At 49.7% G+C, this 57,671-nt stretch carries 47 protein-coding genes, 1 tRNA gene and 4 pseudogenes (1 of these 52 running past the window's edge); 22 read left to right on the top strand and 30 right to left on the bottom strand.

All coding sequences use genetic code 11. From position 1 onward, the window contains the following. Positions 1 to 1,129, top strand: partial view of a cysteine--tRNA ligase gene (gene cysS / locus AC3G3F_RS15030; RefSeq protein ID WP_488395258.1) — the 3' portion only. The gene continues 257 nt to the left of window position 1, outside the view; 1,129 of the gene's 1,386 nt are visible here — the last part of the coding sequence; the start codon falls outside the window, past its left edge; it ends in the stop codon at positions 1,127 to 1,129. Between the two features lie 109 nt (positions 1,130 to 1,238). On the opposite strand, the gene ybcJ is transcribed toward cysS, so the two are convergent. Both ybcJ and folD read right to left on the bottom strand, forming a co-directional pair. Then, positions 1,239 to 1,451, bottom strand: a complete 213-nt coding sequence (ybcJ, locus tag AC3G3F_RS15025; protein WP_000190276.1) for a ribosome-associated protein YbcJ — start codon at positions 1,449 to 1,451, stop codon at positions 1,239 to 1,241. Between the two features lies 1 nt (position 1,452). Beyond that, entirely contained in the window at positions 1,453 to 2,319 is an 867-nt protein-coding gene (folD, locus tag AC3G3F_RS15020; RefSeq protein WP_085347737.1) for a bifunctional methylenetetrahydrofolate dehydrogenase/methenyltetrahydrofolate cyclohydrolase FolD, read from the bottom strand. Between the two features lie 546 nt (positions 2,320 to 2,865). Between folD and fimA the strand changes: the two genes are divergently transcribed. The 6 genes from fimA (at position 2,866) to sfmF (ending at position 8,959) form a co-directional block, all read left to right on the top strand. Continuing rightward, positions 2,866 to 3,423 (top strand): type 1 fimbrial protein subunit FimA, encoded by a 558-nt coding sequence (gene fimA / locus AC3G3F_RS15015; protein WP_023246738.1) that lies wholly within the window; start codon positions 2,866 to 2,868, stop codon positions 3,421 to 3,423. Between the two features lie 73 nt (positions 3,424 to 3,496). Continuing rightward, entirely contained in the window at positions 3,497 to 4,030 is a 534-nt protein-coding gene (gene fimI / locus AC3G3F_RS15010) for a type 1 fimbrial protein subunit FimI (RefSeq protein WP_023246739.1), read from the top strand. 43 nt (positions 4,031 to 4,073) lie between these two features. Beyond that, the gene (gene fimC, locus AC3G3F_RS15005) at positions 4,074 to 4,766 is read left to right on the top strand and encodes a type 1 fimbria chaperone FimC (RefSeq protein ID WP_023246740.1); all 693 of its coding nucleotides are present in this window, start codon (positions 4,074 to 4,076) and stop codon (positions 4,764 to 4,766) included. A gap of 30 nt (positions 4,767 to 4,796) precedes the next feature. Continuing rightward, entirely contained in the window at positions 4,797 to 7,409 is a 2,613-nt protein-coding gene (locus AC3G3F_RS15000; RefSeq protein WP_488395255.1) for a fimbrial biogenesis usher protein, read from the top strand. 13 nt (positions 7,410 to 7,422) lie between these two features. Beyond that, entirely contained in the window at positions 7,423 to 8,430 is a 1,008-nt protein-coding gene (gene fimH / locus AC3G3F_RS14995; RefSeq protein ID WP_023246742.1) for a type 1 fimbria D-mannose specific adhesin FimH, read from the top strand. A 10-nt stretch (positions 8,431 to 8,440) separates the two neighbouring features. Further along, positions 8,441 to 8,959 carry a fimbria assembly protein gene (gene sfmF / locus AC3G3F_RS14990; protein ID WP_488395253.1) on the top strand — a complete coding sequence of 173 codons (519 nt, stop codon included), beginning with the start codon at positions 8,441 to 8,443 and terminating at the stop codon, positions 8,957 to 8,959. A gap of 45 nt (positions 8,960 to 9,004) precedes the next feature. Here sfmF and fimZ read toward each other — a convergent pair whose 3' ends face one another. The 4 genes from fimZ to fimW all read right to left on the bottom strand — a co-directional run bounded on the left by fimZ (position 9,005) and on the right by fimW (position 12,468). Beyond that, positions 9,005 to 9,637, bottom strand: a complete 633-nt coding sequence (gene fimZ / locus AC3G3F_RS14985; protein ID WP_023246744.1) for a fimbria biosynthesis transcriptional regulator FimZ — start codon at positions 9,635 to 9,637, stop codon at positions 9,005 to 9,007. A 603-nt stretch (positions 9,638 to 10,240) separates the two neighbouring features. Beyond that, positions 10,241 to 10,963: a fimbria biosynthesis regulator FimY gene (gene fimY, locus AC3G3F_RS14980; protein ID WP_053529259.1), complete on the bottom strand. Its 723-nt coding sequence runs from the start codon at positions 10,961 to 10,963 to the stop codon at positions 10,241 to 10,243. Positions 10,964 to 10,981: 18 nt separating this feature from the next. Then, positions 10,982 to 11,707: an EAL domain-containing protein gene (locus AC3G3F_RS14975; protein ID WP_223555693.1), complete on the bottom strand. Its 726-nt coding sequence runs from the start codon at positions 11,705 to 11,707 to the stop codon at positions 10,982 to 10,984. 164 nt (positions 11,708 to 11,871) lie between these two features. Next, positions 11,872 to 12,468: a fimbria biosynthesis transcriptional regulator FimW gene (gene fimW / locus AC3G3F_RS14970; RefSeq protein WP_053529260.1), complete on the bottom strand. Its 597-nt coding sequence runs from the start codon at positions 12,466 to 12,468 to the stop codon at positions 11,872 to 11,874. Positions 12,469 to 12,723: 255 nt separating this feature from the next. Between fimW and AC3G3F_RS14965 the strand changes: the two genes are divergently transcribed. Further along, positions 12,724 to 12,800, top strand: a tRNA-Arg gene (locus AC3G3F_RS14965). 15 nt (positions 12,801 to 12,815) lie between these two features. Here the strand turns inward: AC3G3F_RS14965 and AC3G3F_RS14960 are convergent. From AC3G3F_RS14960 to AC3G3F_RS14940, 5 genes and pseudogenes are all read right to left on the bottom strand, one after another. Further along, positions 12,816 to 13,040: pseudogene (locus AC3G3F_RS14960) on the bottom strand (hypothetical protein); the annotation flags it as partial. A 494-nt stretch (positions 13,041 to 13,534) separates the two neighbouring features. Next, positions 13,535 to 16,648, bottom strand: coding sequence for a chondroitinase family polysaccharide lyase (locus AC3G3F_RS14955; RefSeq protein ID WP_023246749.1), 3,114 nt, complete (start codon positions 16,646 to 16,648; stop codon positions 13,535 to 13,537). Positions 16,649 to 16,769: 121 nt separating this feature from the next. Next, positions 16,770 to 18,998, bottom strand: a complete 2,229-nt coding sequence (locus tag AC3G3F_RS14950) for an autotransporter family protein (RefSeq protein ID WP_488395251.1) — start codon at positions 18,996 to 18,998, stop codon at positions 16,770 to 16,772. A gap of 102 nt (positions 18,999 to 19,100) precedes the next feature. Continuing rightward, positions 19,101 to 20,030, bottom strand: coding sequence for an OmpG porin family protein (locus AC3G3F_RS14945; protein ID WP_023246751.1), 930 nt, complete (start codon positions 20,028 to 20,030; stop codon positions 19,101 to 19,103). 719 nt (positions 20,031 to 20,749) lie between these two features. Further along, complete coding sequence (locus AC3G3F_RS14940) at positions 20,750 to 20,842, bottom strand: hypothetical protein (RefSeq protein ID WP_488395249.1); 93 nt, start codon at positions 20,840 to 20,842, stop codon at positions 20,750 to 20,752. Positions 20,843 to 21,148: 306 nt separating this feature from the next. Here AC3G3F_RS14940 and AC3G3F_RS14935 point away from each other — a divergent pair. Continuing rightward, positions 21,149 to 21,235 (top strand): annotated as a pseudogene (locus AC3G3F_RS14935) (hypothetical protein); the annotation flags it as partial. 20 nt (positions 21,236 to 21,255) lie between these two features. Here AC3G3F_RS14935 and rclR read toward each other — a convergent pair. Next, on the bottom strand, positions 21,256 to 22,110 hold the full coding sequence (gene rclR, locus AC3G3F_RS14930) for a reactive chlorine-specific transcriptional regulator RclR (RefSeq protein WP_053508485.1): 855 nt from the start codon (positions 22,108 to 22,110) through the stop codon (positions 21,256 to 21,258). A gap of 215 nt (positions 22,111 to 22,325) precedes the next feature. Between rclR and rclA the strand changes: the two genes are divergently transcribed. The 3 genes from rclA to rclC all read left to right on the top strand — a co-directional run bounded on the left by rclA (position 22,326) and on the right by rclC (position 24,618). After that, positions 22,326 to 23,651 (top strand): reactive chlorine resistance oxidoreductase RclA, encoded by a 1,326-nt coding sequence (rclA, locus tag AC3G3F_RS14925; RefSeq protein WP_079796331.1) that lies wholly within the window; start codon positions 22,326 to 22,328, stop codon positions 23,649 to 23,651. Between the two features lie 157 nt (positions 23,652 to 23,808). Further along, positions 23,809 to 24,045: a reactive chlorine resistance periplasmic protein RclB gene (rclB, locus tag AC3G3F_RS14920; RefSeq protein ID WP_053529289.1), complete on the top strand. Its 237-nt coding sequence runs from the start codon at positions 23,809 to 23,811 to the stop codon at positions 24,043 to 24,045. Between the two features lie 12 nt (positions 24,046 to 24,057). Next, positions 24,058 to 24,618 carry a reactive chlorine resistance membrane protein RclC gene (gene rclC, locus AC3G3F_RS14915; protein ID WP_023246757.1) on the top strand — a complete coding sequence of 187 codons (561 nt, stop codon included), beginning with the start codon at positions 24,058 to 24,060 and terminating at the stop codon, positions 24,616 to 24,618. Between the two features lie 80 nt (positions 24,619 to 24,698). On the opposite strand, the gene AC3G3F_RS14910 is transcribed toward rclC, so the two are convergent. Then, positions 24,699 to 25,874 (bottom strand): DNA repair protein, encoded by a 1,176-nt coding sequence (locus AC3G3F_RS14910; RefSeq protein WP_488395247.1) that lies wholly within the window; start codon positions 25,872 to 25,874, stop codon positions 24,699 to 24,701. Between the two features lie 325 nt (positions 25,875 to 26,199). On the opposite strand from AC3G3F_RS14910, the gene pheP reads away from it, so the two are divergent. After that, complete coding sequence (gene pheP, locus AC3G3F_RS14905) at positions 26,200 to 27,594, top strand: phenylalanine transporter (RefSeq protein WP_488395245.1); 1,395 nt, start codon at positions 26,200 to 26,202, stop codon at positions 27,592 to 27,594. 41 nt (positions 27,595 to 27,635) lie between these two features. Here pheP and AC3G3F_RS14900 read toward each other — a convergent pair whose 3' ends face one another. Then, positions 27,636 to 28,883 carry a mechanosensitive ion channel family protein gene (locus tag AC3G3F_RS14900; RefSeq protein WP_023246760.1) on the bottom strand — a complete coding sequence of 416 codons (1,248 nt, stop codon included), beginning with the start codon at positions 28,881 to 28,883 and terminating at the stop codon, positions 27,636 to 27,638. A 310-nt stretch (positions 28,884 to 29,193) separates the two neighbouring features. Here AC3G3F_RS14900 and AC3G3F_RS14895 point away from each other — a divergent pair, with 310 nt between their 5' ends. Beyond that, positions 29,194 to 31,164, top strand: a complete 1,971-nt coding sequence (locus AC3G3F_RS14895) for an autotransporter outer membrane beta-barrel domain-containing protein (RefSeq protein WP_070801474.1) — start codon at positions 29,194 to 29,196, stop codon at positions 31,162 to 31,164. Positions 31,165 to 31,506: 342 nt separating this feature from the next. Here the strand turns inward: AC3G3F_RS14895 and AC3G3F_RS14890 are convergent, their stop codons facing one another. The 5 genes from AC3G3F_RS14890 to AC3G3F_RS14870 form a co-directional block, all read right to left on the bottom strand. After that, positions 31,507 to 32,946 (bottom strand): 6-phospho-beta-glucosidase, encoded by a 1,440-nt coding sequence (locus AC3G3F_RS14890; RefSeq protein ID WP_023246762.1) that lies wholly within the window; start codon positions 32,944 to 32,946, stop codon positions 31,507 to 31,509. Positions 32,947 to 32,975: 29 nt separating this feature from the next. Further along, positions 32,976 to 34,649 (bottom strand): carbohydrate porin, encoded by a 1,674-nt coding sequence (locus AC3G3F_RS14885; protein ID WP_488395242.1) that lies wholly within the window; start codon positions 34,647 to 34,649, stop codon positions 32,976 to 32,978. A 60-nt stretch (positions 34,650 to 34,709) separates the two neighbouring features. Beyond that, on the bottom strand, positions 34,710 to 35,021 hold the full coding sequence (locus tag AC3G3F_RS14880) for a PTS lactose/cellobiose transporter subunit IIA (protein WP_023246764.1): 312 nt from the start codon (positions 35,019 to 35,021) through the stop codon (positions 34,710 to 34,712). Between the two features lie 31 nt (positions 35,022 to 35,052). Beyond that, positions 35,053 to 36,372, bottom strand: coding sequence for a PTS sugar transporter subunit IIC (locus tag AC3G3F_RS14875; protein ID WP_053508474.1), 1,320 nt, complete (start codon positions 36,370 to 36,372; stop codon positions 35,053 to 35,055). A gap of 115 nt (positions 36,373 to 36,487) precedes the next feature. Further along, a complete protein-coding gene (locus AC3G3F_RS14870; RefSeq protein ID WP_053508472.1) occupies positions 36,488 to 36,811 on the bottom strand; it encodes a PTS sugar transporter subunit IIB in 324 nt (107 codons plus the stop codon). A gap of 198 nt (positions 36,812 to 37,009) precedes the next feature. Between AC3G3F_RS14870 and AC3G3F_RS14865 the strand changes: the two genes are divergently transcribed. Further along, positions 37,010 to 37,708, top strand: a complete 699-nt coding sequence (locus AC3G3F_RS14865) for a GntR family transcriptional regulator (protein WP_053508470.1) — start codon at positions 37,010 to 37,012, stop codon at positions 37,706 to 37,708. 430 nt (positions 37,709 to 38,138) lie between these two features. On the opposite strand, the gene nfsB is transcribed toward AC3G3F_RS14865, so the two are convergent. The 3 genes from nfsB to AC3G3F_RS14850 all read right to left on the bottom strand — a co-directional run bounded on the left by nfsB (position 38,139) and on the right by AC3G3F_RS14850 (position 39,849). Then, on the bottom strand, positions 38,139 to 38,792 hold the full coding sequence (gene nfsB / locus AC3G3F_RS14860) for an oxygen-insensitive NAD(P)H nitroreductase (protein ID WP_023246768.1): 654 nt from the start codon (positions 38,790 to 38,792) through the stop codon (positions 38,139 to 38,141). Between the two features lie 107 nt (positions 38,793 to 38,899). Beyond that, a complete protein-coding gene (locus AC3G3F_RS14855; RefSeq protein WP_023246769.1) occupies positions 38,900 to 39,268 on the bottom strand; it encodes an MmcQ/YjbR family DNA-binding protein in 369 nt (122 codons plus the stop codon). Further along, a complete protein-coding gene (locus tag AC3G3F_RS14850; protein ID WP_023246770.1) occupies positions 39,268 to 39,849 on the bottom strand; it encodes a TetR/AcrR family transcriptional regulator in 582 nt (193 codons plus the stop codon). Before AC3G3F_RS14850 ends, AC3G3F_RS14855 begins: the two co-directional genes overlap by 1 nt. Positions 39,850 to 40,138: 289 nt before the next feature. On the opposite strand from AC3G3F_RS14850, the gene AC3G3F_RS14845 reads away from it, so the two are divergent. Further along, positions 40,139 to 40,480 (top strand): RamA family antibiotic efflux transcriptional regulator, encoded by a 342-nt coding sequence (locus tag AC3G3F_RS14845; RefSeq protein WP_000155633.1) that lies wholly within the window; start codon positions 40,139 to 40,141, stop codon positions 40,478 to 40,480. Between the two features lie 5 nt (positions 40,481 to 40,485). Here AC3G3F_RS14845 and AC3G3F_RS14840 read toward each other — a convergent pair whose 3' ends face one another. From AC3G3F_RS14840 to AC3G3F_RS14825, 4 genes and pseudogenes are all read right to left on the bottom strand, one after another. Continuing rightward, entirely contained in the window at positions 40,486 to 40,734 is a 249-nt protein-coding gene (locus AC3G3F_RS14840; RefSeq protein ID WP_000682500.1) for a DUF1158 family protein, read from the bottom strand. 66 nt (positions 40,735 to 40,800) lie between these two features. Continuing rightward, a complete protein-coding gene (locus AC3G3F_RS14835) occupies positions 40,801 to 41,919 on the bottom strand; it encodes a YbdK family carboxylate-amine ligase (RefSeq protein ID WP_023246771.1) in 1,119 nt (372 codons plus the stop codon). 11 nt (positions 41,920 to 41,930) lie between these two features. Next, a pseudogene (gene entD / locus AC3G3F_RS14830) lies at positions 41,931 to 42,636 on the bottom strand (enterobactin synthase subunit EntD). A gap of 47 nt (positions 42,637 to 42,683) precedes the next feature. Further along, a complete protein-coding gene (locus tag AC3G3F_RS14825) occupies positions 42,684 to 44,939 on the bottom strand; it encodes a TonB-dependent siderophore receptor (protein WP_053508464.1) in 2,256 nt (751 codons plus the stop codon). 188 nt (positions 44,940 to 45,127) lie between these two features. Between AC3G3F_RS14825 and fes the strand changes: the two genes are divergently transcribed. The 4 genes from fes to wzz(fepE) all read left to right on the top strand — a co-directional run bounded on the left by fes (position 45,128) and on the right by wzz(fepE) (position 51,855). Next, positions 45,128 to 46,342 (top strand): enterochelin esterase, encoded by a 1,215-nt coding sequence (gene fes / locus AC3G3F_RS14820; protein ID WP_053529297.1) that lies wholly within the window; start codon positions 45,128 to 45,130, stop codon positions 46,340 to 46,342. A gap of 30 nt (positions 46,343 to 46,372) precedes the next feature. Beyond that, complete coding sequence (locus AC3G3F_RS14815) at positions 46,373 to 46,591, top strand: MbtH family protein (RefSeq protein ID WP_053508460.1); 219 nt, start codon at positions 46,373 to 46,375, stop codon at positions 46,589 to 46,591. After that, complete coding sequence (entF, locus tag AC3G3F_RS14810) at positions 46,588 to 50,472, top strand: enterobactin non-ribosomal peptide synthetase EntF (protein WP_079796327.1); 3,885 nt, start codon at positions 46,588 to 46,590, stop codon at positions 50,470 to 50,472. Before AC3G3F_RS14815 ends, entF begins: the two co-directional genes overlap by 4 nt. A 246-nt stretch (positions 50,473 to 50,718) precedes the next feature. Then, entirely contained in the window at positions 50,719 to 51,855 is a 1,137-nt protein-coding gene (wzz(fepE), locus tag AC3G3F_RS14805) for an LPS O-antigen length regulator Wzz(fepE) (protein ID WP_079796326.1), read from the top strand. Positions 51,856 to 51,909: 54 nt separating this feature from the next. Here wzz(fepE) and fepC read toward each other — a convergent pair whose 3' ends face one another. The 3 genes from fepC to fepD are packed head-to-tail and all read right to left on the bottom strand — an operon-like array spanning position 51,910 to position 54,697. Continuing rightward, positions 51,910 to 52,704 carry an iron-enterobactin ABC transporter ATP-binding protein gene (gene fepC / locus AC3G3F_RS14800; RefSeq protein WP_000140616.1) on the bottom strand — a complete coding sequence of 265 codons (795 nt, stop codon included), beginning with the start codon at positions 52,702 to 52,704 and terminating at the stop codon, positions 51,910 to 51,912. Beyond that, positions 52,701 to 53,690, bottom strand: coding sequence for an iron-enterobactin ABC transporter permease (fepG, locus tag AC3G3F_RS14795; RefSeq protein ID WP_072158674.1), 990 nt, complete (start codon positions 53,688 to 53,690; stop codon positions 52,701 to 52,703). Before fepG ends, fepC begins: the two co-directional genes overlap by 4 nt. Beyond that, a complete protein-coding gene (gene fepD, locus AC3G3F_RS14790; RefSeq protein WP_023246778.1) occupies positions 53,690 to 54,697 on the bottom strand; it encodes a Fe(3+)-siderophore ABC transporter permease in 1,008 nt (335 codons plus the stop codon). The genes fepG and fepD overlap by 1 nt, the downstream gene beginning before the upstream one ends. Positions 54,698 to 54,807: 110 nt before the next feature. Between fepD and entS the strand changes: the two genes are divergently transcribed. Further along, the gene (entS, locus tag AC3G3F_RS14785) at positions 54,808 to 56,052 is read left to right on the top strand and encodes an enterobactin transporter EntS (protein ID WP_488395238.1); all 1,245 of its coding nucleotides are present in this window, start codon (positions 54,808 to 54,810) and stop codon (positions 56,050 to 56,052) included. A gap of 62 nt (positions 56,053 to 56,114) precedes the next feature. Here the strand turns inward: entS and fepB are convergent, their stop codons facing one another. Next, the gene (gene fepB / locus AC3G3F_RS14780) at positions 56,115 to 57,071 is read right to left on the bottom strand and encodes a Fe2+-enterobactin ABC transporter substrate-binding protein (protein WP_488395236.1); all 957 of its coding nucleotides are present in this window, start codon (positions 57,069 to 57,071) and stop codon (positions 56,115 to 56,117) included. Positions 57,072 to 57,254: 183 nt separating this feature from the next. On the opposite strand from fepB, the pseudogene AC3G3F_RS14775 reads away from it, so the two are divergent. After that, a pseudogene (locus tag AC3G3F_RS14775) lies at positions 57,255 to 57,671 on the top strand (isochorismate synthase); the annotation flags it as partial.

The raw sequence follows: 57,671 nt of genomic DNA, 5'->3' as shown, positions 1-57,671 counted from the left end.
CGCGCTGGTCGACAGAATGATTGCGGAAATGCATCAGGACTTCGACGCGCTGAATATTCTGCGTCCGGACAGCGAGCCGCGTGCGACGCACCATATTCAGGAAATTATCGAGATCACCCGAACTTTAATCGAGAAAGGGCACGCCTATGTGGCGGATAACGGCGATGTAATGTTTGATGTACCGACCGATCCGACTTATGGGCAGCTTTCTCGTCAGGATCTTGAGCAGCTTCAGGCGGGCGCGCGCGTGGATGTGGTTGACGTGAAGCGTAACCCGATGGACTTCGTGCTGTGGAAGATGTCGAAAGAGGGCGAGCCGAGCTGGCCGTCGCCGTGGGGCGAAGGGCGTCCGGGCTGGCACATTGAATGTTCGGCGATGAACTGCAAGCAACTGGGCAACCATTTTGATATTCACGGCGGCGGTTCCGATCTGATGTTCCCGCACCATGAAAACGAGATTGCCCAGTCTACCTGCGCGCATGATGGTGAATACGTCAACTACTGGATGCACTCCGGCATGGTGATGGTGGATCGCGAGAAAATGTCCAAATCGCTGGGCAACTTCTTTACCGTGCGCGACGTGCTGAAATACTACGATGCGGAAACCGTGCGCTACTTCCTGATGTCCGGGCATTACCGTAGCCAACTGAACTACAGCGAAGAGAACCTCAAGCAGGCGCGCGCCTCGCTGGAGCGGTTATACACTGCGTTGCGCGGAACGGATAAATCAGCGGCCCCGGCGGGCGGCGAGGCGTTCGAAGCGCGTTTCGTGCAGGCAATGAATGACGATTTCAATACGCCGGAAGCCTACTCCGTCCTGTTTGATATGGCGCGTGAAGTCAACCGTCTCAAGGGTGAAGATATGACCGCTGCGAATGCGATGGCGTCTCATCTGCGGAAGATTTCCGGCGTGCTGGGACTGCTGGAACAGGAGCCGGATGTTTTCCTGCAAAGCGGCGCGCAGGCGGATGACGATGAAGTAGCGGAAATTGAAGCCTTGATTCAACAGCGTCTGGATGCCCGTAAAGCGAAAGACTGGGCGGCGGCGGACGCGGCGCGCGATCATCTCACTGAAATGGGCATTATTCTGGAAGATGGCCCGCAGGGTACCACCTGGCGACGTAAGTAATTGCCGTATTGCCGGATAGCGACGCAAGGCGTCTTATCCGGCCTACCGTTCATCGTATCGTAGACCGGATAAAGCGTTAGTCGCCATCTGGCGCATTCACCGCCGCAACTCAGGCGGTGACTTTTACACTTTGGCCTTCAAAGCTAACGGTTTGCCCGGCGACAATTTTGCAGCGTTTACGCGTTTCAACCGCACCATCAACCTTAACCAACCCGTCGGCAATAGCGATTTTTGCCTGCGCGCCGCTTTCGCTCCAGCCTTCCAGCTTGAGCAGATCGCACAGTTCAACGTGCGGGTGCTTGCCTAAAGAGAATGTCGCCATGTTATTTTCCTTGTGGATCGTGATATTCAATGCACGCCTGCAGCGTGTTTTCGATAAGCGTGGCGACCGTCATCGGGCCGACGCCGCCCGGAACTGGCGTGATGTATGACGCGCGCGCCGCGGCTTCTTCAAACACGACATCGCCAACGACTTTGCCATTTTCCAGACGGTTAATACCGACATCAATCACAATCGCGCCTTCTTTAATCCATTCGCCGGGAATAAAGCCCGGTTTACCTACGGCGACAATGAGCAAATCAGCATGCTCGACATGATGACGCAGATCTCTGGTAAAGCGGTGCGTGACGGTAGTCGTACAGCCAGCCAGCAGCAGCTCCATGCTCATCGGGCGTCCAACGATATTGGATGCGCCAATGACCACCGCATTCAGGCCGTAGGTATCAATGTCGTAACGCTCAAGCAGGGTCACAATACCGCGGGGCGTACAGGGACGCAGGCGCGGTGCTCGCTGGCACAGACGACCGACGTTATAAGGATGAAAACCGTCTACGTCTTTATCTGGCGCGATACGCTCCAGCACTTTAACGTTGTCGATACCTGCCGGTAAAGGCAACTGCACCAGAATACCGTCGATCGTGTTATCTGCATTCAGAGTATCGATAAGTGCCAGCAGTTCGGCTTCGCTGGTGGTTTCCGGCAGGTCATAGGAGCGGGAGACGAACCCCACTTCGTCGCACGCTTTGCGTTTGCTTGCCACATAAATCTGTGAGGCTGGGTTGCTGCCGACCAGCACCACAGCCAGGCCGGGAGCGCGAAGACCTGCTGCGACGCGTGCCTGAACTTTTTGAGCAACCTCAGATCGCACCTGCTGCGCAATCGTTTTACCGTCAATAATCTTTGCTGCCATCAGAGAGAGGATTCCATCTGTTACTTCAAGTCAAAGGGGATAGCGCTATTTTGTCAGAAGCGAGCCTCGCTGTCAGTTAACGTTTGTGTTTCCGATGCGAATACGACGTCTATCTCCTCCGTTGACGACGGTGATACGTGACCCGTGGGTGCGCCACGATTAACCAAAAAGAAACAATTTATCACCCTGTTCATGGTTAACGTTATCCCTCGTCGTTAATAGCACCAGACGGCATAACGCAATATTTTATACAAAATAAGATTAGACCCTTCTTATATCCTAATAAGAATTAGCTTAGGTCATTAAAAGAGTTTGCGGCTATTTTTTATTTATCGAAATGTTTAATTTATTACCGTGACAAAATGTCATATTCGCAGAAATTAATTATTGCATCTGATACTCAGGGGAGAAACAGAAAGCTAATTAATTTGCGATATCTATCTTTACAGGATGAAGAGATAACTTTTCTGACATGCTATGTCGATAATAATTCAAACGGAGCCGACAGGATGCCAGAACCGGGTGTGTGTAATTCAAGGGAAATCCATGAAACATAAATTAATGACTTCTACCATTGCGAGTCTGATGTTTGTCGCTGGCGCAGCGGTTGCGGCTGATCCTACTCCAGTGAGCGTGAGCGGCGGTACTATTCATTTCGAAGGTAAACTGGTTAATGCCGCCTGTGCCGTTAGCACTAAATCCGCCGATCAAACGGTGACTCTGGGGCAATACCGTACCGCCAGCTTTACGGCGATTGGCGATACGACCGCACAGGTACCTTTCACCATCGTCCTGAATGACTGCGATCCGAAAGTGGCGGCCACCGCTGCCGTTGCCTTCTCTGGTCAGACAGATAACACCAACAATAATTTGCTGGCTGTCTCCTCTGCGGACAATAGCACCACCGCGACCGGCGTTGGGATTGAGATTCTTGATAATACCTCCTCACCGTTGAAGCCGGACGGCGCGACTTTCTCGGCGAAGCAGTCGTTGGTTGAAGGTACCAATACGCTGCGTTTTACCGCACGCTATAAGGCAACTGCCGCCGACACGACGCCAGGCCAGGCTAATGCCGATGCCACCTTTATCATGAAATACGAATAATCCCGTCAGGAGACGCCAGGGAAGGAAGGCGCCTCAATGGAAGAGGCTATCGGGGATAAAAGAGAACATACAGATGATAAGGAAAGGCGCGGCGCTAGTGGGGCTTATTTTGATGTCGCCCGTCATTGCGCAGCCGGTAATTGTGGAGAGCGGGCATGTTCACCTGCGCGGACAACTGGTCAATGGCGGCTGCGCTGTCGCCACTGAAAGCCAGGATTTGCGCGTATTGATGGGACAGTACCGTACGAATACGTTTACCGGTCCTGGCAGCTTCGCTCCCGTCAGCGTTCCATTTTCGTTACGGTTAATCTCCTGTAGCGCGGAGGTCTGGCGTCATGTCGGCATTGCGTTTGCCGGCGTTACGCCTGCGGAAGATCCCCATGTTTTTCTGGCCAGTGGCGAAGGTATCGGTAATGCCGGAATCGGCCTGGCGTTATTTGATGACCAGCAGCGACAAATCATACCTAACACGTTACCGCTTCATTACGCGCCCATTTTAACGCAAGAAATGACTTTGCATTTTACCGCCCGCTATCGGGCAATTTCAGAAAATATGACGCCGGGACGAATTCATTCAGAAGTGTGGTTTACACTAGTTTACCCGTGATTTTTCTTGCCGACGTGACTCAATGCAAAAGGTATTTTTTACCATGCTGAATAGTATAAAATTAGGGTTTATTGTTCTTCTCACGCTATTTACCTCACTGAACGTACAGGCGGCGGGGGGGATTGCATTAGGCGCCACGCGCGTTATTTATCCCTCGGCGGCGAAACAGACTTCTCTGGCAATCAGTAATAGCGATACTAAAGAACGTTACCTCGTCAATTCATGGATCGAAAATAGCGCCGGGCAGAAAGAAAAAACGTTTATCGTTACACCGCCTTTATTCGTCAGCGAACCAAAAAGCGAAAACACGCTGCGTATTATCTACGCCGGGCAACCGCTACCCGTGGATCGGGAGTCGTTATTCTGGATGAACGTGAAAGCCATCCCGTCGGTAGATAAAAGTCATATCGAAGGAAAAAACGTTCTGCAACTGGCGATTCTGTCGCGCATTAAACTGTTCGTGCGTCCGGCGAATTTGCCGCAGACGCCGGAGGACGCGCCGACCTTGCTGAAATTTTCCCGTGTCGGCAACCATCTCAAGATAACCAACCCATCTGCTTATTACCTCACTCTGGTCAATATCAGCATGGGTGCGAAAAAGATCGATAACGTGATGATCGCGCCAAAAAGCGACGTGCAAATTCCCTTACCGGCTGGCGCGCAGGGCAGCGTGACATTTCAGACCGTCAATGATTACGGCGCATTGACGACGGCGACAACGGCCAGTCTCGGTTAAGCAGGATGCGTGAAGCCACACGAGAAAACGATGAAGAAGACAACCTGGTTTGCAGGACGATTTCCTGGCTATGTGTCACCGTTAAGCGGCGTAGCGCTGTCGGTACTGGCGACGCTGTATCCGCTGACGAGCCGCGGCGAAAGTTATTTCAACCCTGCGTTTTTGTCGGCGGATACCGCGTCCGTGGCGGATTTATCTCGCTTTGAAAAAGGTAATCATCAGCCGCCCGGTATCTACCGGGTAGATATCTGGCGTAACGACGAATTCGTAGCGACGCAGGATATTCGTTTTGAGGCTGGCACAGTGGGTACCGGCGATAAATCCGGTGGCCTGATGCCTTGTTTTACACCGGAGTGGATTAAACGGCTGGGCGTAAATACCGCGGCGTTTTCGGTCTCAGATAAAGGCGTCGATACCACGTGTATTCACCTTCCTGAGAAAATTCCGGGCGCGGAGATCGCGTTCGATTTCGCGTCGATGCGCTTAAATATTAGCTTGCCGCAGGCGTCAATGCTCAACAGCGCGCGTGGATATATCCCGCCGGAGGAGTGGGATGAAGGGATACCCGCCGCACTCATTAATTACAGTTTTACCGGTAGCCGCGGAACAGACAGCGATAGCTATTTTTTGAGTCTGCTGAGCGGTTTGAACTATGGCCCCTGGCGGCTGCGTAATAACGGAGCCTGGAACTATTCGAAAGGGGATGGCTATCATTCGCAACGCTGGAACAACATTGGCACCTGGGTACAGCGCGCCATCATTCCGCTGAAAAGCGAGCTGGTCATGGGGGACAGCAATACCGGGAACGATGTTTTCGACAGCGTCGGCTTTCGCGGAGCGCGTCTGTACTCTGCTGACAATATGTATCCCGATAGCCTACAGGGCTATGCGCCCACGGTCAGAGGGATCGCCCGGACGGCGGCAAAGCTGACAATACGACAGAACGGATATGTTATCTACCAAAGCTATGTGTCGCCGGGCGCGTTTGCGATTACCGATCTCAATCCCACCTCTTCCAGTGGCGACCTTGAGGTGACGGTAGATGAAAAAGACGGTAGCCAACAACGTTACACGGTGCCTTACTCTACCGTTCCGCTATTGCAGCGTGAGGGAAGGGTGAAGTATGACCTGGTGGCCGGGGATTTTCGCAGCGGCAATAGTCAGCAGTCTTCGCCATTCTTTTTCCAGGGAACGGTGATTGCCGGCCTGCCTGCGGGAATGACGGTTTACGGCGGTACGCAACTTGCCGATCGTTACCGCGCCGTGGTGGTCGGGGCGGGGAGAAATTTGGGCGACTGGGGCGCCGTGTCGATCGATATCACACATGCGCATAGCCAACTGGCAGATGACAGTACCCATCAGGGGCAATCGCTGCGTTTTCTGTACGCCAAATCGCTGAATAACTACGGGACTAATTTTCAATTGCTGGGCTACCGCTATTCCACGCGCGGATTTTATACCCTGGATGATGTGGCATACCGCAGTATGGAAGGGTACGACTACGAATACGATAGCGACGGACGCCGCCACAAAGTGCCGGTGGCGCAGAGCTACCACAATCTTAGTTACAGCAAAAAAGGCCGCTTTCAGGTCAATATTTCGCAAAACTTGGGTGATTACGGGTCACTGTATCTTTCCGGCAGTCAACAAAATTACTGGAATACGGCGGATACCAATACCTGGTATCAGTTAGGATACGCCAGTGGGTGGCAAGGCATGAGTTATTCGCTGTCATGGTCGTGGAACGAGTCGGTGGGGATCTCTGGCGCCGATCGCATTCTGGCATTCAATATGTCCGTTCCGTTTAGCGTTCTGACCGGACGGCGCTATGCGCGCGACACTATTCTCGATCGTACTTATGTTACGTTTAACGCCAACCGCAACCGCGACGGCGACAATAGCTGGCAGACCGGCGTGGGCGGCACGCTTCTGGAAGGACGTAATCTGAGCTACAGCGTGACGCAGGGGCGTAGCAGTACCAATGGTTATAGCGGCAGCGCCAGCGCTAACTGGCAGGCGACGTATGGCACGCTGGGCGTAGGATATAACTACGATCGCGATCAGCATGACTATAACTGGCAACTTTCCGGCGGTGTGGTCGGTCATGCGGATGGTATGACGTTTAGCCAACCGTTGGGCGATACCAATGTCTTGATTAAAGCGCCGGGAGCGAAAGGCGTGCGCATCGAAAACCAGACCGGCGTGAAAACGGACTGGCGGGGCTATGCGGTAATGCCCTACGCCACGGTATATCGCTATAACCGCGTCGCGTTAGATACCAACACGATGGATAACCATACCGATGTCGAGAATAACGTCAGCAGCGTGGTGCCGACTGAGGGCGCGCTGGTGCGGACCGCTTTTGATACGCGGATAGGCGTAAGGGCAATCATTACCGCGAGGCTTGGCGGCCGTCCGTTACCGTTTGGCGCGATAGTACGAGAAACCGCCAGTGGCATTACCAGTATGGTCGGCGATGACGGGCAAATTTATCTGAGCGGCTTACCGCTAAAAGGTGAACTGTTCATCCAGTGGGGAGAGGGGAAAAACGCGCGTTGTATCGCCCCCTACGCCCTGGCGGAGAATAGCCTGAAGCAGGCGATTACGCTAGCCAGCGCGACCTGTATCCGTCCGTCGTCATAAAGGAAAAATAGAGATGAAAATATACTCAGCGCTATTGCTGGCGGGGACTGCGCTCTTTTTCACCCATCCCGCGCTGGCGACGGTTTGCCGCAATTCAAACGGGACGGCGACCGATATCTTTTACGACCTGTCAGATGTTTTCACCAGCGGCAATAATCAGCCGGGACAGGTGGTTACGCTGCCGGAAAAATCAGGTTGGGTCGGCGTAAACGCGACGTGCCCGGCCGGGACAACAGTGAATTATACCTACCGAAGCTATGTATCAGAATTACCGGTAAAAAGCACCGAGGGAAATTTTAAATACCTCAAGCTGAATGACTACCTTCTGGGCGCGATGAGCATCACCGATAGTGTCGCTGGTGTATTTTATCCGCCCCGTAACTATATTCGCATGGGGGTCGACTCTAATGTGTCGCAGCAAAGGCCGTTCGGCGTGCAGGACTCAAAGCTGGTTTTTAAATTAAAAGTGATACGGCCTTTTATTAATATGGTGACAATCCCTCGCCAGACGATGTTTAGTGTCTATGTGACGACCTCTACCGGCGACGCGTTGAGCACGCCAGTGTATACCATTAGCTACAGCGGTAGAGTGGAAGTACCGCAAAACTGTGAAGTGAATGCCGGACAGGTAGTGGAGTTTGATTTCGGCGATATTGGCGCGTCGTTATTTAGTCAGGCGGGGACGGGTAATCGTCCGCAAGGCGTCACGCCGCAAACGAAAACCATTGCCATCAAATGTACCAACGTCGCGGCGCAGGCCTATTTATCGATGCGGCTTGAAGCCGAAAAGGCCTCAGGGCAGGCGATGGTGTCCGATAATCCGGATTTAGGCTTTGTGGTTGCTAATAGCAACGGCACGCCGCTTATCCCCAATAATTTGTCGAGTAAAATTCCGTTTCGTCTTGATGATAACGCCGTCGCTCGCGTAAGTATCCGCGCCTGGCCAGTCAGCGTGACGGGGAATAAACCGACCGAAGGGCCGTTTACTGCGCGCGGCTATCTACGAGTCGATTATGATTAAAGGAGGCGTTATGATCCTTCGGCGCGTTTTCGTCGCTATCGGTTGTGTTTTATTCAGCCCGCTGAGTCAGGCCAATTCATCTCTGGGCGAAGTGAATATTGAACTGCGCGGTAACGTGGTGGATTTTACCTGCGCCGTGATTGGGGGCGACAGTAACAAGTCGGTTAACCTCGGCACCTGGCCGACAAAACAGCTTCACGCTGCCGGTGACGTCACGCAACCGGTAGCATTTAGCCTAAAACTTGAAGGCTGCCCGCCGGGTTCTGCGTCTATAACGTTTTCCGGGACGCCAGCGCCCGACACTGCATTATTGGCGCTTGCTGATACGGCAATGGCGCAAAAACTGGCGATTGAAATTCGCGATGGCGATCAACGTCGATTGCCACTTGAACAGGCCAGCAAGGCCGTCGATATTGACAATAACGGCAATGCTACCCTGAAATTCTATGCGAACTATATCGCCTTAGCAGATGGCGTACAGCCCGGTCTTGCTAATGCGGATGCGACCTTCATGATCAATTACAATTAATGTACACTGTTGTGGCTCCCGAACGATAATTCGCCGGGAGTATGTTTACAATAATTCGTGTGATTTGGCGTAATCGATAAGCTCAACGATAGAGTGAAGGCCAAGTTTAGAAAATATATTGGCCTTATGCGCACTGATAGTCTTATTACTTAATAAAAGTTGCTCGGCAATTTCTTTGTTAGACATTCCGTTTGCCAGATAACGTAGCACGGTAACTTCGCGGTTAGAAAGTGGCATATCATGGTGCCCGCCTTTGAGCGTACGGGTACTGCTGATGAAATTAAGCGTCTCAGATGGAAAAAAAGAATATCCGGATAAAATCATTTTTACCGCATTATAAATATCATTGAGATCTTTGCGCTTACTCACAAAACCGTTTGCGCCCGCTCTTATTGCTCTTCCAGCATAAAAAGCCTCTGATTTTGACGATAAAAAAAGTATCCGGGTATTTTCCTGGATAGATTTGATTCGTTTAAGTAAGGTAAACCCGTCGGTACCCGGTAATTCAATATCCAGAATGACAAGGTCGACAGGATAAGTGCGCAGATACTCTATCGCTGTTCGGCTATCATCCGTTTTCAGGACAACCTGAATATTACTATTTTTTCCGAGTAAAACTTCGATCGACATTCTTACAATAGGGTGTTCGTCCATAATGATAACAGATGCAGGTTTCATTGATGTATGCCTCAGACTGTTATGCGTCCTTCGTTTTAGAATAAGCGTCAGACACCTTGAAGGTTGTTAAATAGCCAGATCTACACGCCACACAGTGGAGCAATATTAAAGAATGAGACCTCCCTGTTGACTGGCTATTTTGCGTAAGAGCAATAAATATGAGGAATATCCATTTCGCACCAATAAAAAAGAAATTTCTGATTAAGTAAAAACAATATGGATTATACCTGGTCTGATTTCTCGGAAAAGTCTTGCAAAATGCGAATTATGGATGACGGGTAGGATGTTCTGTTGTGTTATATAGAATCCGCGCATTATAGAATTATTTTCTTTGGAATTAATATTAGCAAGATTAATTCATTATTTTTAAGCATAAAAATAATATAAAAAACTAATTGTTTAGTGTTTGTTATGTAACAAAAGAAAGATGTTTACGCTGAAAACCTCAAGAAACGAGGAGGGACAGGGGATGGCGTAGGGAGAGAATCTTTATCGCTTACCAGGACGAGTTGCAAATATTAATTTTATGTGAAACATTTACATTTCATGGATGTGAAAATAAGTAATTTCTTAAAAAATCTTATTCACCAGAAAGTTAGTTCGTTAAAAAATGTCGGGGAAAGTAACGTTTAGCTGCTGCATTAGCCGAAGAAAGCTTTGCCTGTGGGGAAGGTTAAGGAGGGTGATCAGTTGTTTAAGCCGGTAAACCACACGATGATAAGGTACGCTTTGCTGACGTGCTATTTCTTTTAAAGAGACGCCTTGCGCTAAAGTTTCAATCATCAACCAGTCAGTGTGGCTAAAGCTTTCCGATAAGCGAGGTTCGGCAGTTGATAACAAGGCTTCGCGTAACGAGGCCAGATTTTGTCGTCGCGACAGGACAAAAAAACGCCCAGCCATACGGATAAACTGTGCTATAGCGGGGGTCTTATCTGATACCAGCAGGTAAATCTGTATATCGCTTTGTTGCCAACTGAGCGCACGTAGCTGCTTAAGCGCCTCAACACAGGAGATGGGTAGCGCCTCCATATCTACAATCAGTTGTCTGAGCGAACCCTCTTCGATCCACAAAGAAATGTCGTCTAATGAGCGGAAAGCTGCGGTGCGCTTGCCGGAAAATAAGTAGCGACTCAGCGAATATCCCAGGTAGCTGTCAGTTGTAATGATTGCCTGGGAAATGATACCAACCGGCAAGGCATAATTGAGCTGTTGGTTCAGTAACTCAAGGCAATCAAATATCTGTGGCGTTGGAGAGTGATAACGGCAGGCGCAGTCTTTGGCATTTCTTGAACGGCGGTGTCTTTCCCTGCGTGGTACGCTGCGCATCCTGCTTTTTCCATTGCTTTAATATATATCTGGTAATATTGCTGGCCATAAATAACCTTGTCCCATCGTTGCACCAGCGTAAAAAGCAATGCTTCGTTGCTCTGATGTTTCAATGCCTTCCATCAGCATATCGGCTGCGATCTTATATCCAATGAGAATAGCCTGGCGCATTTTTTGCGGATCAGATACAAGGTTCCAGAATGTTTTTTTATCGAATTTAACTCCGCTTAACCGCCAGTTTTCGTTAGAAAAGGTAGCAAACATTTTTTCATTGATATCATCCACCCAAACGGGCAGCCCGCTGGTTTCAGGTTGTTGAATTTTTTCATAGAGGCGAAACTGCTGACCTGTACTTAAGGTGTAAAAAGCGCCAGAGTCTTGCTGTTCAATAGTGAGATTTGATGAATGCGAGCGTACTTTTAAAAGTAATACATCAATATTTAACAATACCTTCACCGGTAACTTCAGAAGATATCTACTATTTTGAGGGAAGAAAGGTAGAGTGTCTATTTGTTGGAAAAAGTGATTATGTAACGCCTGTTGACTGAACTGCTGAAAAAAAGCTTTACTATCACTTCCCGACGGAAGTTGAGTCAGGACCTCATAGCCGATTAATTGTGCAGTTGAGAGATGAACGATAGGCTCAAATTTTAACAACCCGTTGCTGTGATATGAATGACGTATTGGCGAAGACGTCGGACTCGGGGTATTTATCCTTTCCTTTAATAAAGTATCCTGTGCCACCAAACACTCCTTCAGGCATTTAAGATGCAGCCATATATTTTCGACCCATGAATCTGGCAGGGTATTATGTGCATCATTGTGGCAGTGTTAAAAAAATGCCTGTAGGTATCGTTACTTAATTATTGATGAGATATTTCGCAAGCCTTGTAAAAAATTAAGTGAGTTTACTTACTGAGTAAGAAATGAAGATTAACTCTAATATACTTTAAAAACTGCTGCTCTGTTTTAACATGTAATTTTCGCATAATGCTCCGTCGGAGTAACCTGGTCTGTTCTTCAGAGAGTGAAAGTAAAGCGGCCGTTTCGCTTAAATGATAACCACTGGCGATCAGTTTTAACAGATGACGTTCTGTTACTGAAAAATGACGAGTCGTGCAGTAGTGGCAAATGGTAGAAGGGACGCTATGTCGAAGCGCTCGCTTATGCAAAATTAATATCATCTTTCGGGTGATTTCTTCAATATCATCTTCCCGGTAAATATGCGGCAGCATATACAGACATGGCCTGAACATGAGCTTTTCTTTATCGGATTCATTACAAATAATCACCCGTAACTGATGTTGGGTATGCATGGGTATCTGGTAACAACCTGCGCTGAACCAATCATCGTCCAGTGCCAGAAAAGCGATATCGGCATTATCTATCTCTTCTGGTGGCAGAAAGTAAATTTTCTGCTGCCATTGATTCGCCAGACGCGTCATGATGATTTTCAAACCATGCTCAAAGTGACTGTTTTGTTCCTTAATCGCGATACTCAGCATAAAAAAATATCCTAAACGGCAGGTGAATCATGGTAAAATATTAAAGAAACTTATTGATTTTCTAAATACTGGCGGCCTTAATTCCCACTTTATGCGTGCTGAGTTGTGTCCAGGCGATTTCCTGGAACCTGCCGTGGCGCCAGAAAAGACGATATTCGTACACTTAGTCAGCAACCGGAACAAAAGCCATTGACTCAGGAGTGCCTGACCGTATAATTCTCGCGTTTCGTCTACACGAAGTCTTCACTTCACAAGGCGCCCTTAGCTCAGTTGGATAGAGCAACGGCCTTCTAAGCCGTGGGTCGCAGGTTCGAATCCTGCAGGGCGTGCCATTATATTTCAGCAAGTTACCTATTTTCTGCAAGTTCCTTATTTTCCTGGTGGGACATATTTTGGACATCATCACTGAAAATTGAGTCAATTTGCCTCGTATGTTCAGTTAAATGGTTCGGTGCAAGGTGAGCATATTCCCGGGCAAACAACATCAGACAGCACTGATGAGGTACGGAACCGTCGGCCACAATCTTCTCAACTTCCTTCCCTCCAGTATCCTGGGAGTTTGATGATGGAACGGTGATGTGATGGGGCATATATGGGACATACAAAGCTTTGCATCGGCTGCAAGGCTTTGCATGTTTTTCGAAGATGGGACGTGTGAGCGCAGTGTTGATGGGATAAGTTGTTGTTAGCTAAAGTCGTTCCAGGAACGTCTAAGCCGTGGGTCGTAGGTTCGAATCCTGCGGGGCGCGCCATTTAAAATCAAATAATCATCTCAATAATCTTTACTAATAAAACAACCTGACAGTGCAAACAATAGGGTAAGTTTTAAATTTGCGAGTCACCCACGGCATAAATCGCCGATCCTGGCAGTGCCAAAAATATCTTCAGTCTATGAGTAACAATTAGAAAACCTCGTAGTAAAGCGCCAGAAGTGGAGGGAGTATTAAAGAAAGATCACAGTACGGGGAAAAGATTCAAAAAATCCCCCGACAAAATTGTCGGGGGATTTATGTATAAGAGGCAGAGCTATGTCGGAGGATATTTATTAACGCAATGACTAACCTGGCTACGGCTGTTGCTTCAGAGTTATCTCCTGCGGAATACCAAAATAGCTCGAGAACGTCAACTCCGTGGTACCTCCCGCGGTCCTGACGCTAACCTGCGGGTTCGGGGCGCTAGCCTGCCACTGACCGTTAAGCGTCACTGAAATAGGCACCGGGGTTGCCGCCGTGGTTCGGGTCATGTTCAGGTCTGGTGTAACGCCGCTAACAATAAGTTCTTTGTCTCCCCGTGATTGGGTCATAATTATCGCGGGCTGAGGAATATTTTTCACCACGCCGTCGGCAGGTGTCACCGCACTAAATGCGGTATAACCGATGGTTTGGGTCACATTATCACGCACAATGTGTGCAACATTGTCTTTACGCAATACCTCATACGGTTTCTTGCCTGCGCGATAATCGTTAGCCAACTGTTGCATACTCCCGGGCGTGGCTTCAAGCACCATCAGGTACTCATATTCAGCATCTTGTGGTTTCTTGCCGTGAGAGAGCCACGCCACGCTGATGTCAGCTTCCGTTGGTTTACGGGTTTTATTATTCGCCGAGACCTGATGCTGACGGCGTACTTCTCCTTTCGCGCCGGCCGTTAATAAATAACCGGTACCATGACCGTCGATTAACCAATCACCTTCCCCAAGAGTACGCTGATACGGGAATGCGGTAATGCGTTCGCCGTTCACCCATAGAGCGTGCGCTTTATCCGTGATGCCGTGCTGGAAAAGCGTTGTTTCTGTTGGGTATTTAGTCGTACTGTTGCTAATATTACTGCCTAATAAAACCAGACGATTTTCCGTCTCTAACGCGGTTTTACGGGCAGTAAAGCTGCTATCAAATTTCGGCATTGATGGCGCATCAAACTTAAAGGCGAACATACCATATTTACCCGCCAACGATGAATGACCGCTGAAAGGCTGATCGCCACGTAACATCAGCGTATGCGGGTTAGGGCTGTCCAGCTCGGCTAACGGTAAATGAATCGTGGTGGTCCCCGGATTGCGGTTCCAGTCCCAGCCGTCTTGTGTAAAACCTATCTCTTTCTGGCTACCATAAGGCAGAACCTGAACAGCACCATGACTTTGATAGCGGCCATAACGGTTATCGGCATAGTAAATCTCTGAAGACCAAACATTGCTGTTGTAGGCTTTCAGGGTCACCATTTTGTCGCTAAAACGATGAATTCCGAACGCGCCGCCGTTAAAGGTCCAGTTACCCTGAGGTAAAGAAGCGGGCTTAATTGTCTGACCAAAGAGCGCTTCGCTTTCGCTCTCTGGCGTTCTGGTAATTTGCAGATAGATGGCGGCCAGATCTTTATCCACTTTTTCGCCGGTTTGCGGATTGCCGGTCAGGGCCAACCACCGGAACGAGTCCTGGAATAATTTCACGCTTGATGAATTGAACGGGTGACGACCCGCGAGTCCCATTGAGGTCGCCGGGTTGCTGTAAATCCATGCTGAAACCATCGCTTTTTTCAGCGCAGCACGTCCTTCTTTGCTGACCTCAAACGGCGAGCCTTGCAGCATGTAAACCAGCTGGCTGGCATTTTTAAAAGCCGGGAATGAGTAACCTGGATAGTTGCCTTCGTGACGCCATGCCGTACCGTCAGGACGTAGGCCATCTTGTGCGCCGGGTGGGATTTGCGACAGCGCCACGTTGATATACTCACCAAAACGTTTTAATAATGCAATACGTTTTGCCGGATCGGGCTCAAGCATCAGCAGTGCTAAGTGCTGACGCGAAAGTGTATTAAAATAGTCCAGATCCGAACTCTCGGGCCCCGGTTGCATGTCAAAGTTAGCTTTGAATTCCCGTGAATACCACAGCAGGGCATCAGCGACCTGCTGACGTAACTGATGTTTTTCCAGTTCATCGCTCATCATCATCGCCGAGATATACCACCAACGAGAACTGTATCCCCAGTGGTGGGTCGTAACCAGCGCGCTGCCGTCAACGAATCCCTGATCCAATAAATGTTGGGTCATCAGTATATACATGTCGACCAGTTCCTGACGCTGCGCAGGCACAGTACTGATCTGATAGGCACGGCTGATATTAAACATCAGCGTGGCATAATCAGCGAGATAAACATAATCGTCAAAACGCTGTTTGTCGACGGCGCTCATAAATTCAGGTTGATACAATACCTTCTGTTTATCTGTAATTATATGCCGCCCGGACAATTTACCCTCTGCGTTACGTTTAATACGTAATGCTGCAAATTCACTGCGTAATTTTTCGTAATTATCGACAATGACCAGTCCACTCTCGTCGATTTTCCCTTGGATAAATACGCGTACCAGGGCATCGCGAATGCCCTCAGTAGCGGCTAACTCACTTGCCGTTGGGGTCGGTAATTTTTTAGGTAGCCGGAAATCAATTTCTGGAATGTGAAGCCGCGTTTTTACCTGGTCATCAGACCATTGATAGCGAGCGTCATCGATAGACAACATGATACGGTCGATATAAAAAGTGCCGGAGGGCGCTTTAAGCGGCGCTTTAAAGCGAATGTCATCCATATCACTTTTTGCCCCACTGGCAATGGTATTGCGGGCGCCGCTCTCACCGGCTTCGTTTTCGCTGATGCCCAAGCCTTCAATTTCGCGTCCTTCAAGATCGTTTTGCAGTGAAACGCCGATTGCGCGCCAGCCGCTAAAGTTCATTTTGACTTTAATGCCGGTATCAGGTGAGCCAGAAGGTCCCAGGCCGCGGCCAAGATCAACAATCATGTAATCGTCAACCGGACTTTCGTTATAAATCCAAAACGAGAGCACTTGCGTGGCTTTACGACCCCATATCTTAGACGCAACAGAGTCGGGTACTTGTTTGATAGGGTGATGAATCGTCACGGTACTGCCCGCCTGCCAGTCCCATTTAAGCGATTTATTGCCCATGATATAGCGCTCAGGACTCAACGACAGTGTTGAATCTTTACTTGCGGAGACAAAATCAGGGATGCTATTGCCGTCAAAATCAATAATCGACGCCTGCATCAGCATTTTTTTATTGATTTCATTATTTGTACTTTTAGCGTTATTCACTGATGGATGTGATGTACAGGCGGCTGCTCCCAGCAAGGTTGCGACGGTGAGGGCTATAAGTTTAAATCTGAAAGGTGTATACATAATCTTCGCTACTCAATAAAAGGATGCAACAGAGAAATGAAGAGAGGCGATACCCATCGGGATACAGGTCATGCTGTATCCCGATGCGTTATACCTACAAAAGAGTTCTGGCGACTTGCACTTAAAAGTATTTAGAAACGCTCAGACCTATATATCCTTCGTTATAACCATCACGTTTGTAGTAATTCAAATTACTGTCCAGGATAATATTATTTTTTAGCGTTAAAGAAGATTTCAGTGTGGCTTCAAAAATATCATTACCGATGCTATCGCCGGTGATAGTGAAACGGCCTTTGCCTTTACCCTGATCCATCACTAAACCCGCAGTTTCGGTTATGACTTCTGAATCATTTAAATCACGGTATCCCATTAAGGAGAGTGATGGGGTAAATTTACCAAACGCCAAATCGTAGGTATTGAAGGCGGTAAAACCGGCACCCAGGTGTTTCACTGAATAAGACTGCCGATCTACTTCCAGACTGGCTGGTGAACCGCTTTCGGCATAATCTTCCACCCGGAACCACTGATAGTTATATTCTACTCGCGGCTGTAATTTAACGATATCAAGGTCAAATGTTATACCGGCGCTGGCCTGATAACCCATCTGCAAGCTGTTATAGTCGGCTTCAGCCCTGGTATTTCCCTGATAACCATTTAAGGAACCAATATTACGGGTGCTGCTATTTTTATTATAGCCCATATTAATGTTACCGTTAATAAAATAGCGGTCGTTGAACCAACCAGTATAGGCCATAGCTTCATAGCTATTTACATCTTTTGTATTACCATAACCATTTATATTTATATGGCTGTTTTGATAACCGAAAGCGACACCGAATAAAGCTTCATCTCTGAAGCGGCGATCCATACCAATATTTATGCCATAAGCATTAGTTTGATAACCGAAAATATCAGCCTCATTGCCCTGGCGTCCATGCGTATACAGAGTTTGCGCCCAGAAATTCCACGGCGTTGCGGTCTCCTGATTGCGTAAATAGAAGCTACGGTTATTTGCCTGATCACGCATCTTATCGACCACACGCAGGGCGGCGCGGACCTCACTGCCTTCAGCATTCGGGGTTAATTGTTCAACTAACCGGGCAATACCATTGCTGCCGCTGTCAACAACAGATGAATTCGCACCGTCGTCGCCTGTATTACTGTTACCCGCTGAGGTTAACAGTGCCAGGAGTTCACCGCTTCGTACGGACTGAGTTTTGTTGTATTCGGACAGTGCATAGTTAACGATATAACTTGCTGCCTGGAGCCTTTGCTCACTTATGCCACCTTGTTTAGCGATGTTGACAAAATTATCACCGCCTTCGTAGTTCACCCCGTAGCGTACCACCAGTTGATTGCCTTGAATGCCACCATTGACAACCGGATCGGTGGTGGTTATCCAGGAGTCGATTTGTTTTAGCAATGGCGAAAGATCGCTAACCGCGTTTACGCCACCTTGTCCGACCTCAACAGTACCACTCATTCCCCCATTTGATTGAATGAGGATGATATCCTTATTGACGATATCGTTGATGTTACTCCCTACATAAGAGAATAATGCCTTACTTCCTGTATTAAATACGGTCTTGCCTTCAATCAATAATAGAGGTGTGTTTAAATTAGCGGAGTTACCAATCTTAAAATCCAAAATCGCATTTTTTTTATTATTAAAATCACCACTCCAGAAAATGGTCCTGTCTTTAGCAATGATGCTTAGATTCCCCCAGTTATCTATTTTCTCAACCCCGGAAATAGTATAACCATCAAATAACCCTTGCTGTGCTCCGCCCTGGTAAGCAAAGTTAATCTTATTTCCTTCCAGACCATTGCCTACAATATTCCCGTAGACGTTACCGTTGACATCTATTCTCAGAGCTGTCTTTGCTCCTGAGAAGTCAATGGCATTTTCTTTACCTTTAACCGTCGACCCATCTTTTATTGATATACCTATATTAGGAACGGCCGGTTGTTTAAATGAACCGTCAATTTTAATTGCTGTGCCATTTTCACTGATAATATTAATCCCTTTTTCAAGGTTAATATTATTATTAAAAAACGTATTACCATCGGCGTAGATAGCGTACGCATTTTCTCCGCTAACAGTAATGTTTTTACGGATATACTGGGCGACAAATGGCGTGTTGCCAGTATAGGTCAGAGCATTACCTTCGGCAACGTATAAGTCTGACGTTAAGGTCACGGCTTTACCATCGGAGGCAATTATTGCATCACAAGTACTGCCCGCAGGTGTATAAGGTGGACAAACACTCGCAGCTGTATTAAATGCAGTTGATAGTAAAATAGTGGATATACTGACCGCGAGAATTTTTGCCCTAAAATTTTTAGACATAATAACACCTTCCATTTCTCAGGAATGAATCTAATACTGTATTGAAACCCGGAATTATTTAATGCTGGATTTTACGTTTCTATGCCAGGCATAAGTAAATATTCAGAATGTTGCGCGTACACCAACTTTCATATATTTAGATGAAGAGTCTTCTTTACCCATGGTATAGCCTTTTTTATATTTAACATCTTCAATATAGTATTCTGCCTGAAGTCGGAAGCTATCGGATAAAGGGTAAGCCATTTGCAGGGCTAAACGGTTAACTTTACTTTTTGTTTTGGTTTCACTGTATGCCGCGCTTTCGTACCATCCGGACGTTTCACCATAATTAAGGGCATAGCGAACATATGGGGTGAGCACCAGACCAATTGGCGTATTCCAGTTAAAATAGAAACGCATTTGCTGGTTTCTTGAGTTATCGGTCAATCCCCAGGTATCGCCTTTGTCACTGCGTTTACCAGCATTAAAATAGTTCAACGTCATCATGGTATTGGCACTCGACTTGAAACGTACGCCTGGTTCAATTTCCCAGGTTAAGCGATCTGCACGGCGTACAGATTGATTCGATGCCGTATTTACCTCTTCACGTTCAATACCCAGAATCACACTGCTCGCAAATGTAAAACGTTCAGATAACAGACGCTGGCCGGTCAAATGTGCGGTATAAAAATCAATGGTAGTTCGATTGCCGTTATCGTAAGTGGTTAAATCTTCACGAATACGAAAGCTCGGTTGGATCCAACCCTCGTCAAAACGGAAACGATAGCCGACCATAGCCTCAGCACGTTGATAGCGCTGGCGGGAGTCGTGGAATTGTTTACGAAAACCTAAATCATAGTACCAGTTAGAACCGTCAGGATTAAGGTTCATATCCAGGCGCGGACCACTGTAATCATATGGTGTACCGTAATCTCCCGTCACCCAACTCAGTGTTGCATTCACTTTCGCAGCGTGAACGCAGACGGGCAGAAGTGTAGCAATGATCCCCAGACAGACTGCTGTTCCAGAAGTAACTAACAACTTCGCTTTCATAATGATATCTAACCCTTGTAATTATAGAAATACGCTACATTGCAGGATTTATAGGGAGGTTTCCTGCATCTGTAGATCCACTGCCGGAAAAATGTGGTCCGGACATCAGGTATGGGCAATGAGTGTTTGCTGGCTGCCAACTCGCAGATATATTATCTTTTACATGCTTTCGTTTCCTTACGCTAGATCACAAAAAAACATATCGAAAGTATTTTTAAGCAATAAAAGACTTAAAAAGCGATAAAGAAGAAAATCAAAAGGTATCGAAAGTTTTGTTTAAGTGTTATAGAAAATCACGCAGGCTTCATGTTTTTCTAAAATCACTCCGATCAGCCCGGAGCAGGGGATAGGGTGAGGCCTGCCGTCCATATCAGGCGTTTCAATAGGATACTAATGAAAAACGATAAGGCAGCCCCTGTAATCCCTCAATTAACAGCGTAAATTAATTATCGTGCGCTACCCGTATCCGCTGCGCTGGATCAAACTTGGCACGCCAGTTTCCTGTAAGCGTTATCTCTACTGACGATTGAAATCGTGTCGGCTCGCTGATGCCAAATAGCGTTTCTTTGTGTCAGGTGGGGCGCAGGTTCGAATCCTGCAGGGCGCGTCATTTAACCTCTTCAAAATTAGGTTAATCTGTATGCTTCTGCGGCGGCGATGTTGCGCCATCCGCAGTACGTGACGTTAAATATACAAATAACTAGTTGCGTCTAATCTGTTTATGGTGCTCCTCTGCCATGAATCTCATGGGCGAAAGAATGGGCATTATTCATCGATTGATGGACGACCATTGCTTTTTCATAGTCGTCCATTTCAGAAAAGGGGGCGCATTTTGTCGCTGCGCCACGGTTGCCGGGGCGCTGGTTTTCTGTATCTGAGCCATTTGCTGATGTGCGAAGGCGTCACCGTTATTCATCATTTCATGCGCCGTGGTGGATAACTGACGGGATTCCATTTTCTCAGCGGCGTTTACGCCAGCCGAGATAAAAAAACGACAGCTAAAAGGGATGTAAACTTATTCATCTTATTTCTCCGGTGTGGGTTAATAAGAGAAATAATAAAACAGTCGTTGGGTCTGGCGCGTGACGGAATAATGACGATAATGTCAGATTACTCTACTGGTTAACGATCTTAAAAAAGCCATCGCTGAACAGGTACAGCTAAAACCCGGTACCAGCGTGGCGTTTTCCGGGCAGCTCAAACTGCAGGCGGGTTCGGCGTACGTTTATCGTCCGAGCGTGTTGGCCCGTTTGCGGTACTCGCCTGGCGTACAACTGAATTCGCGGACAAAAGCTTTGTGAAAAGAAGATTCGCTCGCATAACCTACCGACTCGGCAATCACCATCACCGGCAGCGCTTCACGTGACAGGGTCTGGGCGGCAATTTGTAGGCGCAGCGTCGTTAACACGGCTAAAGGCGTCGTAGCGGACACGTCGCGAAATAGCTGGGCGAAGCTCGCCCGCGACATGTGTACCCGTTGCGCCAGCGTTTCGACCGTCCAGGGATGTGCCGGTGTTTCCAGCATGTGAATAATCACGCGGCCCAGTCGGGGATGCAGTAATAAATTGAGCACGTTTTTCGCCGTGCCAGCCTGCGACAACCAGTCGCGAACAGCGAGGGTAAACAGAGTGGCGCACTGCTGACTGCATAAGACGTCAGCGCCGGGTAAATGGCGTTCTGACTCCTGCTGTAACAGCAAAATGGCGGCGTTAAACCAGATACTGGCGGGGCTATGCGGCGGCGGGGCAAGACATAACACTTCCGGCAACGCGGTAAGAAAATAACGTGACGTCGTGTGCAGGCGTAGACTACCGCACACGATATGCGTCGGTGCTTCGCCAGACTGGCGCAAACGGTGGGCGGAGTTTTGCGGCAGAATCACCACCCTTCCCGGCGTAAGCGTCATGGCGTCGCCGGTAGGCATTTCCAGTTGCGCTTCGCCCTGCGTAACGGTATGCCAACGAATCACCGATAGCTCGCCAGCGGCGTGCGGCAACTGCCAGTCGCCGCCTAACGGGCAATTCTTGTCGATTGAGCCCTGAGGGTCGTTAAGCATCAATAGCCGACTAAGCGCGTCCATATAGACTCCAGAACAGATTGTTGTTAAAAAATAGGGATAACTATTCCTGTCTATCGTCACTATATTTCGGACTTAATATCATTTCTACCCTTGTTTTCGCCAAACGCTAATTTAGACGATAAGACAAAAAATGGCGCGTTGCGAATAACTCTGTTTTTTCTGACGTTACTTATACTAGGCCTGACAAACAGAGGGTGATTTGGCGGAGAAAGAAGATGACACAGTATCAGGCGCTCATTATTGGTTTTGGCAAGGCAGGAAAAACGTTGGCGGCAACTCTGGCGAAGACGGGATGGCGCGTGGCGATTATCGAACAGTCCGCCAGTATGTTCGGCGGAACCTGTATCAACATTGGCTGTATTCCAACGAAAACGCTGGTGCATGACGCGGAACGTGAGGGCGATTTTTCTGCCGCCATGCAACGTAAAGTGGCGGTCGTAAATTTTTTACGCGACAAAAATTTTCATAATCTTGCCGACCTGGACAATGTCGATGTGATTGAGGGAAGGGCGGAGTTTATTGATAACCATACCTTACGAGTATTTCAGGCGGACGGCGAGCGGGTGTTACGGGGAGAAAAGATCTTCATTAATACTGGCGCAGAGTCGGCGATCCCGGCAATTACGGGCTTAACAACTACGGCGGGGGTGTTCGATAGCACCGGGCTACTCAGCCTGAGCCAGCGCCCGGCGCGCCTGGGGATTTTAGGCGGCGGTTATATTGGCCTTGAATTTGCCTCAATGTTCGCCAACTTCGGTACGAAGGTCACTATCTTCGAAGCAGCACCGCAATTCCTGCCTCGTGAAGATCGGGATATCGCGCAGGCAATTGCCCGCATTTTGCAGGAAAAGGGTGTCGAGCTGATTTTAAACGCCAGCGTACAGGCCGTATCCTCACAGGAGGGCGCGGTACAATTAGAAACGCCGGAAGGCGCGCATCTTGTGGATGCCCTGCTGGTGGCGTCGGGGCGAAAACCGGCGACGACTGGCTTACAGTTGCAGAATGCCGGAGTGGCGGTGAACGAACGCGGTGGGATCATCGTGGATGATTATCTGCGTACCACGGCGGAAAATATCTGGGCGATGGGCGACGTTACCGGTGGGTTGCAGTTTACCTATATTTCACTGGATGATTTTCGTATTGTACGAGACGGTTTATTGGGGGATGGCAAACGCAGTACCCGCGATCGCCAGAACGTGCCGTATTCCGTCTTTATGACGCCGCCGCTCTCTCGTGTCGGGCTAACGGAAGAACAAGCACGGGCGAGCGGCGCAACGGTGCAGGTGGCGACATTACCGGTGGCGGCGATCCCTCGCGCCCGTGTTATGGACGATACCCGTGGCGTACTAAAAGCGGTAGTGGACGTGAATACGCAGCGTATCTTAGGCGTATCATTGTTATGCGTCGATTCTCATGAAATGATTAATATCGTTAAAACCGTTATGGATGCGGATTTACCTTATACGGTGTTACGCGATCAGATATTTACCCATCCTACAATGAGCGAGTCCTTAAACGATCTCTTTTCTCTCATTAAGTAAAACATAAATAGCATAGCCCTGTTAATCAGGGCTTTTTTTTTGCCTGTTAGGCCATAAAAATACGCCAGGACAAATATGCTGGCGTCTGAAAGAAAAGGCTTTAGTAAGGAGTAACGTATTATAACACCATTGAAATAACCCACGACTGGAAATCACGATGTTAAAAGTTACAACGTTTATTACCTCATTATTGGCTGCGCCGCTGGCATTTTCCGCCTCCGCCCAGCCGCTAGCTGACGTTGAATATATCAGCGTTTCTGCGGTTTCAGCGACGCCGTCGATGCTTGAAGACGCTATTGCCAGACTGGCGCAAAGTAAACAGGCGTCGTCATGGAAAATTACGTCAATGCGTATTGATAATACAGGTTATGCCACTGCGATTTTATATAAATAAGGAGGGCCTGGTATGGATAAATATCTTCGTCTGTTAAGTCGGGGGGATCGGCTTGGATTAACCTTAATTCGCCTGAGTATCGCCATCGTTTTTATCTGGATTGGATTACTGAAATTTGTGCCCTATGAGGCAGACAGTATTACCCCGTTTGTGGCGAACAGTCCGTTTATGTCATTTTTCTATGAACATCCGGAGGAATATCGTCAGCATCTGACTCATGAGGGCGAATTAAAACCGGAGGAACGCGCCTGGCAAACAGCCAATAATACGTATGCGTTTTCGGATGGTCTGGGCGTGGTGGAATTAATTATCGCGGCGCTGGTACTGGCTAACCCTTTCAGCCGCTGGTTAGGGCTGGCGGGCGGCGTACTGGCATTCCTGACGCCATTTGTCACGCTATCGTTTTTAATCACCACGCCGGAGGCCTGGGTTATGCCGCTGGGCGATGCGCATTATGGTTTCCCGTATTTATCGGGCGCCGGACGGCTGGTATTAAAAGATACATTAATGCTGGCAGGCGCGGTGATGATCATGGCGGATTCCGCCCGTTCGCTACTTTTACAGCGACAGTAGCGACCCTCTGACCCTTTTATGCCACGATTCGTCGGATGGTTGAGCAAGCGTCATCCGACAATCTGTTTATGGCTGATGGACTACCCTGTCAGAAGTTCCTGTTCCACCTGTTGAACCTGCGCCTCCAGCGTATTGCGAATTTCGGTTAGCGCTCGTTCCTGCTCGGAGAAATAGGCCTCCTTATCCGTAACGGAAGAGGCGAGCCGCCAGGCGTTTTCCGCTTCCAGTTGCGTAATCTCTTTCAACAGCGCGTCGATTTGCGTGCGGAGCTGGCGTATTTTATGGCGCAGATGTTCCAGGTTATTTAGCCTGTCGCTTGCCATCATCGGTTCCAGACCGCTTTGCAACTGCGTCAATAACGCGCGAATTGCCGCCAGATCGGCATTCTGCCGCGCCTGATTAAGCTGTACCATCATCTGGTGCGCTTTTTCTTTCAATTCATCGGCGACCACATCCGGGTGGCACAAGCGGCTGGCCTGGCGCCACAGACGTTTTAATTCACTGCGTTCGTCAGCCGACAAACGTTGATCGCGGGCGTAGCGAAATTGCGCTTCCTGCTGCTGCTTCCGGTACTGGTGATAGTCCTGTTCCGCGTCCTCCTGCGCCTGGCGGGATGTGCTGTCGTCCTGATGGGAAAAATCCGCTTCCAGCTCGCGAATTTCCTCCAGCAACGCGGTGATTAACTCCGTCTGCTGCTGGATTCGCTGACGGATGCCCACCGCTTCCCGCGAGGCGGCATTCAATCCTGTCCACTGCTGTTTTAGCGTTGCCAGTTGATCCACGGCCTGGGAAATAAATTGCAGGCAGGATTGATAATCCTTTTCCCGGCGTTTTATTTCAGCTTCTTGCTTACGCTGCATATTTACAGCGAGCTGTTTACGCAACTCCAGAATACGGCTCATCAACGGCCCGAGACGCAGATGATAGAGGTCGTTGAAATCGTCGAGGATTTGTACCCGCGCATTTCGTTTGTCAATCAGATCGCGAAGTTGGGCTTCAAGCGCTTTCAGCTCCAGTTTACTGGCGGCGATAGAGGGATCTTGCCACGTCGAGAGCGCCCGTTGGGCCTGTAGCCAGGCGGAGATCTCTTGCATGGCGTCACTGAAACGACGGGCTTCAATCGCCTGGGCAATCGCGCTGATTACAGCATCCTGCGGCTCATTTTTCAGGTAGATGAGCTGCTGACGGATAATCTCTTCGTCCTCAAGTTCGATGGCGCTTTTGATGATCTCTAAACGTTTAATGATCTTATTCATGACGTTGATGCCTGGCGTGGCTCAAAAACGGATAACAGATACCAGGTCTGATTCACCTTTTTGAAAATACTGAAAAAATACTAAATGTATTCTGTAGGGTGTCGTACTTTTCGTCCAGAGTTATTCACACATTTTATACTCGTCGTCTTTCACCCGTAACTCTCTATATCGGCGCGCATTCTTTTCTTTTTACTCCCCGCGATATCTTTTTTTACACGATAACGTTAACGTCCGGGGCTGAACCGTGACAAACGATTGCGCCTTGCGGCAGCGAGAACGAAATGTTAAAAGGTGCCCCTCAATAAAAACGATACAGGGGTAGGACGTGAAAAACGCGTCAACTGCATCCGGCGCCAGCGTGTCGGATGCCGCGTCGAAGAATGAACCGACGCTTCAGCGGGGGTTGCAAAACCGTCATATTCAGCTAATCGCGTTGGGCGGCGCCATTGGCACCGGACTGTTTCTGGGTATCGGCCCGGCGATTCAAATGGCGGGGCCGGCTGTTTTGTTGGGCTACGGCGTTGCCGGGATTATCGCTTTTCTCATTATGCGCCAGTTGGGTGAAATGGTCGTGGAAGAGCCGGTTTCCGGATCGTTTGCTCACTTCGCCTGGAAATATTGGGGGCCGTTTGCGGGCTTTTTGTCGGGCTGGAACTATTGGGTTATGTTTGTGCTGGTTGGGATGGCGGAGCTGACCGCGGCGGGCATCTATATGCAGTACTGGCTGCCTGACGTACCAACGTGGATATGGGCGGCGGCGTTTTTTATTATCATTAATGCCGTGAATCTGGTGAACGTTCGTCTGTATGGCGAAACGGAATTCTGGTTCGCGCTGATTAAAGTGCTGGCGATTATCGGCATGATAGGTTTTGGTCTGTGGCTGCTGTTTTCCGGCCACGGCGGCGAACATGCCAGCATTGATAACCTCTGGCGTTATAACGGTTTCTTCGCTACCGGTTGGCATGGTTTGCTTCTGTCGCTGGCGGTGATTATGTTTTCTTTTGGCGGACTGGAGCTGATCGGCATTACTGCGGCGGAAGCGCGCGATCCGCAAAAAAGCATCCCGAAAGCGGTTAATCAGGTGGTATACCGTATTTTGCTGTTCTACATCGGTTCGCTGGTGGTTCTGCTGGCGCTCTATCCGTGGGGAGAGGTGAAATCCAATAGCAGTCCTTTTGTAATGATTTTCCATAATCTTGACAGCAATGTGGTGGCTTCGGCGCTGAATTTCGTTATTCTGGTCGTGTCGCTTTCGGTGTATAACAGCGGCGTTTATTCGAATAGCCGAATGCTGTTCGGCCTGTCCGTACAAGGCAATGCGCCGAAATTTTTAACCCGCGTCAGCCATCGCGGTGTGCCGGTGAACTCGCTGATGCTTTCCGGGGCAATTACCTCTCTGGTGGTGTTGATCAACTATCTGCTGCCGCAAAAAGCGTTTAGCTTGTTGATGGCGCTGGTTGTCGCGACACTGTTGCTAAACTGGATAATGATTTGTCTCGCGCATTTACGTTTTCGCGCGGCGATGCGCCGTAAAGGGCGCGAGACGCAATTTAAGGCGTTGCTCTATCCCGCCGGGAACTATTTGTGCATTGCGTTTCTGGCGCTGATTCTGGTGTTAATGTGTACGATGGACGATATGCGATTGTCGGCGATTTTGCTGCCAGTATGGATTGTTTTCCTGTTTATCGCGTTTAACGTTTTGCGCCGTAAGGCCCATTAACTTTTTTGCCCGATCCCATGCTCATGCGATCGGGCAATCCATTAATGCCTCAACGTCCCTGACAGCGCACGAATATCGCTGCCGGTCGGCGTCTGATGAATACGTAAGCCGAACTCTTCCACCACGGCAAAAATATGGTCGAAAATATCGGCCTGAATGCTCTCATATTCCAGCCACACGACGGTATTGGTAAAGGCATAGATCTCTATCGGCAAACCATGATCATCAGGCGCCAGTTGGCGCACCATCAGCGTCATATCTTTACGGATGCGCGGATGGTGGCGTAAATATTCGTTCAGATAGGCGCGAAATGTCCCGATATTGGTCATTCGGCGGTGATTTAAGGCTGATTCTGGCGCATCCAGTTGTTTATTCCATTCATCGATTTCCTGATGGCGGCTGGTAAGGTACGGCTTTAACAGTTGCGCGGTTAACAGTCGCTGTTTTTCATCGTCATCCAGAAAATGGATGCTGGTCGCGTCAATATTAATGCTGCGTTTAATCCGGCGTCCGCCGGACGCAGACATGCCGCTCCAGTTTTTAAACGAATCGGAAACCAGCGACCAGGTGGGAATGGTGGTGATGGTATTATCCCAGTTGCGCACTTTTACCGTAGTTAAACCAATATCAATGACCGCGCCATCTGCACCATATTTCGGCATCTCCAGCCAGTCGCCCAGTTTGAGCATATCGTTGGCGGAAAGCTGTATACCGGCAACCAGTCCAAGAATCGGGTCTTTAAAGACCAGCATTAATACCGCAGCCATCGCGCCCAGACCGCTGATTAAAATCGCCGGTGACTGGCCAATCAGCAGTGAGATCATCAAAATGCCAACGATAATCGCACCGATGAGCTTAATGCCCTGGAATATTCCTTTTAGCGGCAGTTGAGAAGCGGCGGGCCATTTTTGCGACAGATTGAAAATCACGTCCAGCAGGGAAAACAACGACAGCAGGGCGTAGGTCATAATCCATAACTGTGCGCAGGTCGTCAGGATATCCGCAGCCTCACTGCCTTTTTGCAGCCAGAGCGCGGCCTGAATATTGACAATGATGCCTTGTAGCGTAAAAGCCAGACGATGGAATAATTTATTCTGGGTGATAATTTGCAGCCACAGGCGGGAACTGGCGCTGACGCGTTTTTCAAAAGCGCGCAGTACTATCCAGTGCAAAATAATATGCACGACAACAGCCGTCAGAAAAATAATACCAAATATCACCACCAGCGACGTGGTGTGATTCATTTCAATACCCGCTAAATCTTCTACCTGGGATATCAATTCCTGCATAATCTCTCCTTTATAAACAGCAGCCTATGATGACTGCTGAATGGCATTTATGCAAATCAGGATGCCTGCGCTTCAGGCATAAACAGCGGGAGACGGATAAAAATGCTTTTGGATTTATCCATACGCTATATTTTATTCAGCGCCCCACAAACGTCATTATTTTACGCCGGCCCCCCTTTTTTAACAGGCGCCAGTCCGTAAACAATGGATGAAAACATTTTAACCAGAATGCTTAAAACGATTGCAATGTCTCTGTCGGATGATGATTAGCATCGTCGTACCTACCAACAATAACATTAAGGAACATGGGATGACTCAAAAGCGTACCCTGGTAAAACACCACATACTCTTGCTGGCGCTGGCCACGCCATTATCCGCCTGGGCGTTTGACTCTCTTACGGTATTTGGCGATAGCCTTAGCGATACCGGGAATAACGGTCGCTGGACCTGGGATGGTGGTCAAAATAAGCTCTACGACGAACAGTTGGCCGAGCGATATGGGCTGGCATTAAGCCCCTCCAACAAAGGCGGTTCTAATTATGCCGCCGGCGGCGCGACGGCGACGCCGGAATTAAACCCCCAGGATAATACGGCGGATCAGGTACGGCAGTGGCTTGCCAAAACGGGCGGAAAAGCCGATCACAACGGCTTGTATATTCACTGGGTCGGTGGAAACGATCTGGCGGCGGCCATCACGCAGCCAGCTATGGCGTGGCAAATAGCCGGTAATAGCGCCACTAACGCGGCGGCGCAGGTAGGGCTGCTAGTGGATGCAGGTGCCGGGCTGGTCGTGGTACCAAACGTACCGGACATTAGTGTGACGCCAATACTCCTGGAGGCGGTAATCACCGCCGGGCTGGGCGCCGCTGCGCCCCCGGCGCTAAAGGCGGCGTTAGATGCGCTGGCGATGGGGGAGACGCCTGATTCCGCCAGTCGGCAGCAGGCGATCCGCAAGGCGTTGCTGGCGGCGGCTGTAACGGTAAGCAGTGACCCGTCTATTCAGCAACGGATCGTTGAGCAACTGCTGGCGGGCTATAAAACGGCGGCAGGCCAGGCGTCAGATCTGACCGATTATTATAATCAGATGGAAGAAAAGGGGCTGGAGCAACACGGTGGTAATATTGTCCGTGCCAATATTAACGGTCTTTTTAAGGAAGTTCTCGCCAATCCACAGGCGTTTGGTCTGACAAATACCGTGGGTATGGCCTGCCCGCCGGGCGTATCCGCCTCGGCGTGCTCTTCGGCAATGCCGGGATTTAATGCGTCGCAGGACTATCTGTTTGCCGATCATTTACATCCCGGTCCGCAGGTCCATACCATTATTGCGCAATATATCCAGTCGATTATTGCCGCGCCGGTACAGGTGACATATCTGAACCAAAGCGTTCAGTCGATGGTGCGCGGCAGTCGTGACACGCTTGACAGCCGTTATCAGCAGCTTCGCCAGGGGGAAAACCCTGTCGGTTCGTTGGGCATGTTCGGCGGATACAGCGGCGGATATCAGCGTTATGATAATAACGAGGCCGATGGCCACGGTAATCATAATAATCTGACGGTTGGCGTCGATTATCAGCTTAACGAGCAGGTACTGCTGGGAGGGCTGATAGCCGGTTCTCTGGATAAGCAACGTCCTGACGATAATTATCGTTATGACGCCCGCGGCTTGCAGGCCGCCGTGTTCAGCCATTTACGCGCCGGGCAGGCGTGGCTGGATGGCGATTTACACTACCTGTCCGCTAACTTCAGCAACGTTCAGCGCAGTATAACGCTTGGTGCGCTAAGACGCGTGGAAGAGGGCGAAACCAACGGCCGGCTGTGGGGCGCCAGGTTAACCAGTGGTTACGATTTTGTTCTGATGTCGTGGTTAACGACTGGACCAATGTTGCAATATGCGTGGGATTATAGCCACGTTAATGGTTATAGCGAGAAACTCAATACCAGCACATCAATGCATTTTGGCGACCAAAACGCCCATTCGCAGGTGGGTAGCGCTGGTTGGCGTCTGGATATCCGCGATAGCGTCATTCATTCCTGGGCGCAGATTAATTATCGCCGCCAGTTTGGCGATGATGCGTATGTGGCAAACGGCGGCCTTAAATCGACCGCGCTGACGTTTAGCCGCGCCGGGAAAACGCAGGATAAAAATTGGATCGATATGGCGGTTGGCGCAGATTTTCCGCTGTCGACAACGATGTCAGCCTTTGCCGGGTTGGCGCAAACGGCAGGGCTAAGCGATGGCAATCAAACCCGCTATAACATCGGGTTTAGCGCACGATTCTGATGACACGCCAGGGAGGGCTGCCCGGTTCATTCGTGTAACGTTAGACACTGAAAAAAATAAGTTTTTTCACAGAAGTGGGCGAAGCCAGTGACGCCAGTTAAATTTATAATCAGTAGTTTGAATTTTAAATATTATAGGTTTCTACATGATGGTATAAGTATCTAAAGTTACAAGTTGATAAGAAGTTTACCAAATCGATTAACATTAGGATTTAGAGTTGAATCATTTTTATTGGTAGTTAGTATCTCAATACTGATTGGCATGTTTATCATTATCTAACGTCAAATAAAGGGGCTCCGGTGGAGTCCCTTTTGAATTTAAATTAAAAAATCAAAGTAAAAATTAAATATTATTACCATTCTGAGAAATCAATTCTTTATACCAGTAAAAAGAATTTTTACGACGCCGTTCGAGAGTACCATTCCCATCATTATCTTTGTCCACATAAATCATCCCATAACGTTTTTTCATTTCTCCAGTACCAGCAGATATTAAGTCTATACATCCCCATGGGGTATATCCTATTAAATCAACACCATCTTCAACAACGGCTTTTTTCATCTCACGAACATGCGCAGCGAGATAATCGATGCGATATTGATCGTCTATTGTTCCATCATGTTGAACAAAATCAACGGCTCCGAAACCATTCTCCACAATAAACATTGGTAACTGGAAACGATCCCAGAACCAATTGAGGGAATAACGTATGCCACAAGCATCTACTTGCCACCCCCAGTCTGAAGTTTGAATATATGGATTTTTAACCAAATGATGCGGTTCAACATAGTTGAAATCAGGGTTATCTTCCGTAGATTTAGTTACAAATGACATATAGTAACTAAATCCGATATAATCCACACAGCCATATTGGAGAATATTAAGATCATTTTCGGTAATATCAAGATGAAACCTCTGTTTATCGAAATAGTTGAGCATGTATTGTGGGTAATAGCCACGTACATGCACATCAGTGAACCAATAACGGCGATGCATCGCACTTACAGACATCATCATATCTTCAGGAGTGCAAGTAAGAGGATAGATGGGGCACATAGCAATCATGCAACCAATTTTAAAATCTGGATTGATTTCATGCCCGACACTAACGGCAATGGCACTGGCGACCAGTTCGTAATGTACAGCCTGATACATAATTCTTTCTCGGTCATGTTCCCCTTCATCATCAGAATACAGAATTCCAGAATTAGTAAACGGGCAGAGACTTTCACGGAAATTGACCTGGTTATTTATTTCATTAAAAGTCATCCAGTATTTTACTTTCGACTGATAACGGTTAAAAACTACTTTCGCAAAGCGTGTGAAAAATTCAATCATTTTGCGATTACGCCAACCACCGTATTCAGTCACCAGATGATATGGCATTTCAAAATGAGACAATGTGATTACAGGTTCGATATTGTATTTGAAACATTCATCAAATACCGCATCGTAAAATTGTAACCCCTCTTCATTAGGTTCAATCTCATCCCCATTAGGAAAAATTCTGGTCCAGGCTATTGATGTGCGAAAACATTTAAAACCCATTTCCGCGAAAAGTTTAATGTCATCTTTATAGCGATGATAAAAATCAATTGCTTCATGATTGGGATAATTACGACCCTCTATTATTCCTGGGGTGATTTCACGCGAAACACCATAAGCTCCAGCCGTCATAACATCTGCAATACTAATCCCTTTTCCCCCTTCGTTCCAGCCTCCTTCCAGTTGATGTGCAGCAACAGCTCCCCCCCATAGAAAATCACTTTTAAATCCTGACATAACCTTGCTCCTTAATGAGAAATTTTAAATTACCACCAAACTTCAGCCTGAACACCAGCCATAAATTCGTCTTTGCTATTATCGTTAAAATTGAAATTAGATAATTCATTATCCAGAATGTTAATGTATGTTCCATAGAAACGGATTTCCGGTCTTGAACCTAAAATACTGGTGCCAACTTTAAAAGCATGATAGAGCGTAGTTTTATAGGCTGACTCATCCAGACTAATACCTTGCTGAGTTTTATTTTTTTGTTTAAACCAGCCTAATTCTATCCCCGTCTGGTTCCAGGTATTCCAGATCCATGCTGGACGAATAACGGTACGTATGCTATCAAAATCGCTATGTGCGCCACTCTCATAGCTATAAATATCTTCCCCGTGAGAATAAACAAGGGCATTTGCAATAATGATATTATTACCAAGATACATTTCCCCCTGTGAAATTAAACGCCAGGCAATACCATTTGTATGATCACCATAATAATAACGACCATGAGACATAGTATTGCTTGCATCAGAGAAACTAGAAAAACTGCTGGCAAATGAATTATTAGCAATTTGTAATGTGAATTCGTTAAAGGCATCCCGGTCAAGATTTTGATGAATAATTGAAGTTAACATCCAACTATCTTTCATTTCAAAATAACTATCATTATTTTCATTGTCTTTTTGCTGATCGGTTTTATTCGGGGAAGAATATTTAGCCATTAATGATAATGTGCCATCTTTCCATAAAGGAATATTTCGATAACGTAAGTCAATAGAGTTTGTGTTCATTTGAGTAGTATGCTCAAAATTACGAGAATATACATCAACATCATCACGACTTAACGAAACATCAAGCATCCCCGGCCCTAAGAGCCAATTTTCAATACCAACCCCCGCAGCCACATCTGCTGTGAGAGTTTTCCAGTCAAGCATCTGAATTTCATATTGTGGTAATTTATGTTTACCAACCCAAAAATCAGCATCAGGAGCAAATGGTAAAAATCCTCGAGTGGTCAGAAAAATATCGCTGAACTGCATGATATTTTCATTATCACTATCGCCAAACCATGCATCATTGTATTGTTCACCAACGTTACCATCATACGTGACAACAGCAGTAGCTGTTTTACCGTCCTGGTTATAAACACGCTGGTTTAGCGTTAAATCGAACCATCCGCTTGTTTCGTTACCAAAGCGTCCTAGTGATCCGGCGGCATAGGTTTCCGGGGAACCATGATTACCCGTCGCCCAGCCAGAACGGAAGTAGCCCTGATAACTAAAGCCAATATCATCTTTTACATATTTACTGATATCTTTTAGAGTAACGCTTTCAATAGTTGTATTTTTGCCATTGCTGTCTATTACTGCTACTTGTTGTGTGCCTTTGACTGGAACATGGGAACCAGATTGGTTGATTTCACCGTTTTCATTGTTAATGTTTTCAGAAACAGGTGATGTGGCCGTAATATCTGGAATGGCAGTATTACGATAGCTATTTTCAGCAACACTTTTCTGTAAGGTCGCAATTTTATTTTTATATGTGCTAAGTTCATATTTTGTTATCTGCAATTCTTTTTTATTTGCAGATAATTCAGATTCCAGAAGTTCGAGCCGTTGCTCAACCGTTAATTTACTGGCAAGAACATCAGCAGGATATAACGCCATGCCAATAAATATGCACAACAGGCTGAGTTTTACATTTTTTGCTTTCATTTAAATACTCTTGACAGGTAGAAGTAAGTTCCTCCAGCTTTAACTGGAGGAAAAAATTTATTAACTGGTTAAATCCCTTCTGAGGGAAATAATTTCTTTTGCCAAATCCTGGCACAATATGGCAGTCATTAAATGATCCTGAGCATGTATAAGAATCAAATTGACACTAATTTTCCCGCATCCTTCATCCTGACCGATTAAAGCAGTCTGAATTTTGTGAGCATTCAGACATGCTTCTTCCGAGCTTTTCATTAGTCTGGTAACAGAATCCCAGTCTTTCAATCGTGCATATTTGATAGCTTCCATTGCATCAGAGCGTGCTTGACCAGCATGAATTAATAATTCCATGACAGTTTCTTCATCAGCAAACATACAACACTCCTGAATATTAATTAAAAATCTGTTAATCAGTCATCGCGGTATTGACTTTATTTGACGCAATGACAAACGGTAAATAAATTAACGTAGCAACTCCCAGACACAGGAATCCGACAAGCAAAGCTAACCAGTTCCCCCCCGTTCCGAGAAATGCAATCAATGGTCCGGGTGTTGTCCAGGGAACAGCATAAGCAACTGGAGGAATGATCTTCATTGAGACAAAGAAATAACCAATTGTACAGTTAACGATTGGCACAAGAATAAATGGAACCATCATAATCGGGTTCAGAACAATAGGTAATCCAAACATGACAGGCTCATTGATATTAAAAATACCAGGGATAAATGACATCTTTGCCAAATCCCTATACTCAGCACGACGAGAAGCTATCAGAATGGCTATTAGTAGTCCTAATGTCATACCTGAACCGCCGCAATTTGCAAACGCATCATTAATTGACGTCCAGGTTATTGGATAAGGAGCCCCCCATGTTGATCCGTGTTGTGCAGCCCATGAGAGATTTTCAAGATTAGCTTCGGAGAATACCGTTTCACGAATTGCAGATGTAGTGTTAGGACCATGTATCCCAAGTACCCACAAAAAATTGCCGACCGCGCCAAGAATAATCACTGCAAATATGTTTGTTCCCATATGTTTTAGTGGTGCCTGAATTAATGTATAAATAAGATCATTAAGCCCATTAGGTGAAATTAATGATAATAAATAATTCAGTGCAGAGAAGAACACCATCACAAAAAAGATAGGCAATAACACCTTGAATGAGCGAGCAACAGCGGGTGGAACAGCCGCTGGCATAGTTATCGCAATTTTGGGATTTCTTGCCATTCGACAAAAAATTTCACTTGTTAATAATGCCACAATTACTGCGACAAAAAGCCCCTGTGCGCCTAAATATTTTGTTGTCAAAAATGCCTGATTATCAATCAGTTGATATGGCGTGTAGACAATAAAAAATGCACCTATAGCGGTCAGTCCGCACAAGAGATCGTCTTGTTCGTAACTGATAGCCATGTTGCGGGCTACAAGAAACGCAATCATTATAGACATTATGTTTACAGAACCATTCATTACAGGTGTAAATATGGCCTGTGCTTTTTCCAGATGAGGGAAAACACTACCAAGATGTAATAGTCCTGCTATAAATCCGTCAGGCGACAATATTGCAAAGTTGATTAAGATAATTAATGAACTCGCCATAATAATAGGGAATGTATAAACAAATCCATCCCTGACCGCTGCTACATGCTTCTGTGAATTCAGTTTTATTGCTATTGGAACAAGAAAGCGCTCCATCCCACGTTCAAAGGAATTCATTAATCCCATTGTAATCACCTGCAATTATGAAAAACTTATTTTTTGAATATGAGGATTCGTTCCTGATTATGATCGGAACTAACTTTCCAGTTTTTTTCAGGAACAAATCTATTAATGGATAATGTTATTGGTTGTATTGTTGTTCAAGAAGCTTAAAGGCAAATTCAAGAACTGATTTACCATTCATCGCCCCATAATCTTTCATGTCAATCACTGCTACAGGGATTCTTCCCTGAGCAACGCCTTCAATTTCAGATTTCTGGAAGCGGACTTGTGGGCCTAACAAAACAATATCCGCTTCATTGTTTTTAATCTTGTTTTTAGCCTCTGCAATTGCCAGTGCATTGATATTGACCTCAGCATTTATAGTTGCAGCGTACTCACACATGCGTTTAACCAGCATACTGGTAGACATACCAGCCGCACAAACCAATAATATATTTTTCATATACATCCCTCTTTAGTATATTAAATCTCAATCAGCGCATTTTATGTTATTTATTCCTTGGTTTATTTTTTGTTACATTGGTCACAATAGATTTTAATAAATAGGTGCATTTTGAGGTGGAAAAGTGAACCATTGGTGAGAATTGGTTTTTTTTGATGCATAACTTATTGTTTTTAATGATTTTAAAGAGGTGCAAAAGTGGTATTTCAGGACATTGCAAGAAAGCTAAAAGATAATATTAATGGATACACATATAATGTAGGGGATCTGCTACCAACCGAAATCCAGCTTTCTCAGACTTATAACGTATCACGTAACACATTACGAAAGGCATTAGATATTTTAGAAAAAGAAGGTATGATCGAACGTAAGCATGGGGCTGGAACTTATGTGAGAAGAAAGAGCTTCATTGCACATGTAGAGCATATGAATTGTCTGAGTGAAATAGCTAAAAATAGTGGTAAAGAAATTGTTAGCCAGATTATGAGATTTGAAGTGCAGGGAGCTACACATCTTATTTCAAGGGAACTGAATATAACAGAAAATGAACCAGTGTATTATATAAAACGATTGCGTATTATTGATAATAAACTCGCGCAGTTAGAAGAAACCTGGCTATCTGTAGGGCGTTTCCCGGAACTAACAGTCTCACATATGAAAAAATCTAAATTCTCATATATTGAAAATGAATGTAATGTTAAAATTATTGGTACTTTTGAAACATTTTCTCCAATATTTCCAACACCTGAAATTGCAAGTGTTCTTCATATAAGTACTAAAGATCCTATTTTAAAAATTCAGACGCAAGCAATTGATGAGAAACATCAACCAATTGATTATTCAATTCTGTATTCTAATATATTAGAATTTCAGGTTAAATATTTCTTACCGCGATGAGTGTATATTGTATATATATCCGCGATAATCGTGATTATTCGCCATGAAAATTTCCCTCACTGACAACAAAAAGCGGACTTGAGCGCCTGCATGGTTCCAGTTGTGATGGGCGAGCCAGGATTCGTATTAAAGCTATCTTTCTGGCTGGCGTTCGGCAATGCTGGCGCCGCCAGCAAGCGGCCCTTACGATGCGCAAATATTAATACTCAGCCTTTCACATATAGCAGCGGGTAGTCAGTGGATGGTTACGGGCCGACACTGCGTTGCTGTAAAATAAACGGCGTGCCAGTTTTAAATGTTATTCTTTTTCAGTGTATTGCAGGAATAAGTTAACACTAGTGATGTAAAACCTGGCACTTCGCGCCATTTATCATTGGGGAACCTGGCAGAAAGTGAAAAAGCCGGACGGGCGTCCGGCTTAGGCAGAGGTTCAGACTTCCGTCAGTGTGGTTTCAAGCGGCAGACGTGATTTCGGCAGCCCGGCATTGAAATCCTCGACGCTATGATGGCCGACCGGCACCACCACCAGACTGGTATAGCCTTTTTCTTTCAGACCAAATTCGGCGTCGAGCACGTCAGCGTCGAAACCTTCAATGGGGACGGCGTCGAGACCCATCGCGGCGACGCCCAGCAGAAAGTTGCCGACGTTCAGATAAACCTGTTTCGCCATCCATTGATGGTCATCTCTTAGCGAGACGCGGTGCATATCGGCGAAAAAGCGGCGACCTTTATCATTTGCCGCTTTAGCTTCCGGCGTAGCGAAACGGCCATCGGCTTCCTCCTGATCGACGACGCGCTCAAGCCATGCGTCATCCATTGCGGTTTTTGCGCAAAACACGACGACATGGGATGCGTCCAACATTTTACGTTCGTTAAACACATAATTGGCGGCAGCGGATTTTGCGACGCGCGCTTTGCCTTCTTCCGTACTGGCAACAATAAAGTGCCACGGCTGGGAGTTGGTGCTGGAGGGGCTGTACTGTAGCAGTGTTTTTACTTTATCCGCTTCTTCGGCGGTCAGTTTTTTGCTGGGATCGAACGCCTTGGTGGAGTAGCGTTTTAAGGCGACAGAAACGATGTCCATAAATGCTCCTGGTTGGTTTAGTACCCTTTTGTATCAGCAGGGTACCGGGTTATCGGCAAAAAGATAAGGGTGGAAAATGCGAAACGATTATTGCGACGAGTATTGCATCAGCGCGGCCGCAGGCGCTGTTGCTCTCGTTTGGGTAACCCATCTACCACCAGATCCCATGAGTCATTTATCAAATCGTTGAGTAGCGAGACGGTGATATCCTCGCCTGCATAGACTGAAATCCAGTGTTTCTTATTCATGTGATAGCCAGGCACAATACTGGGGTAAATTTGCTGATTCAACAGAGATTTTTGCGGGTCCGACTTTAGGTTCACCAGCGGACGGCAGTGATGTTCAGTGAAAAGCATGAATATTTTGCCGCCGACTTTAAACACATCGTACTGTGGGCCGAAAGGCCAGCAGTGTTCGGTAAAAGGCAGTTCCAGCGCAAAGCGTTTTGCACAGGCGTGCAGTGTGTGACCGTCCATTATTGCTCCTCGCGAGTCAGCGCGCGCCACATGGCTTCGAATCCCAGCGCAATAAATTCGCCAGCGCGAGCGGGATCGCGCGCGGCGAAATCCATTGTCGTTTCGGCCAGTGCCAGAAAAAGGCCGTCGCCGAAGGCGCGGTACTCATCTGACATAAACACCATCAAAACGGAGCGATGACATAAATCGCGCAGTTCGGGGAACATATCGTCGGCCCGTTGTTCCGTCTCTTTGGTGATCTTTTCGCTGACGGCCAGTTGACGGATCGCCCGGTGCCGTGCGGGATAGTTCAGGCCCCAGTTGATATAACTGTTCCAGATAAAACGGGTCATCGTTTTGGCATCGGTAATGGATCGATCCAGCTCCATGATCATTGACCGGCAGAGATCCTGCTTTAAATGCAAATACAACGTGTTAATCAGCTCATCTTTGGTCGCGAAATAGCGAAACAATGTTCCTTCTGCAACGCCTGCGTTACGCGCAATCACCGCCGTTGAGGCGGCGATGCCGGATTGCGCTATTGCCTGGGTTGCCGCTTCCAGTAATGCCTGTTTTTTATCTTCACTCTTCGGACGAGCCACTACACGTTACCCTTATGTCTGTAAAAACACGATTGAATCATGCCTGTTCTCACGTCGCAACGGTGAATGTCAACCTTTGAAAAGTACCTTGACGGCGTATCTTTGCTTTCTATAATGAGTGCTTACTCACTCATAATCAAGGGCTATCCGCGTGAAGTGGTGGAAAAGCGTATTGCAGGCCATGCCATAAGCCATCTCACAATTTGTGTGGTTATTACTATGCTTATTGCTATTGCAGTAAATGTGCGGTGTGGGAGCCGTTGACGAGTTTGATAGAGAGGAGAGCACGATGACCATTTCCGCTCAGGTTATCGACACGATTGTCGAGTGGATTGATGATAATTTGAATCAGCCGTTACGTATTGATGATATTGCCCGTCATGCGGGGTATTCCAAGTGGCATTTGCAGCGCCTTTTTATGCAGTACAAAGGGGAGAGTCTGGGGCGCTACGTGCGTGAACGGAAGCTAAAACTGGCGGCGCGCGATCTGCGCGACACCGACCAGAAAGTGTATGATATTTGTCTCAAGTATGGTTTTGATTCGCAGCAAACCTTTACGCGCATTTTTACCCGCACGTTCAACCTGCCGCCAGGCGCTTATCGCAAAGAAAAGCATGGCCGTACGCATTGAAATGTTTAATCGGCCAGCGAAAACCAGCGCCGCCAGATAAAGCGAATAACATAATATTCCAGCGTGCCGAGCAGCAGAAACCATAAACAAAACAGCAAAGTATAAAGCTGGTTGAGATCCATAAGATGAAAGATCCCGACCAGCTTTTGCGCCAGCGCAAGGCCGAGCGAAGGGGCGGGCAATAGCAGGCTGGAGAGCAACGCCATCAGCAAAATACCGGCAGCGGTCATCAATGATTCAAGCGGGTGTTTCATGGTTTTGTTAAACGTAAGTTAAAACACCATTGTCCGGGATATCGCCTGGTAAGGCAAATATGCTGTCTATTGTCCCGCCCAGATTTCACAATGTTTTTGTACCAGGCCTATCAGCGATCCGCCGTCGGCAATAAACTCCCGCATATATTGCGCTTCGTTACCGCCTTTTTTCACCTGCAGACGTAGCGCGTCAATTGCGCTGTCGGCGCCCAGCTTGCGTGCAGAGGGGGTAACGTTGTCCAGCAGACGCAGCGTATCATCTGCCAGCCGACGGCGGTCGCTGGTATAGACATCGGTTAGCACGCCCTCCAGACCATAGCGGCAGGCCTGAAAACGGTTGAATTTATATAACAGATAGTCTTGCTCCTGCGGTTTAAAGGGACGTTCGGTCAGCAGCCAGTGAGCGGTCGCCTGAATCAGCCCTGCCATATTGATAGCATGATCAAGGGTGAGCGGCGTATCCATCACCCGAACTTCTACCGTGCCAAAGGCAGGGCTGGGGCGGATATCCCAGTGCAAATCTTTGATGCTGTCAATCATCGTGGTGTAAGACAGACGACGAAATAATCCGGCAAATTCTTGCCAGTTACTGACCCACGGCATGGGACCGTTATCGGGAAAAGCGGAAAAAATATTCAGACGCGCACAGGCAAAACGGGTGTCAGAGCCTTGCATATAGGGGGACGCGGCGGAGAGCGCAATAAAATGCGGCACAAAACGCGACAGCCCGTGTAAAAGGTAAATCGCATCGTCGCCATTCGCGCAGCCGACGTGGACATGTTGGCCGAAAACCGTCGCCTGTTGAATTAAGTAGCCGAAATTTTCCAGCGTGCGCTGATAGCGCTCATTATCACAGACCTCCTGACGCTGCCATTTTTGAAAAGGGTGCGTACCGCCGCCGCAAATGCCGAGATGGTGTTCCGACGCCGCCTGTAAAATAACGTGTTGTATGGCAGAAAGCTGGGCCGCCGCCTGGTCAATGTCGCGGCAGACGTCCGTGGCCATCTCCAGCATACTTTCGGTGATATCGTGTTTAATTTCTCCCGCAGTAACTTGGGGCTTAACGGTGTCAATCAGCGTAGAAGAGTCCTGACTTAAATCGTAGCCTGGCGGGTTGACCACCTGCATCTCCAGCTCAATACCAAGCGTATAAGGTTCAGAAACGTGAAAATCATTCAGCACCATAGCGATCTCATTTATCGGGTTATTGCGCTAAGTATAGAAGCGGGAGCGCTCCTGTTGTGGGGAAAGCGCGTCATTCCAGGAGCAGAGCGTAATAACGCTATTATCACGCTGGAACCACCCTATATGGACGATACGTTCAGCCATCGTGGTGACAAAGGCTGGCAGCAGATTTAACGAGATTTGCGTGGCGGTAAGCGAAGTAATTTTTGCGCTATCGAATCCCGGTAGTGTGGCGTGGTCTGAAAAGGCTTTATAAACGCTCTCCTTGGCGGAAAAAGCCAGCGTCAGGGCAAGCGGAAAAGGGAGCGAGCTCGCCTGGAGAATTTGGCGCTCATCGCTATCAATAATGGATGACGCCAGTTCTGTCGCGGTATGCTGACTCATGATTTTTTCTATATCAACGCCGATGCGCTGTCGGGATATGACTGCCAGCGCCGTTGACGCGCAGTGGCTGATGCTGCCAAATACGCCGTCCGGCCATAGCGGCTGTCGCTTATCGCCAATACCGGGCGCCGTCCTGACACCCACCTTGCGTAGCGCATGAACGGCGGCGATGCGGCCTGCTAAATGTTCAGCTTTACGCTTGCGTCCGGCAGACCGGAGCCGCTCGTGATGAGGAAGCCATAACAGGTCGTGTTCATGAAAGCTGCTCGCATCAAAGTCGACGATATGCAGCCTGTGTTCGGCAAAGGGAAGGGAAAAATGGGATGTCAGCATGGTCTCTTTCAAACTCCCTCCCCCGAACGAGGGAGGGAAGATTGGCATCAGAAATGGGTATTAATGCTCATATACCACGTACGGCCCGGTTCGTTATAGGTGTACGCGCCAGCGCCTGCCATATAGGCGCCAGTTTGAGTATCTCTAACGGTTTGCGCATTACCTTCACGCCACAGACGTTTGTCAAAGAGGTTATCCACGCCGCCGGTCAGGCTGACGTTTTTGGTCACGTCCCAGGTCGCGCTCAGGCCAACAATACTGTATGGGCTGACCGCTTGCTTATCTGTTCCGGTAACGGGTTTCCCCTGATAATCATATTTCTTCGGCTCTTGTTTGCCGTACCAGGTGAAGGTCGATTGCAGAGAAACGTCCTGACGTACCTGCCAGCTCAGGGTTGAGTTAAGCGTGTACTGTGGAATAATCGACAGGCGTTCGCCGGTCTCTTTGTTTTTGCTCTGCAGCATATACGTAACGTTATTTGTCCAGTTTACGGTGTCGCTAACCGGTACGTTTAACGTGCCTTCCAGACCTTCAACGACCGCTTTCGGCACGTTCTCCCACTGATAGACATCCGTTTTGCCGTTGTTGATACGCTGCAACGGCACCGTACCCGCTTCAATCTTATTGCGGTAATCATTGCGGAACCAGGTGACGCCGGCCAGCCAGCCATCGCGTTTAAATTCCAGACCAATCTCTTTGTTGATGCTGGTTTCGGCTTTCAGATCATCGTTGCCCATCATATAGCAGCCGATGCCGGTGCCAGCGCCAGTCGCGTAACAGCCCTGACCTTTACTATACAGAATATAGTTCGGGTTAGTCTGGTACAGACTCGGGGCTTTATAAGCGCGGGCGATACCCATTTTCAGAGTAAAGTCATCCCCCAGACCTTGCGACAGGTTCAGCGACGGGCTCCAGTTATCCCCCACAATACTGTGATGATCGAAACGTAGCCCCGGCGTCAGCATGGTGCTGTCGGTCAGTTCCATGTTGTTTTCGGCAAACAGAGAGAAAATTTCCGCTTTTGAATAGGGGCTACGATTGGTACTGCTGTAACCCGGGATATTTCCCCCCATAAAGGTTTGCGAGTTGGAGAGCATGTCTTTCATACGCTGTTGGGTCCATTCGGTACCCAGCGTCAGGTTTTGATTGACCAGCAGATCAAAAGGAATGCTCACTTCGCTGTGTAGGGTGACGTCATTCAGATCGGCATCGGTATATTTTTGCGACGCTTTTGGATCGAAAATCCCTTCGGTGCCGCCTGCTAAGCCTTCCGGCATACGGGAGTTACGGGTATGTTCGTATTGCACCCAGTTACTGGTGGTTACGCCATTATCCCAGCCGCCGTTCCAGGTCAGAGAGTAGTTTTGCCGATAAAGACGATTCGTCTCTTTTCCGTAATTATCTTTCACCAGTTGGTTCGTATTGGTGTTCTGAGTATCGCCGGCATAGAGGTTGCCCTGGCGACTGTAACCGGCCTCCAGCTCCAGAGACTGAAGCGGAGCAAAATCCCAACGAACCACGCCGTTGATATCTTTGTTAATTACCCCCTCACGCCCTGCCGGTAACGTGTCGGCGTAACTCCCGGTACGTTCAGATTGATGCCCCTGGTTAATATTACGCGCATCAGCCTGCGTTTTATCGAGGTTGCCATACAGACGGAAACTAAAATCCCCGCCCAGCGGGCCGTTCAGGCTAAAGTTAGTGCGTTTGGTCGCGCCTTCGTCTTTATGTTCCGGCGCGTTGAAATACGTATTCCAGGAACCGTGCCACTCGCTACTGCCTTTTTTGGTAATGATATTGACCACGCCACCCGCTGCGCCGTTACCGTAACGTGCGGCGGCAGGACCACGCAGCACTTCAATTCGTTCGATCATCTCCGGCGGTACCCACGCGGTATCGCCGCGGGTATCGCGTTCGCCGCGCCAGCCCAGACGTACCGAGTTACGGCTGGTAACGGGTTTACCGTCAATCAGGATAAGGGTGTTTTCCGGCCCCATGCCGCGAATATCGATTTGGCGATTATTCCCGCGCTGACCGCTGGTGGAGTTGCCGGTCAGGTTCACGCCCGGCATGGTGCGGATGATTTCTGATACGTCGCGCGCGGGCGGATTTTTGCGGATCTCATCGGCGGTGATGGTGGATACGCCTGGCGCCTGTAGGTTTTGCTGGGCGGCAGTCACCACGATGGTATCTTCATTGTTGAGCGCAGCGCTATCGGTTTTCTCTTCCGCCATCACGGGCAGAGCGGCCCCGTAAATCCCTAAATTGGCCAGTAAGGCCAGGGAATGAATCTTCTTGTTCATTGTATATCCTGCTTTTCTTTAGCCACATAAGCCCAGGCGCCCGTCAAAGGCATTGGTCGGGTGGTGAAATTGTGTTCGCGCTTCCCATAGCGCGACAATACGCTATTGCAAATGCAAATTGTTATCAATAATATTATCAATATATTTCGCTATTCATATGAAAAATTCATAATAAACATAGGGTTATAATGGAAGAGGCGCTGGCGACGGGAAGTGAGGCCTGGTGGAGGACCAAAACCGGGCCGGAATGGGTACGGGAAAAAAACGGAAATTATCGGGTCACTTTTTGGTGGCGCGACCCGCAGGGAAATGAAACACACTCCCCGATACGGCGTGTCTGGGTCTACATCACTGGCGTGACCGATCATCATCAAAACGCGCAGCCTCAGACGATGGCGCGTATTGCCGGAACGGATGTCTGGCGCTGGAGCACGGTGCTTAGCGCTAACTGGCGCGGCAGCTACTGTTTTATTCCTACCGAACGCGATGACGTTTTTGCCGCTTTTGCGCCGGGCGAAACGCCCGATCGAAACGTACTGCGTGAAGGCTGGCGACAGTTATTACCGCAGGCGATTGCTGACCCGCTTAATTCACAAAGCTGGCGGGGAGGGCGTGGTCATGCGGTTTCGGCGCTGGAAATGCCGGATGCGCCCCTTCAGCCGGGATGGGATCGCCCTGAAACGCCGTATTCACCGCCTTTGAGGATGCAGTGGCATAGCGAACGTCTGGGCAACTCCCGCCGCGTATGGATATTGACGACCGGAGATGAGGCGCCGGAAGAAAGACCGTTGGCTATTCTGCTGGACGGTCAATTCTGGGCGGAAAGTATGCCCGCCTGGCCCGCGCTCGCCTCGCTGACTCATCAACATCTTCTTCCCGGCGCCGTCTATCTGCTGATTGACGCGATTGATACTCAACACCGTAGCCAGGAGTTGCCCTGCAATGACGACTTCTGGCTGGCGGTGCAGCAGGAACTGTTGCCGCAAGTCAGAGCGGTGACGCCTTTTAGCGATGATGCCGGGCGAACGGTGGTTGCCGGACAGAGTTTTGGCGGCCTGTCGGCGCTGTATGCCGGCCTGAACTGGCCGACGCGTTTTGGCTGTGTACTGAGCCAGTCAGGATCTTTCTGGTGGCCCCATCGCGTCAACTCGCTGGAGGGGGAGGTGATTACCCGACTGAAAACCGGCGCATTATGCGCGCGCGGACTGCGCATCGTACTGGAAGCCGGCGTGCGTGAGCCGATCGTTTTTCAGGCGAATCAGGCGCTTTATGCCCAACTGAATACCTCGCAGCAGTCCATTTTCTGGCGTCAGGTTGACGGCGGACACGATGCGCTTTGTTGGCGCGGCGGGCTAACGCAAGGGCTGATGCTGCTTTGGCAGCCGCTTATCGACACGCTTTAATCGGGCACATGTCCACGACAGGAGTTGAGTATGGAATTCAGTAATCCCTTCGATAATCTGCAGGGACAGTTTTATATGCTGCAAAATGCGCAGCGTCAATTCAGCCTTTGGCCAGCAGAGTGCGCGCTTCCCGCAGGCTGGGACGTGGTATGCGAACCGCAATCGCAGGACGCGTGCCAGCAGTGGCTTAATACGCGCTGGACAACACTGAATCCGGCGCATTATGCCGATAAGCAGGAGGCGAAATGACGCAGCGTTTACCGTTAGTCGCCGCCCAGCCGGGGATCTGGATGGCGGAAAAACTCTCTGATTTACCCTCCGTCTGGAGCGTGGCGCACTATGTGGAACTGAACGGCGAGCTGGATGCCGCCTTGCTGGCAAAAGCGGTAGCGGTAGGGATGCAGCAGGCGGATACGCTACAGATGCGTTTTACCGAAGAGAATGGCGAGGTCTGGCAATGGATCGATCCCGAGCGCACGTTCGGCGAGCCCGCGATTGTCGATTTACGCGACCAGGCCGATCCGCATCACGCGGCGCTGGCGTTAATGCAGGCGGACTTACGGCAAAACCTGCGCGCAGATAGCGGTAAGCCGCTGGCGTTTCACCAGTTAATACGCATTGATGATACCCGCTGGTATTGGTATCAGCGCTATCACCATTTGCTGGTGGATGGCTTTAGTTTCCCGGCGATAACCCGCCAGATTGCGACGATTTATTGCGCCTGGCAGAGCGGCGCCCCTACGCCGGATTCGCCTTTTACCCCCTTTGCGGATGTGGTTGAAGAGTATCAGCGCTATCGCCAGAGCGAGGCCTGGCAGCGTGATGGCGCCTTCTGGGCGCAGCAGCGTCGCGAGCTGCCGCCGCCAGCGTCAATTTCTGCCGCGCCGTTGCCGGGGCGATCGGCGAGCGCGGATATTCTGCGTATGAAATTGAGCGCGCCGGAGGGGGCGTTTCGCCAACTGGCGGCGCACATGCCTGAGATACCGCGAGCGGATCTTGCCCTGGCGCTGGTGACCTTGTGGCTGGGACGATTGTGCGGGCGGATGGATTACGCCGCCGGATTTATCTTTATGCGGCGGATGGGCTCGGCAGCGTTAACGGCGACCGGGCCGGTCCTTAACGTTTTGCCGCTGGCGATTAACCTTAATGCAACGGAAGACCTGCCAACGCTGGCGAAGCGTCTTGCGGCGCAGTTAAAGAAAATGCGCCGCCACCAGCGTTACGACGCCGAACAGATTGTACGCGATAGCGGGCGAGCCGCTGGGGAGGCACCGCTATTTGGCCCGGTACTCAATATAAAAGTGTTTGATTATCATCTGGATCTTCCTGGCATACAGGCGCAAACCCATACCCTGGCGACGGGGCCGGTTAACGATCTTGAACTGGCGCTCTTCCCGGATGAAAACGGTGGTCTGGATATTGAATTGCTGGCGAATGCACAGCGTTACGATGACGCCACGCTCTCCCGCCATGCCTTACGGTTGATGGCGCTTATCACGCAGTTTGCTGATAACCCGGCGCTGCGCTGTGGCGATGCGCAAATGCTGCTGGCGGAAGAACAAACGCAATTAACACACCTTAATAATACGGTGGTAACTATTCCCGTCGCCACGCTCAGCGATTTGGTGGCGCAGCAGGCGCAAAAAACGCCAGAGGCTTCCGCACTGGTAGATGCGCATTATCACTTTACCTACCGTGAAATGCGCGAACAGGTTGTGGCGCTGGCGCACGCGCTGCGGGAACGCGGCGTTCAGCCTGGCGATAGCGTGGCGGTGGCATTGCCGCGGTCGGTTTTCCTGACCTTAGCGCTGCATGGTATTGTCGAGGCGGGTGCCGCCTGGCTGCCGCTGGATACCGGTTATCCTGACGATCGGCTACGAATGATGCTGGAGGATGCGCAGCCGAAACTGTTAATTACGACTCAGGCGCAGCTGGCGCGCTTTCACGATATTCCGGGGATGGAATATTTGAGCTATAGCGAACCGCTACCGATCAGTGACGCGACTCCGCTGGGGCTGTCGTTACCGCATCATACCGCTTACATCATTTTCACCTCAGGTTCGACGGGCAGACCGAAAGGGGTGATGGTGGGGCAAATGGCGATAGTGAACCGGCTGCTGTGGATGCAGGATCACTATCCGCTGACGGCGGATGATGTAGTGGCGCAAAAAACGCCGTGCAGTTTTGACGTCTCAGTATGGGAGTTTTTCTGGCCGTTTATCGCCGGGGCGAAACTGGTGATGGCCGAGCCGGAAGCGCACCGCGACCCGCTCGCGATGCAGCGGTTTTTTGCGCAATACGGCATCACGACCACCCATTTTGTACCGTCGATGCTGGCGGCCTTTATTGCCTCGCTAACGCCAGCGTCGGCTGAAAAAAGTTGCGCTTCCTTAAAGCGGGTTTTCTGTAGCGGCGAGGCGCTGCCGACGGCGCTGTGCCGCGAATGGGAGACGTTAACCGGCGCGCCGCTACACAATCTGTACGGGCCGACGGAGGCCGCGGTGGATGTGAGCTGGTATCCGGCCTGCGGTAATGAGCTGGCGGCCATTGACGGCAACAGCATCCCGATTGGTTATCCCGTCTGGAATACCGGCTTGCGTATACTCGATGCGCATATGCAGCCGGTGCCGCCGGGCGTGGCTGGCGATCTCTATCTCACCGGTATCCAACTGGCGCAGGGCTATCTGGGGCGTCCGGATCTTACCGCCAGCCGTTTTATCGCCGATCCTTTTGCGCCAGGCGAACGAATGTACCGTACCGGGGATGTGGCGCGCTGGCTGGATTCCGGCGCGGTGGAATATCTGGGGCGCAGCGACGATCAGCTCAAAATTCGTGGTCAACGTATTGAACTGGGTGAGATTGACCGCGTCATGCAAACGCTGCCGGATGTTGAACAGGTGGTAGCGCATGCCTGTGTCTTTAATCAGGCGGCGGCGACGGGCGGAGATGCCCGGCAACTGGTCGGCTATCTGGTTTCTCACTCCGGTTTGCCGCTGGATTTACCGGCGCTGCAGGAAAAATTACGCCAAAAACTTCCCGCGCATATGGTGCCGGTTGTGCTGTTGCAACTTGCCAGTTTGCCGCTTAGCGCTAATGGCAAGCTGGATCGCAAAGCCCTGCCGCTGCCGGACCTGACGCCGCGCGTGAAAGGGCGTGCGCCGCAGTCCGCAACGGAGATTGCTGTCGCAGCGGCGTTTTCCCGCCTGCTGGGCTGTGAGATTAACGATGTTGAAAGTGATTTCTTTGCGCTGGGCGGACACTCGCTGCTGGCGATGAAACTGGCCGCACAGCTAAGCCAGACGTTTAACCGCCAGGTGACGCCGGGACAGGTGATGGTGGCATCTGACGTGGCGCAATTGAGCAAGCTGCTCGATACTGACGATGATGAATGCTCGCGCAATCTGGGGTTCGGGCCGCTGTTGCCGCTGCGTGAAAGCGATGGTCCAACGTTATTCTGTTTCCATCCGGCGTCGGGGTTCGCCTGGCAATTTAGCGTATTATCACGCTATCTCAGCCCGTCGTGGTCGATTATGGGGATTCAGTCGCCGCGCCCCGCTGGCCCTATGCAAACCGCAACCACCCTTGATGAGGTATGTGAACATCATCTGGTGACATTGCTCGCCCGGCAGCCGCATGGCCCTTATTATTTATTAGGCTATTCGCTGGGTGGGACGCTGGCGCAAGGGATCGCCGCCCGGTTGCGCGCGCGCGGCGAAACGGTGGCGTTTTTGGGATTACTGGACACCTGGCCGCCGGAAACACAAAACTGGCGGGAAAAAGAGGCGAATGGCCTTAATCCGGACGTGCTGTCGGAAATTGAACGCGAACGCGCGGCGTTTGTCGCCGCTCAGCAGGGAAATGCATCCGAAGCCTTATTTGCCGCTATTGAAGGCAATTATGCTGATGCCGTCCGTTTGCTGACGACGGCGCATAGCGTACCGTTTGATGGACATGCTACGCTTTTTGTGGCGGATAAAACAGTGCCGGAAGGCGTATCGCCAGAACAGAGCTGGTCACCGTGGATAGACTCTTTGGCTATTTATCGCCAGCCGTGCGCGCATGTGGATATTATTTCGCCCGCCGCTTTTGAAGCTATTGGGCCCATCATCTGTAAGCTAATTAATAAATAACGGGCATTGCTTTTGCTTTTAACAAATTAAATCGCGAAACCCATAATAATTAGTAATTATGGGTTTTTTATTGCAACTATTAATTCATTTAACATAAGTGATACATGCTGCAGGCAAGTTCAATTCCGAGTATTGTGCTTTTCTGACGCTGGCGTGCAAAGATTGTTTCAGATAATTCTTACTTGCTGTTAGAATCTCCAACAGGAAGGTGTTTTTTCATTGGATAAAGTTTTCAGGTCATACGGCATGTCATCTCTTAATATAAATCAAGAAAAAAATCAGCAATTTGCAGGTTACCCACTGCCGCCCGCCAACAGTCATGAAATCGATTTGTTTAGCCTTATGGATGTGTTATGGCAGGCGAAGCGTCGTATTCTTGTTACCGTTTTTGCCTTCGCGTGTATGGGGTTGCTCCTGTCCTTTCTGCTACCGCAAAAATGGACCAGCCAGGCAATTATCACACCGGCGGAATCGATACAGTGGCAGGGACTGGAGAGAACGTTGACCACGCTGCGCGTGTTGGATATGGATGTAAGCGTTGATCGGGTTGGTGTATTTAATCTGTTCATTAAAAAGTTTAGCTCGCTGTTGCTGCTGGAAGAATATCTTCGTTCTTCTCCGTATGTCATGGATCAATTAAAAGGTGCGAAAATAGACGAGCAGGATCTTCATCGGGCGATTGTCGCGCTGAGCGAAAAAATGAAAGCGGTGGATAGCAATGTTGGCAAGAAAAATGAAACGTCGTTATTCACGTCGTGGACGCTGAGTTTTACCGCACCGACGCGGGAAGAAGCGCAAAAGGTGCTGGCTGGCTATATTCAGTACATCTCTGCTATCGTCGTGAAAGAGACGCTGGAAAATATTCGTAACCACTTGGAAATCAAAACCCGCTATGAGCAGGAAAAGCTGGCGATGGATCGGGTGCGCCTCAAAAATCAACTTGATGCCAATATTCAACGTCTTCATTATTCGCTGGAAATAGCCAATGCCGCCGGAATTAAGAAACCGGTTTACAGCAATGGCCAGGCGGTAAAAGATGATCCGGATTACTCTATTTCCCTCGGCGCGGATGGTATTTCCCGCAAACTGGAAATTGAAAAAGGGGTAACGGACATAGCCGAGATCAACGGTGATTTGCGTAACCGTCAATACCATGTTGAACAACTGGTGGCAATGAATGTGAGCGACGTGACGTTTACCCCGTTTGAATATCAACTGTCGCCGTCTCTGCCAGTGAAAAAGGATGGTCCGGGTAAAGCGAACATTATTATCCTGGCGGCGCTAATTGGCGGTATGATGGCCTGTGGCGGCGTATTACTGCGTCATGCGATGGTCTCGCGTAAAATGGAAAACGCGCTGGCGATAGATGAACGGTTAGTCTGATTTACACCAAAAAGCCGGATAGTGATTATCCGGCTTTTTCATATGTGTGGGTGACTATTGCCGCCCCAGCGGTACAACCAGCGGCGTACCGGCAACCGGATCGTCGATAATCATACAGCGCAGGCCATAGATTTTTTCGATAAGCTCCGCGGTAACAATCTCTTTCGGCGCACCCTGCGCCACAATGTTACCTTCGCGTAATGCAATCAAATGGGTGGCGTATCGGCAAGCCTGATTCAGGTCGTGCAGGACGGCGGCGAGCGTATAGCCTTTTTCGCGGTTGAGATCGCTTAACAATTCCAGCAAATCAATTTGATGGCTAATATCCAGCCACGTCGTCGGCTCATCCAGCAGCATGATGGACGTTTCCTGCGCCAGCACCATGGCTATCCACGCCCGCTGGCGTTGGCCACCGGACAGAGTATCTACGCTTTGCGTCGCCAGTGAAGTGATACCCGTTGCACGCATGGCATTAGCGACGGCGTCGGCATCTTCCTTACGCCAGCGGGTAAATAAGGGCTGATGTGGATAACGCCCCCTGGCGACCAGCTCTTGTACGGTGATATCGCCCGGCGTGGTGGCGTTTTGCGCCAGCAAACCGATTCGCCGCGCCACCTCTTTACTGGCGTAACGCTGTATTTGTTCGCCATCCAGCCAGACATGGCCGTCAATGGGCGTCATTAGACGGCTTAGCGTGCGTAGCAGAGTTGACTTGCCGCAGCCGTTAGGGCCGATGATGGCGGTAAAATGGCCGTCCGGAATCGAAACGTTAAGGTTTTTTGCGACGGTATAGCTGCCATAACCCAGAGTTAACTGGTCGCCGCGCAAACGGGCTACGGATTCGGTCATTTTTTGCGGGACTCCTGAATTAACAAGACGATAAGGTAAATACCGCCGAGGCTGACGGTGACCACGCCCACCGGAAGCTGGTAAGGCATAAACAGTTGCTGCGCGCACGCATCGGCGGCCAGTAGTAATAAGGCGCCACACAGCGCCGACTGGGTTAATCCCCAGCGAGCTGTGCCGCTAAGGCGGCGGGCGATGTGCGGCGCGACAAGGGCGATAAACGAGATGGGGCCAGCCAGCGCCGTTGCGGCGGCGGTGAGAGCCACCGCCACCAGCATCATCATCAGGCGTGACCGTTCCACGCTAACACCCAGCGCGCAGGCGCTGTCATCGCCCATCTCCAGCAGCCGCATGCGACGTACCAGTAGCGCGGCGCCTGTCAGCATCACAATAATCAGCGGCGCCGAAGGCCAGGTTTTCGCCCATGTCAGACCGTTGAGCGACCCGGCGTTCCATAAGCCGGCGGTGAGCGCCGTTTCCAGCGATGCCTGCAACAGAAGCCAGGTATTAAAGGCGACCAGCATAGCGCGGATGCCGATACCGATGATAATCAGCCGGAAGGTTTCAATCCCGTTACGCCAGGCCAGCAGCCAGACAATCAATGACGTGACGATACCGCCTGCCATTGCCGCCAGCGCGATCGCGGTAAGATGCTGGCCAAACAGGACCATTGCGACCAGTACGCCGCTCCAGGCGCCGGTATTAAAGCCCATCACATCAGGGCTGCCTAGCGAGTTACGCATCAACGACTGGAAAATCGCTCCGCTGACGCCAAGCGCAGCGCCAATCAGCAGCGCCATTAATACGCGCGGTAGCCGCCATTCGGTTACGACAAGGGTGATGTTACGCGGCGCGTCGCCCAGCAGCGCGGCAATAATCTGCCCGGTATCAAGAGGCACGGCGCCGCGTTGCAAACTCCATAAGCCAATGGCCAGGCAGCCTGCCGCCAGAAGCAGGCAGCTTACGATAAGCCGACGAGAAAGAAACATCACAGGCCGCCTCCGCCTGATTTACGGCGTACCAGAAAAATAAGTACCGGCGCGCCGATAAACGCGCTGACGACCGATACGCGGAGTTCGCCCGGCACCAACAGACGTCCAATAATATCGGCGAAAAGCAGCAGAGCAGGGGTCGCCAGTAGCGTCACCGGCAGCGACCAGCGGTGGTCGGCGCCCACCAGCCAACGCGCCATATGCGGCATCATCAGACCAATAAAGGCGATAGGGCCGACCAGCGCCGTTGCGCTGCCGCACAGGACGGTAATCGCCAGTAAACCGATAAGTTGGGTGCGCGCCACTTTACTACCCAGCGCCGTCGCGGTATCACTGCCGAGGCTCAGGCTGTTCAGCGCACGGCTCAGAAATAGTGCCACGATCCCGGCTATAACCACGGGCGCGAGCGCGACTTTCAACGTTTGCAGGCTGCGAATGTCCAGCGATCCCGCCTGCCAGAAGCGAAGCTGGTCATAGACCTCTGGATTTAACAGCGCGATGCCGCTGGTCAGTCCTTCCAGTACCGCGCCAAGCGCCACGCCCGCCAGTGTCAGGCGGACCGGGCTTAACTGACCGCCGCCCTGACTGCCGGTGAAGGCGACAATCAGCGATGCGATAAGCGCGCCGCTAAATGCCATGAAAAGCTGCTGCAGCGGCGTGGAGAAACCAAACAGCACCGCGCCCAGTACAATGGCGAAACTGGCGCCGTTGTTAACGCCCAGAATCCCCGGATCGGCGAGCGGGTTACGGGTGAGCGTTTGCATGAGTGCCCCGGCAAGACCCAAAGCGCCGCCTGCCAGTAATCCGGCCAGTGTTCGCGGCAAACGCGCATCCAGGACGATGGTGCAATCGGCGCTTTGGCAAACACCGGTGAACGCGTCCAGCACGACGGCGGCAGGCAGCGGTTTCGCGCCAATGACCAGACTTAAAACCGCGGCGAGAATCAGCAATAACAACAATCCGGGCACGGCAAACGCGCGCGTCACGGAAAACGAGCATGGCATAATAACTTCCCTGATAATGATAGTAATTATCGTTATCTATCTTATTTGGTTATGTTAGCATGTGCAGCCATTGAATGGATATTTAAAAAAACTCGCATTAAGGCGTTGTAATGAATCGACAATCCTGGCTGCTCAATCTCAGCCTGTTGAAGACGCATCCTGCATTTCGCGCAGTATTTCTGGCCCGATTTATTTCTATTGTCTCGCTGGGGCTGCTTGGCGTAGCGGTTCCGGTACAGATCCAAATGATGACGTACTCCACCTGGCAGGTGGGGCTGTCGGTAACGTTAACCGGCGGTGCCATGTTTATTGGCTTAATGGTGGGCGGCGTACTGGCCGATCGTTACGAACGCAAAAAGGTGATTCTGCTGGCGCGCGGTACTTGCGGTATTGGTTTTATTGGCCTGTGCGTGAACGCGCTGTTACCGGAACCGTCATTGCTGGCGATATATCTTCTTGGCCTGTGGGACGGCTTTTTCGCGTCTCTGGGCGTGACCGCTTTACTGGCGGCGACGCCAGCACTGGTCGGAAGAGAAAATCTGATGCAGGCCGGTGCGATTACCATGCTGACGGTACGTCTGGGATCGGTTATTTCGCCGATGTTGGGGGGCATATTGCTTGCCAGCGGCGGCGTAGCCTGGAACTACGGGCTGGCGGCAGCCGGGACGTTTATCACGTTACTGCCGTTACTGACATTACCGCGACTGCCTGTTCCTCCGCAGCCGCGGGAAAATCCTTTTATCGCGTTGCTGGCGGCATTTCGTTTTCTGCTCGCCAGTCCGCTTATCGGCGGTATTGCGCTACTTGGCGGTCTGGTGACGATGGCAAGCGCGGTGCGCGTACTCTATCCGGCGCTGGCGATGAGCTGGCAGATGTCGGCGGCGCAAATCGGTTTACTGTATGCGGCAATTCCGCTGGGGGCGGCCATTGGTGCGCTAACCAGCGGACAACTGGCGCATAGCGTTCGTCCGGGACTCATTATGCTGGTTTCGACGGTCGGTTCCTTTCTGGCGGTGGGACTGTTCGCCATCATGCCGGTCTGGATCGCGGGTGTTATCTGTCTGGCGCTGTTTGGCTGGCTGAGTGCCATCAGCTCGTTATTACAATACACCCTGCTACAAACCCAGACGCCGGAAAATATGCTGGGGCGAATGAATGGCCTGTGGACCGCGCAAAACGTCACGGGAGACGCTATCGGCGCGGCGATGTTAGGCGGTTTTGGCGCAATGATGACGCCGGTCGCTTCCGCGAGCGTGAGTGGATTTGGACTGGTGATTATCGGTTTGCTGCTGCTGTTAGTGCTGGGCGAGCTACGCCGTTTTCGCCAGACGCCGCCGGTTAGCGATGCTGGCTGATGACGACGCGTTTATCCGACCGACAAAATCTGTCTGGTCGGTCGGATAAGACCCCGGCAACGCTAAAATAGGGTGGCAAGCCGGTTAAGCAGCAACGTTGCGCTGTAATAATCCAGACGGAACGTCTCCGTACCCAGCGCATAGACGCGCTTATTTTGCACCGCTGGCAGGTGCGCCAGCAGCGGATTGGCGTAAAGGGCCGCGACATCTTTGCTGTCGCCGGCAAACAGGAAGAGAGATTCACCGTTTAACCCGGCGGCCAGATTTTCACCGCCAAGCTGAATGATATCGTGGCGCTTACCCTGGCTTTTGCTGGTTTGCAGCCCACGGGGCAATGTTGCCAGCGTAAAGCCTAACTGTACCAATAGTTTGCCCTGTGCTGATTCTGGCGTCCACAGATTGGCGCTATGCGCGGCAGGGGTATACACCAGCGCGCTAACCGGCTGAGGCGGCAGGGCGATTTGCTGTTTTACCGTCGTCAGTTGCGCCTCAAATTTCGCTATTCGCGCGGCGGCCTGTTTCTCCTGACCGGTGATCTCGCCAAGCTGAGTGAGCAAACTCTGCCAGCTTTTATCGTCATAATTGATGACGAGCGTCGGCGCGATAACGGAGAGCTGATCGTAAAGCGCCAGCGCCGAATCGCCGCCAGTGGCGCTAATCAAAATGAGATCCGGCAGTTGCGCGGCGATTGCTTCGGCATTCGGTTCGCCGATGTACAGACGGGCGACATGACGAGCCTTTGCTACGTCACTCCACTGGCGCATAAACCCTTGATCGTCAGCAAAGCGGTTATTCGGGGTAGTGGCACCGCTGGCGACGACGGGCGCATCAATCGCCAGCAGCGAGCCTGTTAACGTCACGCTGGTAGAGACGATACGCGCGGGCTTGTGGTCCAGGGTATGAACGCCGCGGTTGTCCTGGATTTGCCGGGGCCAACCCGCATCCTGGGCTAAGGATATTCCTGAAACAGATAAACCAACCATTAGAAGCAGCAAACGATGAAAGGCGGGAAGTCTCACAATAGCGTCCTGTTATTAATAAAGTTAATGCTTCTCATTTTCATGTTAGCGGCAGCGAGATGCAAGCCTTAGCGCCATTTAAGTCATGACCAGAGTTGACAGAGCGACGTTTTACTCTTAGGTTAGCGCACTAAAAATAGAAATGATAATCATTATTATAAGCCTTTATCATTGGAGGATGATATGGATATGCCACTGGCCGAGGACGCTCAGGAGACAATGGCAACGCTTGCTCCCGACTGCTTTTTCTTCATGTCGCCGTATCGCAGTTTTACCACCTCTGGGTGTTTCGCCCGTTATACCGAGCCTGCGGCCGCCGGGGATTCGCCGGATAGCCCTTTCCAGCAGAAATTGCGCCAGCAGTTTACCGAGGCCAAATCGCAGGGCATCGCCAACCCTATCCTAGTGGGGGCGATCCCCTTTGATACCCGCCAGCCGTCGTCGCTATTTATTCCGATGGAGTGGCGGGGGGTTTGCCCCCCCGGAAAACAACCCCCCCCCCGGTTGTTTTAAGACCAAAAAAAACAGAAGGGGAGCGGGCGCAAAGCGAGTCCGGGGGCCGCTGGTTTTTTATGGAGGGTGGGACGCGCGGCGAGGCGG

The sequence above is a fragment of the Salmonella sp. FC25216 genome (assembly GCF_057751355.1).
Note: the sequence above shows the minus strand (reverse complement) of the source record. Positions and strands in the feature narration are given on the sequence as shown.

Excerpts from the sequence above, each read along its gene's own strand:
- fepC (WP_000140616.1), bottom strand. The coding sequence starts at position 52,704 with ATGACCGAATCCGTAGCCCGTTTGCGCGGCGACCAGTTAACTCTGGGT.
- AC3G3F_RS14940 (WP_488395249.1), bottom strand. The coding sequence starts at position 20,842 with ATGGACGACTATGAAAAAGCAATGGTCGTCCATCAATCGATGAATAAT.
- rclC (WP_023246757.1), top strand. The coding sequence starts at position 24,058 with ATGGATAAATATCTTCGTCTGTTAAGTCGGGGGGATCGGCTTGGATTA.
- AC3G3F_RS14950 (WP_488395251.1), bottom strand. The coding sequence starts at position 18,998 with ATGTCTAAAAATTTTAGGGCAAAAATTCTCGCGGTCAGTATATCCACT.
- fimI (WP_023246739.1), top strand. The coding sequence starts at position 3,497 with ATGATAAGGAAAGGCGCGGCGCTAGTGGGGCTTATTTTGATGTCGCCC.
- folD (WP_085347737.1), bottom strand. The coding sequence starts at position 2,319 with ATGGCAGCAAAGATTATTGACGGTAAAACGATTGCGCAGCAGGTGCGA.
- rclB (WP_053529289.1), top strand. The coding sequence starts at position 23,809 with ATGTTAAAAGTTACAACGTTTATTACCTCATTATTGGCTGCGCCGCTG.
- AC3G3F_RS15000 (WP_488395255.1), top strand. The coding sequence starts at position 4,797 with ATGAAGAAGACAACCTGGTTTGCAGGACGATTTCCTGGCTATGTGTCA.
- nfsB (WP_023246768.1), bottom strand. The coding sequence starts at position 38,792 with ATGGACATCGTTTCTGTCGCCTTAAAACGCTACTCCACCAAGGCGTTC.
- AC3G3F_RS14835 (WP_023246771.1), bottom strand. The coding sequence starts at position 41,919 with ATGGTGCTGAATGATTTTCACGTTTCTGAACCTTATACGCTTGGTATT.
- AC3G3F_RS14885 (WP_488395242.1), bottom strand. The coding sequence starts at position 34,649 with ATGAAAGCAAAAAATGTAAAACTCAGCCTGTTGTGCATATTTATTGGC.
- fepG (WP_072158674.1), bottom strand. The coding sequence starts at position 53,690 with ATGTTTCTTTCTCGTCGGCTTATCGTAAGCTGCCTGCTTCTGGCGGCA.
- AC3G3F_RS14870 (WP_053508472.1), bottom strand. The coding sequence starts at position 36,811 with ATGAAAAATATATTATTGGTTTGTGCGGCTGGTATGTCTACCAGTATG.
- entS (WP_488395238.1), top strand. The coding sequence starts at position 54,808 with ATGAATCGACAATCCTGGCTGCTCAATCTCAGCCTGTTGAAGACGCAT.
- ybcJ (WP_000190276.1), bottom strand. The coding sequence starts at position 1,451 with ATGGCGACATTCTCTTTAGGCAAGCACCCGCACGTTGAACTGTGCGAT.
- AC3G3F_RS14845 (WP_000155633.1), top strand. The coding sequence starts at position 40,139 with ATGACCATTTCCGCTCAGGTTATCGACACGATTGTCGAGTGGATTGAT.
- rclR (WP_053508485.1), bottom strand. The coding sequence starts at position 22,110 with ATGGACGCGCTTAGTCGGCTATTGATGCTTAACGACCCTCAGGGCTCA.
- AC3G3F_RS14880 (WP_023246764.1), bottom strand. The coding sequence starts at position 35,021 with ATGTTTGCTGATGAAGAAACTGTCATGGAATTATTAATTCATGCTGGT.
- AC3G3F_RS14900 (WP_023246760.1), bottom strand. The coding sequence starts at position 28,883 with ATGCAGGAATTGATATCCCAGGTAGAAGATTTAGCGGGTATTGAAATG.
- AC3G3F_RS14945 (WP_023246751.1), bottom strand. The coding sequence starts at position 20,030 with ATGAAAGCGAAGTTGTTAGTTACTTCTGGAACAGCAGTCTGTCTGGGG.
- AC3G3F_RS14815 (WP_053508460.1), top strand. The coding sequence starts at position 46,373 with ATGGAATTCAGTAATCCCTTCGATAATCTGCAGGGACAGTTTTATATG.
- AC3G3F_RS14910 (WP_488395247.1), bottom strand. The coding sequence starts at position 25,874 with ATGAATAAGATCATTAAACGTTTAGAGATCATCAAAAGCGCCATCGAA.
- AC3G3F_RS14895 (WP_070801474.1), top strand. The coding sequence starts at position 29,194 with ATGACTCAAAAGCGTACCCTGGTAAAACACCACATACTCTTGCTGGCG.
- fimZ (WP_023246744.1), bottom strand. The coding sequence starts at position 9,637 with ATGAAACCTGCATCTGTTATCATTATGGACGAACACCCTATTGTAAGA.
- fimC (WP_023246740.1), top strand. The coding sequence starts at position 4,074 with ATGCTGAATAGTATAAAATTAGGGTTTATTGTTCTTCTCACGCTATTT.
- fimY (WP_053529259.1), bottom strand. The coding sequence starts at position 10,963 with ATGCGCAGCGTACCACGCAGGGAAAGACACCGCCGTTCAAGAAATGCC.
- AC3G3F_RS14825 (WP_053508464.1), bottom strand. The coding sequence starts at position 44,939 with ATGAACAAGAAGATTCATTCCCTGGCCTTACTGGCCAATTTAGGGATT.
- fepD (WP_023246778.1), bottom strand. The coding sequence starts at position 54,697 with ATGCCATGCTCGTTTTCCGTGACGCGCGCGTTTGCCGTGCCCGGATTG.
- fimA (WP_023246738.1), top strand. The coding sequence starts at position 2,866 with ATGAAACATAAATTAATGACTTCTACCATTGCGAGTCTGATGTTTGTC.
- AC3G3F_RS14840 (WP_000682500.1), bottom strand. The coding sequence starts at position 40,734 with ATGAAACACCCGCTTGAATCATTGATGACCGCTGCCGGTATTTTGCTG.
- fimH (WP_023246742.1), top strand. The coding sequence starts at position 7,423 with ATGAAAATATACTCAGCGCTATTGCTGGCGGGGACTGCGCTCTTTTTC.
- AC3G3F_RS14955 (WP_023246749.1), bottom strand. The coding sequence starts at position 16,648 with ATGTATACACCTTTCAGATTTAAACTTATAGCCCTCACCGTCGCAACC.
- sfmF (WP_488395253.1), top strand. The coding sequence starts at position 8,441 with ATGATCCTTCGGCGCGTTTTCGTCGCTATCGGTTGTGTTTTATTCAGC.
- rclA (WP_079796331.1), top strand. The coding sequence starts at position 22,326 with ATGACACAGTATCAGGCGCTCATTATTGGTTTTGGCAAGGCAGGAAAA.
- AC3G3F_RS14855 (WP_023246769.1), bottom strand. The coding sequence starts at position 39,268 with ATGGACGGTCACACACTGCACGCCTGTGCAAAACGCTTTGCGCTGGAA.
- fes (WP_053529297.1), top strand. The coding sequence starts at position 45,128 with ATGGAAGAGGCGCTGGCGACGGGAAGTGAGGCCTGGTGGAGGACCAAA.
- entF (WP_079796327.1), top strand. The coding sequence starts at position 46,588 with ATGACGCAGCGTTTACCGTTAGTCGCCGCCCAGCCGGGGATCTGGATG.
- AC3G3F_RS14875 (WP_053508474.1), bottom strand. The coding sequence starts at position 36,372 with ATGGGATTAATGAATTCCTTTGAACGTGGGATGGAGCGCTTTCTTGTT.
- fimW (WP_053529260.1), bottom strand. The coding sequence starts at position 12,468 with ATGCTGAGTATCGCGATTAAGGAACAAAACAGTCACTTTGAGCATGGT.
- AC3G3F_RS14890 (WP_023246762.1), bottom strand. The coding sequence starts at position 32,946 with ATGTCAGGATTTAAAAGTGATTTTCTATGGGGGGGAGCTGTTGCTGCA.